We start from the raw sequence: 55,855 nt of genomic DNA, 5'->3' as shown, positions 1-55,855 counted from the left end.
TTGTAACGCAAAGTCTTGGCCTTCTTGCGCAGGTCGTGCTGGGCCTCTATGGGTAAGCGCATAAAGCGCCCCCCTTCTTTGGCAAGTTTGCGCACCCATTCATCCAGTTTTTGCGTAAGGGCCTTTTCTGCGCGTATGTCGGCTTCGGCAGTGGGCGGTGTTTCGCTCATGGCAATCAAGTGGCGCAGCAGGCGCAGTAGCGTGGTTTGCAATTCTTTGCTGCTGGCGACCGAGGCGGCAGAGGTGCCCGCTGATTTCTTGCTTTTTGCCAGGGGCTGAAGCTCGGGCATGCCGGCCTGGGCCAGTTTCGGGGCAATTTCCAAGGTGACGACATCATCGTCGCGCGACGCGCCGAATAAGTTGAAGGCGGTTTTCAACTGATTCATGATCTCGGCCTCAGGCCGAGGTATCCAAGGTTGAAATAACTTCCAGCACGAGCGCAGACGCCTTATGCCCACGCGCAATTGATGAACATACTCGACCTGTTGCTGCCTGGAAGCGTCTTCCGCATCTACCCCGGCAGCCAGGGCGGTGTTAGCGACAATCTGAGACAGGCATTCGGTTACGCAGGCCTGGTACACCTCATCCAGACGCATGCCACCAGAGAGCTTGATGGCTTGAGCGCGCCTGGCGTTGAACAAGGCAAGCGGGGCGTGCTCGTCGCCAGGTTTGCGGGCAACGCCACCCGATTGCACGGCGGCCTGGGCCAAGGCGTCACCCCGCTGTGATTTGCTACGAGCTTCAAGCAATAAACCATAGGCCTGCAGCCACTGCTCGCTAAGATCAAACAGGGCCGACATGGGGCCGGCTTTCAGTTCAAACTCGACCTCGCTGATGGGTAGTTCTAGATCTCTTGCCAGCAAACTGCCTTGATCGTAGGCAACTTCAATAAGCGCTTCGCCAACCTGAGCTTCGCTGACCAGGCGGGTGACCCGGGTCTCGTAACGCAGCGTTAGGTTTTCGGAAAGCTTGGCCAACAGTGCTTCCACGGGGGTGCCGATATAAAGCGACAGGTCTAGCTCGGGGCCGCTGCGTAGGTGGTTGATCTCGACGCGCGATAGGGCGTCGGGCCCGGGTGCTTTCAGCGTCTGCACCCAACGTCGTCCTTCCTTGCGTAAACGCAGGGCAATGCCTGCGCTTGCCAATTCACGGGTGGTGGTGTCGAAGTAGCGGGCCTGCAGCGAGATGCGGCGAGCTTGGCCGGCGCGCATCTGACGAGCGACTGCAGTGCGTGCGGCGGCGGGGACATGTAGGGCAAGTTCCCTTTCCATGGCGGTTTCCTTTCGGGTGAAGGCAAATAGGTTACGTATCAAACTGCGGGCTTGCCGAGCTCGATTGAAATCATGTCAGCGCATTGTTTAAGAGATGCTGCGATAGGGCTTTCCCAGTCGGTATCCAGCAAAAAAGAGGGCCCGAGGCAGGTCAGTGCAAGCACGATTTGGCCCTCGTGATTGAACACGGGAAGCGAAAATGCATTAACGCCGGGTAAAGGGTGGCCCTGTGCGCGTGCCATGCCTCGTGCGCGAATATCCTGAAGGTCGGCCTGCCAAGCGCTTTCGGTGGGGCTCGGGTGACCAACGCTGGTCACGACGGCCTTGTCTCCGGCTTCGCGTTCGAGAAAGTGTTTGAGTACGGCCTCTGGCAACCAAGCGGCAAAGACCCGCCCGGTAGCAGTATGGCGCAGCGACATCACTGTGCCTGGTCGCAGATTGACGTGCACGGGATAAGACGCTTCGCTGATGTGAACCACGGTGGGGCCATGCGAGCCCATTACGGCGAGGCACAAAGTGTGGCCTATGCGAGAGGACAAGGCGCTGACTTGAGGGAGGGCGACACGTATAGGATCCAGTCTTTGCAAACTGACTAAGCCCATTTGCATAGCAAAGGGCCCCAGCTCGTACTGACCGGTCACCACGTCTTGACGCACCAGCCCCACATTGATGAAACTGACTAGGTAAGGGTGCGCCTTGGCCGCGCTCATGCCTGCACGCTTGGCCAAATCGCCTAGTGACAAGGGGGTGGCCGCATCGACAAGCGTAGTCACCAGCGCAAAACCAGTTTCTATGGATTGAATCCGACGTCTTTCAGTGTCGCCGGCGTGGCGTCTCCGTGGGGCCGACCGGCTACTCTCGGGGGAGTCGTGCATGACAGAATGGGTATCCGCGAATACCGCATCATATCCGAGTTCGCCCTAATTTCGTCACCTCGTGCCAAGTCGCACTTTGCAGTCTGGCCGGCGGTACAATGTGAAAGTCTAGAGCAAAGGTTCCACTCCAAATGAACTTATCCGTTGCGGCCGAGGCCGAACAGCACCCAGAAGTCGGCATTGCCAGCGTTCCCGAAATCGTCGCCGAACTGCGCGCCGGGCGCATGGTGATCTTGGTCGACGAAGAAGACCGCGAAAACGAAGGCGACCTGCTTATGGCAGCCGAATACGTTACGCCCGAGGCCATCAATTTCATGGTTACGCATGCGCGTGGCCTGGTTTGCCTGACGCTTACCGAAGCGCGTTGCCGTCAGCTCGATCTGCCTTTAATGGCGTCACGTAATGGTGCGCGCTTTGGCACCAACTTCACTCAGTCCATCGAAGCGGCTGAAGGCGTGGAAACCGGCATTTCAGCAGCCGATCGGGCGCGCACGATTCAGGTGGCCGTGGCTCGCGATGCCAAGCCCAGCGACCTGGTTCAGCCGGGCCACATTTTTCCCGTTCAGGCCGTTCGCGGGGGGGTGTTGGTTCGAGCCGGCCACACCGAAGCGGGCTGCGATTTAACCGAACTTGCCGGCCTTACGCCTGCTGCCGTCATTTGCGAAATTCTGAACCCCGACGGCACCATGGCGCGCCTGCCCAACCTCAAAAAATTCGCGCGCGAGCATGACATCAAGATAGGCACCATTGCCGATCTTATCCAGTACCGTAGCGAACACGAATCCATGGTCGAGCGCCTCAGCGAGCGCACCTTGTCTACCCCATGGGGGGTGTTCAAAGCCGTGGCTTACCGCGATCTGGCGGCTGGGGCGCCGCACCTGGCGCTCATTCACGGCGACATCCAACCCGATGTCGAAGCCTTGGTGCGGGTGCACGAGCCCACTACGGTGCTCGACGCGCTTTCCAACGACACTACCGGCCACAGCTGGACGCTCTCCAGCGCCATGAAGGCGATTGCCCAGGCGCCTTCGGGCATTATGGTGTTGCTTAACTGTGGCGGTGGGGCAGACGTGCTGTTCGAGCAGTTTGCCGCTTGGGGCAATCAGCCCGACACCACAAAAAATACCGGTAGCCGCTTCGATTTGCGCACTTATGGCATAGGCGCCCAGATCCTGCGCGACCAAAACGTAGGCAAGGCTCGTTTGCTGGCCAAGCCGCGCAAAATGCCCAGCATGACGGGCTTTTCCTTGACCATTACAGGTTACGATAGCGAACCCCCGCCCACCTCTCGAAAGGAAGACGTCCTATGAACCCATACACTATGCTGCCTGACCTTAACGGTGAAGGCTTGCACATTGGTATTGTCCGCGCCCGTTTCAACGAAGAAATCGGCATGGCCGAGCTCGAGGGCTGCCTGACCGAGCTAGCCAGATTGGGCGTAGACGAGCGTGACGTCATGGTTGTTTCCGTGCCCGGTGCGCTCGAACTCGGTGTGACACTGGCTCAAATGGCCGAAACCTTCGAGTTCGACGCCCTTATCGCTTTGGGCGCTGTCGTGCGCGGTGAAACCTATCACTTCGAGGTCGTCAGCAACGAAAGCGCTGCGGCGATCAGCCGGGTGGCGCTCGAAACGGGTATCCCTGTGGCCAACGGGGTGCTCACCACTGAAACCGAAGAACAAGCCATGTCTCGCGCTGCCCACAAGGGGCGTGATTGCGCACAAACGGCCATCGAAATGGCCAACCTGCTCGTCGCGCTGGAACCCGAAAGCGATGACGACGAAGATGAAGAATATGACGACGACGAAGACTAAATTGCCCGCCCCCACCGGCGCGCGCCCAAATGGGCGCAGCGCCCGGCGCCGGGCGCGCGAGTTTGCCCTGCAAGGTATTTATGCCTGGCTGATCCGCCGTGACGATGCCGATGATATGGGGGTCATTGATGCCCATATCCGCGACGACGAAGAGTTTTCCGAAGCCGACGTGGCGTGGTTCAAAACACTGCTGTACGGCGTGCCCCGAGAGGCGGTTTCGTTGCGCGAGCAGTTCACCCCGCATCTAGACCGCACCATAGACGAGCTTTCCCCCGTAGAGCATGCCATTTTGCTCATCGGCAGCTACGAGCTGGTACACCATGTCGAAGTCCCCTACAAGGTGGCCATCAACGAGGCGGTCGAATTGGCCAAGTCTTTTGGTGGCACCGATGGCTTCAAGTTCGTCAACGGCGTGCTAGACAAACTCGCCGCCGAGGTACGTGCCCCTGAAGTCCAGGCAGGTACGCGGGCCTAATCCCTTGGGTGGCGAATTCAGCCTCATCGCCAAGTATTTTTCGCCGGCTGCGCCGGAGGGTTTTCTTGGCGTGGGCGACGATTGCGCCATGCTGCCACTGCGGCCGGGTCGGCAGTGGGTCACCAGTACCGATCTGTTGTTGCAAGGCCGGCATTTTGCGGCAGACGCCAATCCCCAGCATTTGGGTCACAAGGCCCTGGCGGTCAATATTTCCGATTTGGCTGCAATGGGCGCTCGCCCCGAAGCTTGCCTGCTAGGCTTGGCCCTGCCCAAGCTAGATGAAAACTGGCTGCAAGCGTTCTCCAAAGGTTTTTTGCAATACGCCGCGCAAACCGGCTGCGCCTTGGTCGGTGGCGACACCACGCGCAGCAATGGCGGCATACAAATCAGCGTTACCGTACTGGGCACTGTGCCCGCAGGTCAGGCTTTGCGGCGCAATGCCGCACAAGCCGGTGATGACATTTGGGTAAGCGGTCACCTGGGCGGCGCGCACTTGGCGTGGCAGCTGTCCGCAGGCGCTTGGCCCGAATGGCATGCGCGCCTACCCGAAGTCCAAGCTGCCCTTGAGCAGCCCATGCCGCCTTGGCAATTGGCGCAAGATCTTATCCAGTGGGCGCATGCCGGCCTGGATATCTCCGACGGCTTATTGCAAGACTTAAGTCATGTACTGCAGGCTAGTGCGTGTGGTGCTCAACTGCAATACGCACAGCTTCCTAAGCATCCGGCGCTTGCGGGTTTGCCTGCCGGCATCCAATATGAATGTGTATTGGCAGGTGGTGAAGTCTATCAACTGTGTTTCATGGCGCCTAGGGCGCATCGTGACGCCATAGCGGCACTCGGTGTGCAGCAGGGTGTACCGTTGGCACGGGTGGGAGAAATCACCGCTCAAAGCAGCCTGCTTGTGCTGGATGAGGATGGAAGCCCGATTCGGCTGCCTAAAGGCGGCTACGACCATTTTTCTAGCGAAACCCCATGAAACCCACGCAAACCAATACCAGCGATGTTGTGCAAGAACCCAACTGGCGTTGGGTCATGGCGTCGCCCGCCCGCTGGTTTGCATTCGGGTTCGGTAGTGGCCTGATCAAGCCTGGGCCCGGCACCTGGGGCACCTTGCTGGCGTGGGGCATCTGGGTGCTGGCCTGGACGAATCTCTCCGATCTCGTCATGGGTTTGTTGCTGGCCTGGTTCTTTGCGTATGGATGCTGGATCTGTCAGCTAACCGGCAAAGCCATGGGGCGTGCCGACCACAGCGGTATGGTGTGGGACGAAATGGTGGCCTTTTGGTTGGTCTTATGGCTCATACCCGAAAGCTTGGCCATGCAGGCCATAGCCTTTGTGTTGTTTCGTTTCTTCGATATCGTCAAGCCGCCGCCCATTGCGTATTTTGATGCCCGCCTCAAGAATGGGCTGGGTGTCATGTGGGACGACATTCTGGCAGCTGGCTATACCCTCTTGGCCATTGCTATCCTGACACGATTGGGAGTATCGCTATGACTCGCGCCGCCTACAGTTTGCCCGATGCGTCTGCACTGGGTGATTTCATGATGAGCCAAGGCTGGATGATGGCTTGTGCCGAGTCTTGCACCGGCGGCTTGTTGGCCGCTACGCTGACCGATATTCCTGGTTCCAGCGCTTGGTTTGAACGGGGCTACGTCGTTTACAGCAATGCCGCCAAAATGCAGGCTTTGGGCGTGCATCCCGATACGCTGGAACGTTTTGGGGCAGTCAGCGAAGAAACCGCCATGGAAATGGCGGCAGGTGCCCTGTCAGTCTGTGAAGCGGCTCATTTCGCTGTGTCAACGACAGGTATAGCGGGGCCGGGTGGGGCAACGCCTGGTAAACCTGTGGGCATGGTGTGTTTTGGCTTTGCCACCCGTACCCGTTCCGGCTGGACAACTCGTGCTGAAACACATGTATTCGAGGGTGACCGCCAGGCGGTACGCCTGGCGTGTGTACGCTTTGTGGTTCAGCGTGCCTTGCAGGTGCTGGACCCTCGCTGAAGTGCGTTAGTCAGAGGCGAGTGCAGCTCGTGCAGCGTTAATGGCATCGCGGGTTTCACGAGCCGCCTCGGCAGAAGCGTGCGCCCAATCATCCCCCTTGCGAGCATACAGAATCGCACGCGAGGAATTAATCATCATGCCCATGCCTTGGCTATCAGAGCCCGCCTTGACGGTAGCTGGGATATCGCCGCCCTGGGCACCGATGCCTGGCACCAGTAAAGGCATATCGCCGACACGGGCACGAACCTTGGCCAACTCTTCCGGATACGTGGCACCCACCACTAAGGCACATTGCCCATCGGCATTCCATTCTTGGGCGACCATGCTGGCCACGCGCAAGTACAGGGGTTCGCCCTTTGCGTCTTCAATCATCTGCAAAGCAGCACTGCCAGGGTTGGAAGTACGGCAAAGCAGTACGACCCCTTTGTCTTTCCAAGACAAATACGGTTGCACTGACTCGAAGCCCAGGTAGGGACTAAGCGTGACAGCGTCGGCACCATAGCGTTCGAACGCTTCACGCGCGTATTGCTCGGCGGTAGAGCCGATATCGCCGCGCTTGGCGTCTAGCACCAAAGGCAGATGGGGATGGTGCTTAAGAATGTATTGGCAAATGGCCTCGAGTTGCTCTTCTGCGCGCAACGCGGCGAAGTAGGCAATTTGAGGTTTGAAGCCACAGACGTAGGGCGCGGTAGCGTCGACGATTGCCGTACAAAACTGGTAGATGGCGTCGGGCTTGCCTTGCAGTGAGGCTGGCAGACGCGCAGCGTCTGGATCCAGGCCCACCATTAGCAAGGATTGTTGGCTTTGCCAAGCGGTATTAAGTTTTTGGGTGAAAGTCATGGGGATGGCACAAAGAAAACGGCATAGGCGGCATGCCGGCAAGCAAGTATTTTACGTAGATTGTAAAAACACGTTTTCTACGGCTGGCCCTGCATAGAAACCCAGGCACCTGCGGGCACTGTTTTTCAGTGTCAGCTAAGCTTGAACTTGCGATAGCTGCCGCGATGCATATCCACGACTTCGACGCTGAGATGCACCGTCATGTCGTCGGCAAAGGTCGGCATGTGTTCTAGCATGCCGTCTGCGACGCGTTGGCTGAAATCTTGCTTGGCTTGCTCGCTGCGCCCCTCAAGTATTCGTACGATGACATGAATAAAGCCGCGCTGACTGTCAGCCAGCCCGACGCGAAACCTATCGGCACAAATCACGCGGGCTTTTAGGTCGGCTTCGTCCTCGACCTCCGGGCTTTCCGAAAGGCGACGCGTCACGGCCGCCAACATACTGTCAAAAGGAAGGTCGGTTAGATTGGGTGTATATTCAACGACGATATGCGGCATTTTGGGCTAGGTGTAAGAGAACACAGATTGTAATTATGCTTCAAAGCCCAGGTTTCATGCCTTGCGTAGCGCGGTTTCAGGTGGGCATGCGGATCACGGGTTTGATGCTGCGGCCCTCATGCATATCGCTCAGAGCGACGTTGATGTCAGCCAGTTCGTAGAAACTTAATAAACGATCGAAGGGGAAGCGGCCTTGGCGATACAGTGAGATGAGTTCTGGAATGAAACGTTGGGGGTCGCTGTCGCCTTGGTGTATACCGCGTACGGAATGGCCACCCAAGACCAGGCTCAAGATATTGGCGCTAAGATCGGCGCCCCGGGCTGTGTTGATCAGCCCACAAACACCCAGCGGCGCCAGGTTTTGCGTAGCTTGGCGGATAAGGTCTAGATTGCCGGTCGTGTCCAAGGCAAAGTTCACGCCCTGAGGAACAATAGCGCGTAGCCTGGTAAAGACCTCTTCTCGTGCGCCATTGATCACGTGGGTAGCGCCTAACTCGGTAGCCAGTTCCAAGCGGGCATTATTGGTATCTACCGCGACCAAGGTCGTAGCACCGGCAATACGCGCGGCCATCACTGCAGCAAGGCCGACTGCGCCTGTTCCTAAAACGGCCAGGGTTTGGCCGGCACTTACGCCCAGCGAGTTGAGCACGGCGCCCGCGCCCGTCTGGAAGCCGCAGCCCAGTGGTCCCAGTAGCTCAAGCGGCAGGTCGGCGTCAACGACGACGGCATTGCGTTCGTGGCAAACAGCATGTGTCGCAAAGGAAGACTGCCCGAAGAAATGACTGTGTACGGCTTCTTGGCCCACGCTCAGCGCGGTACTGCCGTCCAATCGCTGACCTGCGAAATTGTAGGCCCCCAAGTGGCTGCAATACGCTACTTTCCCGCTTACGCAGCTATGGCAAGTGCCGCAAGTATCAAAGCTCATGACGACATGGTCGCCCGCTTGAATGCGGTTGACAGCCTTGCCCGTGCTGACGACTACCCCGGCGCCTTCGTGACCCAGCACCATAGGCCTTGGAATACGCGATGGTGAGTCGCGCATGCCAATGTCGGTGTGGCAGATACCTGTGGCGACCACGCGCACCAAAACTTCGTCGTCGCGTAAAGGGCCCAACGCTAATGTCTCTAGCGTGAGGTCTTGGCCTGCGACACGAGAAAGGGCGGCTGTTATCTGCATAGCGAGGCTTCCGAACCGGGATTAACGAGTTTCAAAGTAGAAATGCTTGGTCTGCATGAAGTCATTCATGCCTTCCAGACCATGCAGTTTGCCGTAACCACTGTCGCCATAGCCACCGGTTTCGGCTTCGGCAAACAAACGGTTGTGGGTGTTGTGCCACACCGTACCGAACTTCAGCTTAGCCGCCATCTTCTTGGCGCGGCCGGCATTTTGGGTCCAGACGCTTGCCGCCAGGCTATAACGTGTGGCATTGCTGCGATGCAGGGCTTCTGCCTCGTCGGTGAAACGTTCGATGATAAGTAAAGGGCCGAACAGCTCTTGCTGAATAAAGCTGGAGTTCAGGTCTTGCACCTCAATCAGGCTAGGGGCGATGAAGGCGCCGTTTGCCAAAGCCCCGCCTGGTATTTCACCCTTAAGCAACACGCGCTCGGTTTGCGCGGCTTGTTCAAGCAAAGCGGCGATGCGATCGCGATTCGCGATATCGATAAGGCAGCCCATGCCGGCTTGAGGGTCATTGCCAAAACCGGGCTGCAGATTCTTGAGGGCTTGGGTCAGGCGTTGGCTGAACTCGTCGTAGATAGCAGCCTCTACCAACACACGGGCAATAGCGGTGCACTGTTGTCCAGCCATCACCATGCTGCCAGCGACAACACCGGCCACGGTGGCATCGATATTGCAGTCGGCAAACACCACGGCAGGAGCTTTGCCGCCTAATTCCAGAGATAAACGTTTAAGGGTTGAGGCGGTGCTCTGTGCAATCAGCTTGCCTACACGTGTAGAACCGGTGAAGCTGATGACATCGACATCCGTTGATTCGCACAAAAAGCTGGAGACGGCGGTTCCCGATTCGATCACGGAATTGATGATACCGGCCGGCACGCGCGCGTCGTCGGTGATGCATTCAAGCACCAGATTGTTGACCAGGGCGGTTTGGTGGGCAGGTTTAATGACGACGGAGCAACCTGCCGCCAAAGCCGGGGCCAGGGAGCGCACCAATAAGGTGACCGGCGCATTCCAGGGCAAAATAATGGCTGCCACGCCTGAAGGCTCGCGATCGAGCGAGGCGTAGCAATCGGGTTCTACTTCAAGTGTGCGGCCAAATAGGTTGCGCGCAAGACCGGCGTAGTACTTCAGCTCTGAGACCCCCGCCATAATCTCGCCCATTGCTTCTCGCCGCAACTTTCCATTGACAGTCACAATCAGGTCGGCGATTTCGTCCTTGCGTTGTTCTAGGCGGATGGCAAAGTCGAACAGCACGTCTGCACGTATGCGCGGCGAATGAGCCCAGGACGAGTCTTCGAAGGCGGCTCTGGCGGCAGTTACGGCGGCGCCGGCTTCGCTTGCGGTGCCGTCGCAGAAGTTGACTACGTGTTCTGAGGTGGCAGGGTTCAGTACCATACCGATTTTGGCTTGCCCCTCGACCGACTCAAGCCAGCGTCCATTGATGTAGTGTTTGGCAGTATTCATGAAATAGGCGTTCCGTTCAGATTTTTTGCAGGTCTTCGACTTTGATCCCGGCGACTTGCTTGTAGCGGTTGGAAATATCGGCGAGTTCAGACTGCGAAATCACGTCGTCCAGGCAACTGAAGGGTTGCCCCTGGGTGCGCTCGTGAACTTCCTTCAATATGGTGTCTGGGGGTGCAACCCGATTCATCAGTACGACCTCGCCGGTTGCCTTGACCCGAATGCGATCGTACTCGAGCAGCGCTTTTTCGGTAATGCCGTGTTGTTGCAGTTGTTCCGCTAGACAACTGCAATCCAATATGGCTTGGCCTGCCCCGTTGGATCCTCTGGGCACCATGGGGTGAGCAGCGTCTCCGAGCAAACTCACGCGGCCAAAGCTCCACTTGGGTAGTGGGTCTTGATCCACCATAGGGTATTCCAAGATGGTTTGTGTTTGTTCTATCATGCCGGCCACATCTAGCCAGTCGAAATGCCAATCCGCGAAGGCAGGGAAAAAATCCTCCAAGCGTCCGCGTCCTGTCCAGTCGCGCTCGGCGGGCTGGGGCGATTCGATTTCGGCTACCCAGTTGACCAATTGATTGCCTTGGCCGTCAACGTTGTTGCGTATGGGATAAATCACCATCTTCCCTACCGACAACCAACCTGCGCGCACCATGCTGGCCCCAGAAAGAAACGGCTTCAGGACGGTGGTACCGCGCCACATATTGACGCCGGAATAGCGGGGCTTACCCTCGCCAGGGTAGAACTGTTTGCGAACAGCCGAGTGTATGCCGTCACAGCCAATCACCAGCGCAGCCCTAACGCTTTGCTTGGTACCGTCCGTCATTTCAAATTGGACTGTCGCGCCGGTATCATCTTGACCCACGTGGGTACAGCGCATGCCTAACTGAACAGCATCGGCCCCCATTCGCTGCACTACAGCGTTCAGCAGACTGTTCTGCAGATCGCCACGGTGAATGGAAAACTGCGGCCACCCATAGCCGGCTTGCAAGCCGGCTGGCTCGCGGAATACAAATTGCCCGAATTGGTTGAAGAAGATCGACTCTTGCGTCGTAACGGCTGCATCGGCTAACGCTTGCTGCATGCCCAACTCGTCGAGTACGCGCACCGCATGGGGTAACAGGTTCACCCCTGCGCCCAGCGGTTTGATCTCGGGGGCGGCTTCATAGACGCGGCTGGAAATACCCGCCTTATGCAAGGCCAGGGCCAATGTCAGGCCACCAATGCCGGCGCCGATAATAAGGACTTCACATGCTTTGGACATACGTTTCTCGCTGAGTTGCGTCAGAGAAAAGTATTAGACCCGCGGGAGAAGTATTATTGAAATTTGAAAATAAAATGTATTGATAAATTATGAATATCAATCTGAGCTTTCGCCAACTTAAGGCCTTTCTTTTAGTCGCACGCCTTGGCAGTTTCACGCGTGCGGCAGAACAGATGCATGTGACGCAAGCGGGCCTAAGCATCATGATGCGAGAGCTTGAAACTCAACTGGACACCCGACTTTTCGATAGAACGACGCGATTCGTGACCTTGACGGGGGCTGGTGAGCAGTTTCTGCCGGTGGCCAAAAGAGTGGTTCAGGAGTTGGAAGAGAGCGCCCAACAACTGGGCCATCTGAGTGCCCAGACGCGCCGCACTTTGCGTATAGGGGTAACGCCACTCGTATCCACGAATATTTTGCCTCAGGCTTGTCAGGCATTTCGCCAATTGCGTGCTGATGTCACGCTCAAGTTCGTTGATGCTGACCCCATGCATGTACAGCAGCTTGTTGAGGCAGGCGAACTGGATTTTGGCTTAGGTGCGTTCTTCAAAAGTGTTTCGGGGGTAGAGCTGACACCCTTGTTTGAGTACGGCTTGATGTGGATTACCGCTAAGCCGGATGGAGCCCCTGACACGACCGGCACGCAGGAAGATGAAGATGCCATTCGTGTCGGCAAAAAGGCCAAGCGCAGTCGCGGTCCGCGTACGACATGGGCTGCCATTGCGGACGCGCCACTTATCAGCCTGCCCCCTGACAATCAGGTTCAGCAGGCGATAGAAACCAGGTTGGCGGCAATAGGGCGGGATCACGAGGAGCGGCAGACTTTCCGGAACTTTGAAACTTTGATAGCCATGGTGGCAGCGGGGATGGGGACGGCCATCGTACCTTCCTATGCTCAAAGTGCTTGTGTTCGTTATGGGGTGACGATGACCCGCCTGCCAGACTCACAGCCACCCTTGAGTTTTTACTGCATTACCAAACGTGGGCGTGCCCAGGCAGAGGCGATGGAAAGTTTCCTCAACGTTTTCACGGCCAGTGTCCCCTCCTAAGCCTAAGCAGGTAATCCATATTAAAAACTTCTTAATTGATAAGCTATTTAAATTTCCCTTATGGAAATCTAAGTCTTCTAATGGAAGGTCTAGGTTCATCAGCGGCCAGGATTTCATTATTAAAAGGAGACTTCCTCATGCTCTTACGTAAACTGATTACAGCTGTCTCAGCGGCTTCACTGCTTGGCTTTGCTGGCCTGGCAGGTGCAGGAGAAACCATCAAGGTTGGGCTGGTCGCACCATTCTCCGGGCCTTTTGCTCAGTATGGAGCGCAAATGTATGCCGGTATCAAGGCCTACTTTCACTTGAATGGTGATGAGGTCGCGGGCAAAAAAATTGAGATTATTCGTCGCGACACCGGCGGTGCAGGACCCGAGATTGCTCGTAGGCTTTCGCAAGAACTGGTCAATCGCGACCAAGTCGATTTCTTGGCCGGTTATGGGCTGACACCCGAAGCTTTGGCATCCGCGCCAATAGCCGAGCGCTCTAAAACACCGCTGATCATCATGAATGCGGCAACCCTTTCCATCGTTGATAAGTCGCAATACATTGCGCGTGTGTCGCTTGCCACTGCCCAGGGGTCTGGAGTCATAGGCCAGTGGGCAGCCAATGAAGGCATCAAAAAAGTCGTGACCCTGGTGGCCGACTATGGCCCTGGCTTAGATGCCGAAGCCGCATTTAAAAAGACCTATACCCGTGGCGGGGGCGAAGTGGTGGAATCCATCCGCACGCCCTTGAACAGCCCAGATTTCGGGCCATTTATACAGAGAATCAGAGACATCAAGCCTGACGCTGTTTTTGTTTTCGTGCCAGCAGGCGAGCAAAGCATAGGCTTCATGAAGAATTACCAGTCACGAGGTTTGGCTGACTTAGGGATTAAAGTCATAGGCCCCGGCGACGTGACGGATGATCATGTGTTGCCTTCCATGGGTGATGAGGTCTTGGGGGTCATCACGGCTTTCCATTACTCGGTCGATCATAATTCTCCCGAGAACGAGAAGTTCCTCAAGGCCTTTGCCGAGGTGAACCCCGATGCGGGCCAGGCCAACTTCATGACAGTAGGCGGCTACGACGGCATGGATGCCATCTTCCAGGTGAGCAAGGCTTTGAACGGGGAAATAGACGGCGACAAGGCCATGGCAATATTGAAAGGTATGACCATTAATAGTCCACGCGGCCCTGTGCTTATCGACCCCGAAACCCGCGACGTCGTACAAACGGAATACATCCGTCGTGTCGAGCGTGTGGGCGGTCAACTCAAAAACGTGGAGTTTGCACGCTTTCCCGAGGTTAAGGGCGATGGCGACGTAACGGGTCAGGCCCAAGCGATGTAAGCGTTTTAAGCACAAAAACGAGCAGGCTGCTGATAGAAGTAGCCTGCTCGTTTTGCTTTGGTACGCTTAGACTGACGCCTGGGTATCGGCGATCAAGGCATTAATCGCTCTGCGCATCTGAATCCGTCCGCTGTCATGAACGATGGATACCAGGTCTTCTTCGCCCAGTTCGTCAAGACGAAGCTGTTGCGCCTCTATCATGTCCTGATCTTCGCGGAAGGCTGTGGAGACATCTTGGTAGAGGTGTTCGGTAGCGCTGGGGTCATTCTGCCGATAGCCGTTGGCGATAGACCAGAAGTAGTGGCAGCTACTTTCTGTTTCCGGGGTGGCAGTATGAAAAACGCGCAAGGCAAAGCCGCCTTGCCTGGCTTCCGGATGCTCCAGCGCGTCTTGGCCCGTATCGACCGCACCGCTCCATTGAATCACGTGGCCGGGAGGCACGAACTCGAACTCCTGCCAGCGATCGACACGTCCCTCGAAAGAGACGGCTGCGGCATAGGTGGGAGGCGGCATGCAGTTAGGCATGTGCCGCACTATCTTGACGCCTCGGGGGGTAGCGAGGGTTTTCATGTGCGCATTGACGTGCGTGTTTGGGTCACCACCAATGGTGGTTTTGTGTACATAGCCTAAATGTGTCAGATCCATCAAGTTGTCGACCAATAATTTGTAATCGGCCTTGATGTGGTAGTAGCCCAGTTTATGCGGCCAGTTCTGATAGTCGTTGTTGAAGGGGTAGTCAACGATGGTGCTTGGGTCGGCTTTTTCAGCGTCACCTATCCAAAGCCAGATAAATTCGTCTTTTTCGACGACGGGGTAACTCCGTACGCGGGCACTGGTGGGAATACGTTCTTGTCCAGGAATATGAACACAGGCACCGGAACAGTCCATGACCATGCCGTGGTAGCCGCACTCAATGCCGGTTTCGGTGACGACGCCTTTGGAAAGCGGTGCCCCTCGATGCGGGCACTTATCTTCTAGTGCGCCGACCAGGCCTTGCTTGTTGCGGAACAAAACGATGGGCTCATTACAGATACGGCGTGCCGTGGGCTGATCGACGATGTCTTTGGCCCAGGCTGCGACGTACCACGTGTTGCGTATGAACATACTTTTCTCCATGGGAAAGTGGCGATGACGTGCAGCCAGTGTGCATTTTGGCGATACTATCTGGCAATCAAATAAAATTATTGTTTTGATCTAAAAAATGAATAATGGATCTATAGACATCACTACGCTACGTGTCTTCGACACCATGATGCGTACGGGGCATGTCACAAACACTGGCGTGCAGTTGGGGCTCAGCCAGCCCAGCGTAAGCTTTGCCTTGAATAAATTACGTGCTCAGGTCAATGATCCGCTCTTTGTACGTACGACACAGGGCATGGAACCCACGCCACGCGCCGACAAGATGGCAGAAGCCATACGTCAAGTTTTGTATGTACTGGACAACGATGTGTTCCACAACGAGGCCTTCAACCCCCTGACAACTCAGCGAAGCTTTACGTTGTGTATGTCGGATATTGGTGAGATCGTCTTTTTGCCCAAGCTCGTTGAGCACTTAAGGCGCGTGGCGCCGTTGGCTTCCATCCGAACAGTTTCTTTGTCACACCTTGATGTCGGTAAAGCACTGGAAGCGGGCGAGGTAGATCTGGCTGTGGGTTATTACCCAGACGTCGTTCAGGCCAATTTCTACCAGCAGAAACTATACGAAGATTCATTCGTTTGCTTGATGAGAACCAACCATCCGCTGGCCAAAGGTCTCAGCCTGGCCCAGTTTGAAGCAAGCGAGCATCTGGTCGTGCGTGCCGAAGGGCGTAGCCACGAAATGTTCGATGCCTTTGTAGAACGGCACGGCCTGCAGCGCAACGTGAAGCTGGTTATCCCGCATTTCATGAGCATCCCTCATCTGCTGCTTGATACCGACCTTATCGCTACCGTGCCGCAATCGTGTGCGCTGTCGCTTTTGCGTTTGGGCTTTCTCAAGATGCTAGCCTTGCCCATCGCTCCCCCTCAGTTTCAGCTGAAGCAGCATTGGCATGCTCGCTATCACGAAGACGCGGCCAACCAATGGTTGCGCAGCGCTATTTACGAGGCCTTTTCCGGCGCATTCACCTCATCGAGTTTCGCAGCCAATTAAAAGAGCCAAAAGCAAAAAGCTCGACCTCGGTGCAATACCAGGGTCGAGCTTTTTTGTTTTTCCGGTAAGACCGGCGCTGAGGGTAGCCCCTTGCAGGCAAGGGGGCTACGTCAGTGCCGGTCTGGCAGGAAGGGAGCGTGGGCTTAGAAGCCGCCCATGCCGCCCATGCCACCCATACCGCTCATGTCAGGCATGGCGGCAGCGGGTTTGTCTTCAACGATTTCGGCCACAGCGGCTTCGGTCGTCAGCAGCAGGGCTGCCACGGAGGCTGCGTTCTGCAGGGCGGTGCGGGTAACCTTGGTGGGATCCAGCACGCCTTGTTCGACCAGGTCGCCGTACTCGCCGGTAGCAGCGTTGTAGCCGTAGTTGTCCTTGCCGTTGGCAACGTTGTTGACCACGACGCTAGGCTCGTCACCAGCGTTAGCAACGATGGTGCGCAGGGGGGCTTCGATGGCACGCAGGATCAGCTTGATACCAGCGTCTTGATCGATGTTGTCGCCCTTGACTTGCGAAACAGCAGCGCGAGTACGGATGAGAGCAACGCCGCCGCCAGGAACGATACCTTCTTCAACGGCAGCACGCGTGGCGTGCAGCGCGTCTTCAACGCGGGCCTTCTTCTCTTTCATCTCGACTTCGGTAGCAGCACCGACGCGGATGACCGCAACACCGCCAGCCAGCTTGGCAACGCGCTCTTGCAGTTTTTCACGGTCGTAGTCGGAAGTAGCTTCTTCGATCTGGACGCGGATTTGCTTGACGCGGGCTTCGATGGACTTGCTGTCGCCGTTGCCGTCGATGATAGTGGTGTTTTCTTTACCCACTTCGATGCGCTTGGCTTGGCCGAGTTGTTCCAGCGTGGCTTTTTCGAGCGACAGGCCGGTTTCTTCGGAGATGACGGTGCCGCCGGTGAGGATGGCGATGTCTTCCAACATGGCTTTACGACGGTCGCCGAAGCCAGGAGCCTTGACAGCGGTGGTCTTCAGGATGCCGCGGATGTTGTTCACAACCAGCGTGGCCAGTGCTTCGCCTTCGACGTCTTCAGCGATGATCAGCAGAGGACGGCTGGACTTGGCAACTTGTTCCAGAACGGGCAGCAGGTCGCGGATGTTGCTGACTTTCTTGTCGTAGATCAGAACGAAAGGCTCGTCCAGAACAGCGACTTGCTTGTCTTGGTTGTTGATGAAGTAGGGCGACAGGTAGCCGCGGTCGAATTGCATACCTTCGACGACGTCCAGCTCGTTGTCGAGCGATTTGCCGTCTTCGACGGTGATGACGCCTTCTTTACCGACTTTGTCCATCGCGTCAGCGATGATCTGGCCGATGGAGGCATCGCTGTTGGCGGAAATGGAGCCAACTTGAGCGATTTCCTTGCTGGTCGTGCAAGGCTTGGACAGTTTCTTCAGTTCGGAAACGGCGGTAGCGACAGCTTTGTCGATACCACGCTTGAGGTCCATGGGGTTAATGCCGGCGGCAACGTATTTCAGGCCTTCTTCGACGATGGCTTGAGCCAGCACTGTTGCGGTGGTGGTACCGTCACCTGCGTTGTCGGAGGTCTTGGAAGCGACTTCCTTGACCAACTGGGCGCCGATGTTCTCGAACTTGTCTTTCAGTTCGATTTCCTTGGCGACGGAAACACCGTCTTTGGTAACCGTGGGGGCGCCGAAGGAGCGCTCGAGCACGACGTTACGGCCTTTAGGGCCCAAGGTGGTCTTGACGGCGTTGGCCAGGGTGTTGACGCCGCGGACGATACGCGTGCGTGCGTCATCGCCGAACATAACTTGTTTAGCTGCCATTGTAATTTCCTTGCTTATTCAGTTCGTGGACGAGTGTCTTACAGGACGACGGCGAGAATTTCGTCTTCGCGGATCACGAGGACTTCTTCGCCGTCTACTTTGACGGTCTGGCCGGCATATTTGCCGAACAGCACTTTGTCGCCAACCTTGACGTCCAGGGGGGCGAGCTTGCCGTCTTCGGCGCGCTTGCCAGGACCAACAGCGATGATTTCGCCTTGATCGGGTTTTTCGGTGGCGCTTTCAGGGATGACGATACCCGAGGCGGTCGTGCGCTCGTTGTCCAGACGTTTGACGATTACGCGATCGTGCAGGGGACGTAGTGCCATTTAGCAACTCCTGTTTCGAAAGAAGATGGGCAATTGATGTTCGTAAGTAGTGGGGCAGGCTGTTAGCACTCAACCCCATCGAGTGCTAATTATAGGGATGAAACCGCAGAGTTCAAGTGGGGGGGAGGTGCTGTTACATTTTTTGATGTCGATTGCCACTGAGTGTCGAAATTCAACCTAAGTGGAATTTAGGTCAACTCACGTGAAATTTGTCCCGGGCAGGGCCGTATCACTGACCTCGTAGATAATGCTCGGACCTTCCGCTGGGCCTCAAGCTGTTTTAAGTACAGTGAAGACCTGCGAATATCGTCAGGATCTTGTTTCTACCATGGTTAGCTGACCTGCCCAATCGAAGCGGAATCTGCTGGAAGGTGTTTAACGCTCTTTTAACCGTAGTGCTGCCTTTTTAGCAGCGCCAGGATTGCTGTTGTCTCTTCGCTGACCAGGCACTTGCATTTAGTACGTTATCGCTGCGCAGGTAGCTTGGCGCACCATGGGCGGCTGAGTACGTCGATGACGCGCTTGGCCCGGATGCTGCCAGCGACGTCTATGGCCAGGCATTCCCGCGTGTATTCATCGACGACTGTCAGACACTTCAGTGTCTGACCATTGGCGCAAGCGTCGAAGACGAAGTCGTAGCACCAGACACTGTTTCTGCTCGTCGGCAGGCACTTGCAGCCCTGCCACACACTGCAGACGAGTGCAGCACTCCTTGCCTACCTGGATGCCTTCCCATCCTAGAAAAATGCGAATACGGCGCGACCCGAAACGCGGGTATTATCCTGACAGGCGTTGCATGGCCTAAACCAATGGCTCGTCCTTCATCGGTATTCTCAGCCTGTAATACAAACCAGACCGGGAAACTTCCATCAGCGCACAAGCCCGGCGCTGGCATACGCCACGAGAAATGGAGTACCGCGCCTGAGCTAAAAGGCACGGAATTTGCAACCGAAAGTGCGTGTAACGGTAGATGAGTTGCTCAAACTGGCCGAAAGCGCCCCGAATATTTTCCATCCTGCTTGAAAACCCGAGGGACGCCGGTTGTGTCACAGACGAGCGGCATCCTCTGTAAACTATGGTGTCTATGACGAATAAAATAGTGTTGCACGCAATTGGTTTGATCAGGGAGGGCGAGCCTATGCACGTTTCCGTCCCGAGTATCCCCCCAACTGGCGGCTGACCTTGCTGACTTAGTCGCACCTAAACAGTTGGCCGTCGATGTGGGATGCGGGAATGGTCAACTGACGGCGCTGATCAGCTATGGGGTTCTTCAGCTAGAGCCCGACCTTAACAAGCGATTCCAGACGTTTTATCGAGATGAAATCGGTCCGTATTGGCTACCGGAAAGAGCACTGGTCGACAGTGCTTATGCAACGATAGATTTTCCTTTCGAGGAGGTACGGGTGCCTGCTCGGGAAATTCGGCGTGAATGGCGGTTTTCTGAGTTCTGGGGGTACTTGTTGATGTGCTCGGCGGTTCGTCATGCCCAGGAAGCAGGGTGTGAAAGCTTACTTCGCAACTTTGCCGACGAGATGTCTGCTTTGTGGGGATGAAAACAGGCGGCGTGTTATCGCCTGGCCCATCAATATGAGGGTTGGGAGACTATGATCTGCTTGTGCGTAGCGTCGGCTTTACTTCTGCTGCTTGGGCCGGGGCAGCCGGCTGGCCGCCCCGAAGCATGGGCTTAAAGCCCTTTGCTTAGCTCAGCTTGAACTCGTCGAACTTGATCGGGTCGCGGCCAGGGTAGCGGGTATCGAAGGCGTAGCTGGTTACGAAGCCTGTTGAAGAATCAAACACAGAATAGGCGGTGATGTCGTTGCTGGCCAAGAAGGGCACAGCGGGCGAGTTAGCCAATTCTGCCATGGGGTTACGTAGCGAAGGCATGGCCATGGGGCGGTCATGCGGATCGCCTTCGCGTGGGTAGTCGTCGGGGTTCCAGCTAAAAGAAGTCAGGTTGGCCGTCTGCTCCGTTGTCGGGGCCGCACTGCGTCGGGGCGTCAGCTCTTCAATGTATCCGCCGTAGCTATTACCGACGTTGGAGGTTTCGATGTAGTGCATATTGCCAACTTGGCTGCGGCACCACAAGTGCGAGTGACCCACGTGCACCAGTTGTACGCCGGCATCCACCAGCAGCGGCTCAATATCTGTTTTCCATAGATCTTGGTTCAGCGGGTAGTCGTACTTCACATAGCGCATGCGGCCTTCGTCTATCACCGGCTGAATCTGCTGGCGCCATGTCTCTGCAGCAATCGGGAAAGCGAAGGGCCCCATGGTGCGCAAAGTACCGGCGCTATCTTCGTATTCAAAGCTAGCCTGGGTTTGCGACATGACGGGTGTGGCGTTGTCGCCCAAGCCGAACACCGACTGGTGAACCATGGTGATTTTGTACTTGGCAGTTTTGAAGGCTTCGCTGGCCAGCACCTCTTGCAGCCATTCATATTGGCGCGAACCTTTGGCAAAGGGCCAGAACTGAAAGTCGCCGAACCCCCATTTCGACAGGTCATTGACGCTATTGACGTCTTCGCTGAACTTGCCTTTGGTGTTGGCGCCCCAACCGCGCCAGATGCGGTTGCCGTCCATGGCGATCAGAAACACGTCGCCTATGCGCTGGGCATAATAGCGTTCGCCCTCCGGGCCTTCGGGCAGCGTAAAGATTTCTTCGTAAGAGATGGTCTCAAACGAGTTGTCCTGTATCCACTGAGCCTTGATCTTAGGATCGTTGCTGGGGTTCACCTGGGCAGCCAGTTTTTCGTATTGAATTTCGGCCAGCCATTTGGGCTGCGGATCGTTGAAGATCGCGTTCAGATTGTTCTGTTCTGGCAGCCAGCGGCCAGAGTACTCGTGGTTGCCCAGAATGGGGAAAATCCACGCGTTCTGTAGCAAGGCACCGCCGGTATAGGTAGAGGTGTCTTGCCATTTATTCATCGTGCCTTGCAGCGCGGCAAAGAACGGCGGCTCGTTTTGCTTACCGTTGTCGAACCATTCTGAAGCGCGATTGGGCACGTTCACTAGGTCGCCCGCAAACAGCACACCATCAATGGGGGCCAAGGTTTCTGCCACGCGTTCGTAGTTGGCGGCAGCCATCTTCTTCAACTGCAAGTCTGAGGTCAGCAACAGGCGAGTGCGTTGGCCGGCTTGCGGCAGAGGCTGCAGCGTGTAGTCGTCACTGCGCAGGTCTTCGCTGCCATCGCTGCTGATGGCCACGTAGCGTATACGTTGACCAGCTTGCAGGCCGGTCACAAGGGCTTCGTGGCGCCAGATGTCGCGTTCGGTAACGCCCGCGTAGATGCGACCGGATACCGAAGACGAAGCATCTTCGTACATGCGGCTCAGCTTGGTTGTGCTGGCTTCTACCTGGCGATCCAGTTGTTCCCCAAAGCGCACACTATGCGCGGCACCCAGAAACTCGGTGAACCACACCACACGCACGCTATCTGCGGTGGGGTGTTGCAACATAGGCTCGCTAAGCACGAGGCGATTATCGCGGAAGCGTTTCTCGGGTAAAGGGGACAGGGGAGTCGGTGTGGGGGTCGGCTCCGGCGTAGTGTTGTTGTCGCTGCTATCGCTACCGCATGCGGCAAGTGTGGTGCCGGTTGCCGTGATAAGGGCAAACATGCCCAGACGTTTATTAAATTCCCTGCGTTCCATCCAAGTGCTCCTTGAGCCACAAAAGCACAGGATTCTATGCAGCCCTTATGACGCAGGAATGACGCTGCCGTGATGTTATTAAGGCATAAGGTGAAAGGGTTTTCCAGTTGTATGCAGGCAAGAAAACTTGCTACTTATTTACTCCGTATAGACGCGGTCCCGACCCGCACGTTTAGCTTGATAAAGCAGGGCGTCTGCGCGGTCTATGGCGTCCGAGATATCCGTTGGCGACGTTACGGCTGTCAGGCCGAAGCTGGCAGTAATAGGAGTGTCGATTTCCGGAAACTGGGTTGCAGCAAGTTGTTGACGCAAGCGTTCGGCCACATGCTGAGCGTCCTCTAAGTCGGAATGCGTCAGTAGAATGGTAAATTCCTCGCCACCAAAGCGGGCGGCCATATCACCGCTACGAGTCTGCTTTTGCAGCATCTGCCCGAATTGTCGCAGCACGGCATCGCCTGCCGTATGGCCCCAGTTGTCATTGACGTGCTTAAAGTGATCAATATCGCAACTTAGTAGCGTCCAGGGGCCTTGACGCGAATCGGTCAAACTGCGTTCGGCTTCTTCAAAAAAAGCGCGTCGGTTCAAGAGTTGGGTGAGCGGATCGCGATCACGTTCTGCATGCAGCACACGCAGAATATCGCGTAAGGTCGTGGCCAGCAGCAGTACCAAGAACCAGATGCTGAACAGAAGGGCTGCGGAAAGCATGAAGACCCAATACAGCGAGCGGGTCAGATGAGCTATGTCCGCGTCAGGGATCAGTGTCAAGACTAGCACTGGGCGGGCCAGCGCATACACCGCCAGAACGATGTACGAAATCCGCAGCACCTTTTCCAGCGTGTCGTCACCCGCCGACTTGCGAAAGATGGCGGGCATGGCAAGCAGCAGGAGCAAGCCCAGAGCCAGGTTCAACACGGTGGCCCGCACTATGATCTCGTCCTCTATCCATGAATAATAGACAAGAGTCGCCAGGGTGATCAGGCAAATAGCTGCAGCAAGCAGGGGGCTGGCGCGACCGTCGCAGCGCAGAGCCATGCCATGCGCCAGTGCCCAGAAACTGCCCATATAAAGGATGCCCGCCATGGCAGACCACTGCGCCATCTGGGGCGTGTCGAGCAAGCTTTGAAAGCTAAGGGTGAGCGAAGAAATAACATAGCCCACTGACAGCCAAAGCAGAAAGCGTTGTTGGGGCAATACGCGCCAACACGCCAGTAAGGCAAGCCCCAGAAGGGTCAAGCTTAGGGGCACCAAAAAGGAGAAATACTGAACCGGATGCAGGTTCATGAGTGGTGCGCTAGGCGCTAGTGGGGCTGGCGCCCAGCCTGTCTGGGGAGCGTGGCGAGAGGGGAAGGTAGCCAGACATGGGTAGCTTAACGTTCTTGCTTGGCTTCAGTATAGGCGTGGGCTGTGTTACGCACGTGTTGCCCCGCCAGTTTGCTTGCGCGATCGGCATCCCCGGCGATGACGGCGCTAAGGATTTCCGCGTGCTCTTTCCAGTTTTGCTGAATGCGCCGGGTGCCGCTGGGCGCGAACAGCAGAGCGGTGCGGTCACGTAAAGAACGCATGATGTCGGCTAAAACAGCGTTGCCACCGATGCTGGCCAGTGCTTCGTGAAAGCGATCGTTCATCTGCATCATGCGTGGGTTGTCGTTGTCGGCAACGGCTTGCATGCCTTCATCGATAATGCGTTTAAGCATTTCTATGGTGTTGGCATCGCGCTTTTCGGCAGCCAGCTTGGCATTGAGAGCCTCTAGTGCAGCACGCACCTCGGCCATGTCATAAGCCTCCTCGTCGGAAAGGACGGAGACGTAGGCGCCGCGTCGGGGCTCGATGGTGACCAGGCCTTCGGCGGCCAGAGCGCGCAAGGCCTCGCGTACCGGAATGCGGGAGACCGCCATTTCGGTGGAGAGCTTGTCTTCGATAAGACGCTCGCCCGGCTGGAATTCGCCGTTGAGGATACGTGTGCGCAGGGTGTCGCGGATGACGGCAAACAAGGGGGAATGCTGCTGGCCGATTTTCAGCGATGGCGGCGTTAATGCTCGTGTTGTCATAGTATTGGGGAAAGCGGTCGGGAAAGCTGTGAGAATTATAGGGCGTATCCCTTTATTTGTATTCAGTATCCTCTTAAGGATTGATTTGGAGCACTATTCTTTCCGACGCCTCGCCCAGGAAAAACGGCCGGGCCGTCGAAACGGAACCGGCCGCCAGAGCACCGCGCTTTGAGCGGCTGACTAATCTTTTAGTACTCTATCGTCAGACCTGCGTAGTAGCGACGCCCATCCAGATGCTTGCCGTATTCGGCAGAGTCGATCTGTTTGTTCAGCGCGTTGTAAATGCCGGCAAAGCCGAGCACGTGCTTGCTGAACTTGTACGAAGCACCCAGGTCCACCATGGTGTAACCAGGAACATTGTCGGTACCGCCATCTATGCTCTTGCTCTTGACCTTGGCTTTGGTCCACAGCATCAGTTCGTTGTTGAGTTGGTAGTCCAACCCGATGTTGAACATGTGGCGTGGCGTATTGTTCAAGGCCTTGCCGGCATTGGTGCCCGTTTTGATTTCGCTGTCCGAAAGGGTGTAGTTGGTGTTCAGCGTTAGCTTTTCGGTCACCGGCATGCCGAACGAGGCTTCAATACCACGCAGCGTGGCCGAATCCAGGTTCACGTATTGCTGGATGCTGCGGCGCGGCGGGTTGTTGGCGTAGACGCAGGCGTCGGGCTGCCCGGTAGGCGTATTGCAGATGTACTCCTTGCCGATCTTGTCCTTGAACCGCGTGTAGTAGGCCATCACGCTGAAGCTCAGCCTTTCGGGCGTGGCGTAGGCAAAGCCGAACTCGAAGTTGGTGCTTTTCTCCGGCTGCAGGTCCGAGTTGCCCTTGTCCCACGATGCGCCGCGCGCGGCGGGTTCGACGATGTTGTCGTCGGCTTGCTTCAGCGAGGGCGTCTTGTAGCCGCCGCTGACGCCGCCCTTCAGGTTCAGGTTGTCGGTCAGGCGGTAAACGCCATACACACGTGGCGTTAAGTGCGTGCCGTAGTGTTCGTTCTTGTCCAGGCGCAGGCCGCCGGTCAGAGTCAGATCGTCCGTCACCGACCATTCGTTCTCGGCGAACAGCGCTGCCTGCCAACGCTCCAGATTGGTGGCGATGGAGCCCTTGAAGCGAGCTTGGTCGTGTATGGTTTTTTCCTGCTTGTATTCGGCGCCCAACGTCAGCATGTGCGCATCGAAGGGCACGACGGTCTTGGTGTTGAAGGTGGTGGCGCGGTAGCCGGATTCGACGTCGCCGTTGACGATGTCCACCATCTCGTGCATCGCCCAGGTCTTGGTTTCCGCGCCTCGGCCCCAGCGCCAGTCGTGCGTCAGGCCGTAGACGGTGCGCTTGTTGTGCATCATGGAATCGCCCGTCGAGCTTTTCTGGCTGCGGTCGTTCTTGTTGCGGCCGTGGGTGCCTTCCAGTTCCAGACTGTGCTGCTCGTTCAGCTTCCACGTGAACTTGGCGGTGTTGTCGATGCGGTCCTTGCCGGCGTAGCCGCCCTGGATGTCATCTTCCAGGCGCCGGTACTTGGCGCCGTACAGCGTCATGGCCAGGCGGTCGTCGATCAGCGGGCCGCTCAGGTAATAGCGGCCCTGGTAGGCGTTGCCCGCGTCCGAGTTGCCCTGGATGATGCCGTCGACGGTGACGCTGCCCGTCCATTTGGCGGGTACTTTCTTGGTAATGACGTTGATCACGCCACCCAGGGCGCTGGAGCCATACAGCGAGGACATCGGGCCGCGGATGACTTCGATGCGCTCGATGGACGAAAGCGGGGGCAGCCAGCTGGTCTGGGCGCCGCCGCCGAAGCCGTTGTAGTAGGCTTCGCTGGAAGCGCCTAGCGGCTTGCCGTCTACCATGAACAGCACGTAGCTTTCGCTCATGCCGCGGATGTTGACCGACGTCGATTCGATCTTGCCGCCGGCGCCGCCTTCGATGCTGACGCCGGGAATGTCTTGCAGCGCGTCGGTGACGTCGCGGTAGAACTTGCCTTCAAGTTGTTCGCGGGTGATGACGGAGATGGAAGCGGGGGCGTCTGCAATCTCTTGTTCAAAGCCGGCTGCTGTGACGACGACATTTTGCAGTTGTGACACAGGGGCGTTAGAGGATTGAGCCAGCGTGGCAGAAAAAGGCAAGAGTCCGGCAAGCGCGCAGCTGACCGCAAGGCTGCTTGCCTGCACGGGAAAGTGAAGCGGGGATGACATGGAAGTGATCCTGTGGGAGGAGGGGCAGATGCCCCTGGCTATGAGCAATAGTCTAATTAATGATAATGAAAACAAGTTTCATTTTTATATTGACAGATTAGGCTGACGGTTTTCTGACGTGGCGGGAAACCGGATACGTACCGTGCAAAAGGCCGTCTCCAGGAATTGAATATGTGCGCCGGCGTGCTGCAAGGCTTGACGAGCGATAGCCAAGCCCAAACCCGAGCCATTGCCGTCTGATCGGCCTTTATGGAAGCGCTGAAATACCAGCTCGCGCTGATGAGCGGGCACACCAGGCCCCTCGTCGCATACGTCCAGAAAAATGTCTGATTCAGGCGTGCGATGCAGTTTGACGCTAACGGAGCCTTTGCCGTGAACCAAAGCGTTTTCAATGAGGTTGCGAATAGCGTCGCGTAGCGCGTCAGCATCCGCTACGACAGAGATCCGGTCCTCTATGTCCGCACAGAGTTCGCGACTCTGCTGCTCAAATAGCGGAATCAAAGAGGCAATGATTTCGCGTGTCAGGCGCGACAATGAAACCGTGCCGGTGGCGGGGCTGGTGTTGCCGGCGTGGTCTCGGCGGGCTAGGGTCAGTAGCTGCTCGACCAGTCGCCGCAATTGGCGCATCTCGCCCTCTATGCTGGGCCAGTCCGCCTTTCCTTCGCTTTGCATTTTCTGAAGGCGCAAATCCAGTACTGTCAGCGGCGTGCGTAATTCGTGGGCTGCATCGGCCACTAACTGCTTTTGCGTATCCAGGGCATGACCCAGGCGGTCGAGTGCTTGATTGGCGGCTTGAGCCAGAGGTTGAATTTCAGCGGGTAGCCGCTTCAGTGGAATACGACGATCGGGGGTGTCGGGGCTGATGCCGGCGGCCAAAGCAGCCGCTTCACGCACCGGCCTGAGCGTCCAGCGCATCAAGCCCCACATTAGGAGCGCAGTACACAGCAGAACCAGCGGTAGCGCCAATAAGCCGTGAAGCAGGCGGGTTTGTAGAAGGGCATCGATCAGCTTGCGCTCTAGCGTGTCTAGCTTGGAAACGATCAGCGTGCTTCCACCCTCCAACGGAACCGGTACGCCAATGACTTTGCCATGGCCTCTGTAAGACTTAAGGCGCATAGGGCGTAGAGCGTCGTTCAGCGTGCCCGCCCGCATGCGCAAGGGGCGGGGCAGATTATCTGAGTGCCAAAGTGCCACACCTTGAGCGTTGTATAAGGTGTAGTACAGCTCCCCGCCTGCATAGCTAAGGGGCAGGCTATGCATGTCGCTGTCGCTTTTCAAACCTTCGGTGATTTCCAGGGCTTGAAGCAGCAAGGTGCTGTGCCGTAATTCATCACGCGTGTTGTACAAGTGCCAAAGCAGGCTGCCAAAGCCTAGTAGACTGACCACCAGTAAAGCCAGGAATACGCGGCGCGCCAGACTGCGCCTAGTCATTCGTAGCATGAGCGCTGACGGGTGCCAAGCGATAGCCTATGCCGCGTACAGTATGAATGCTGGCTTGGGCGCCGCTGGTAGAGAGTTTTCGGCGCAAGCGCGAAACCAGGGCTTCAATCGCATTCAGCGTCACGCTTTCGCTACTGGTATAAAGCTGCTCTTCCAGGAACTCCTTGACCACAATTCGAGGGGAAGCGAGCAGTAGGGCTTCCAGCAACATGGTTTCTCGTCGGGAAAGATCCAGCATGTTGCCGTCCACACACGCGTGCCGCGATTGGGGTTCGAAGTGGAGGTTGCCGCAAGTCAGGGTTGCCGTTGAGCGCGAGGCGCGCCTTAGTACCGCACGTACTCTGGCCTCAAGCTCGCGTATGTCGAAAGGCTTGAGCATGTAGTCGTCAGCGCCGGCGTTCAGGCTTGATATTCGGCTCTCTACGGCATCTCGTGCTGTTAGAACGATGCAGGGTAGCGGGCCGTGGTGGCCGCAGGCGCGCTGCTCCAAAACGCGCAGGCCATCCATGTCGGGTAGGCCCAAATCCAGAATCATGGCGTCGTATTGCGTAGTGCGCTGAGCGGCCAACGCATCCTGGCCGCTCATGACGGCGTCGACGGCAAAACCCTGGTGCTGCAGGTGCTCTACCAACAGCGCGCGCAGGCTGGGATGATCTTCAATCACTAGCAGTTTCATTGTGTTTCGCAGGTGGCGTGTGTCAGCTTGTTATCAGCTTGACGTGGCAGACTTTCGGCTTCGCGTAATAATACCTAATTATTGCGACTTGTTTTCATTCTCGGTCTTATTATTGGTTTTGTATGGAAATGCTCAAGCGCGGCAGTTGGTGGAGTGCCGGACGTCGGGATGTGGCGGTGCGCACGGTTCTGGCGATTTTTGCGGGGTACGCATTGTCTGCCTTGTCGGCGGCCTGCCTGAGTCTTTATCTCCCTTTGGCGCGTGCTGAGGCAGTCATGGTGGCAACTATGTTGGCCTTCCTGATTTACGCAATCTTGGTGATATGGGCATACAGCACAGCCAGGGTCGGCAGAATGGCGGGTATCTGGGTGGCAACGGCTGCGGTATTGAGCGCGGCGCTGATGTGGGGAGGTCGAGCATGAAAGCTTTAGGATTTCGTCAGGCCAATTCCTGGCTGCATACTTGGTCCGGGCTGTTGCTGGGTTGGCTGCTGTTCGCGGTTTTCGTTACAGGCACACTTAGTTATTTCCGCCAAGAGATCACCTATTGGATGCAGCCCGAGTTGCATGGCTCGCAAGCGCATCCGCAGGCCGCCGAGCAGGCCTTGCAAACTTTGCGGCGTGAGGCCCCCGATGCTGCCTCGTGGCAGGTTACGCTGCCGGACGAGCGCAATCCCACCGTGCGTACGCGTTGGTATGAGCAGGGTGAGCGGGTCGCTAGAAACGGCGGTAAAAGCCTGACATTGGATGCAACGACCATGGAACCGCTGGCTGGGCGACCCACAGCCGGTGGCGAATTCCTGTACCGGTTTCATTTCGAGCTGTATGGCATGGATAGAACCTGGGGGCGTTGGATAGTGGGCGTGGCTACCATGTTCATGCTGGTAGCCATTATGAGCGGCGTCATCATTCATAAAAAAATCTTTATTGATTTCTTCACGTTCAGACGTCGTAAGGGCCAGCGCTCGTGGATGGATGCTCATAATGCCTTGGCTGTTCTGTCGCTACCTTTTCACTTCATGATTACCTATAGCGGCTTGCTGCTGCTGATGTTTTTGTTGATGCCTTGGGGCATGGATGCCGCTTATAACGGTGACACGCGCGCTTTCTTCTCAGAGCGTGGGCGCGCACCGGTTCAGGCCCCGGCGGGTGCCGATGCACAAGCCGTGCCTGCGCCGCAAGCGATGGCCCCAATAGGTCCGATGCTGGAAGCAGCAAACCGTGCTTGGCCGCTGGGCGTTGCCAGCATCAGTGTGACCCAGCCCGGACGCGCCGGCGGTACGGTTGAGCTGCGTCAAAAAGGGGCGCAAACCTTGTTGAACCATGCGGCAAGTGAACGCATGATATTTGATGCGGGTACAGGAGAGTTGAAGGAGGCCATACTCACTGACGTACCGGCAGCCGGCGTTTCTACCTACAACGTGTTCTCGGCTTTACACAGATTGCGTTTCGCAGATGCTTGGTTACGCTGGCTGTTTTTCATCGCTGGCGTCATGGGTACCGCCATGGTGGGTACCGGCATGATTCTGTGGGTGGTCAAGCGCTTGCCGCAAAAGCGCAAGGGGCAGTACCACGCGGGGCATCGCTTGGTCGAGCGCTTGAATGTGGCGGCGCTGGCCGGAATTTTCGTGGCGATTGGGGCGTATTTCTGGCTGAATCGTCTGTTGCCGGCATCACTCGCCGACCGAGCCGGATGGGAGATCAAAGGTTTCTTTTTGGTCTGGGCCTTAACGCTCGTTCATGCTTGGCTGCGCGAGCATAAACAGGCATGGAAAGAGCAGCTGTATGCCATTGTCGTTCTGTATGCGGGGCTGCCCATTATCAACTTCCAGTTTGCAGAAAGCCATTTGCTGGCCACACTCGGTAACGGGCACTGGACGCTGGCCTCTGTGGATCTCGTACTGCTAGCCACTGCGGCATTGGCAGCCTGGGCAGCGTGGTATTTGCGTCCTTCTGCCAATCCCGTGCGTAAGCCAAAGCCGGTGGTGCAAGCTGCGGTTCAAGAGGCCACGCCATGATCGCGGCGGGTGCGATGTTGCTGGGGGTGGCCGGCATGGCCTCACTGAGCTTGGCCATGGAAAGGCATCATGAACAAATCTGGGGCAAGGCACGCTTGCAAGCCTGGCGGGTATGGGCGTTGCGTGCAGTGGGCTGGGCGTTACTGATTACGGCGGCGGTGACGACGGTACGCTTGCAGGGCACCAGTATGGGGCTCACCCTTTGGGCCATGGAAATCAGCCTTGCCGCAGTTTGCGTGGGCTTGTTATTAAGTTACGTACCACGTGTGCTCCCCTGGCTATTAGCCGCTGCGCTGTTAGCCGCCTGGGTAATAACCCTAGTGTATTAATGCAAATCATTTACAATGCTGGCTTAAACCATAGACTTCATACGTAAGGCAGGGAGTATTTATGCGCAAGCTGGTATTGGCCGCGGTTCTGGCATGGACAGCGGGAGGTACGGCCATGGCTGCCGAACCTCAAAAGGTAGTGAATCATTACGCCGACATGGCTTTGGCCGAGTACGAAGACGCATTGGCGGGTGCCAAAGTGCTTCAAGAAAAAATCGACGCTTTATTGGCTCAACCTTCAGCTGAAACGCTTAAAGCCGCTCGCGAAGCCTGGCTGGCTGCCCGTGTTCCCTATCAGCAAACCGAAGTGCTGCGTTTCGGAAATCCGGTGGTAGACGACTGGGAAGGCCGCGTGAATGCCTGGCCGCTGGACGAAGGGATGATCGACTACGTAGACGAATCCTACGGCACCGAGTCGGATGCCAATGCATATTACGTTGTCAACGTTATTGCCAACAAAGAGCTGTTGCTGGGCGGTAAGCGCATAGATGCCAGCGATATCGATGCGCGCCTGTTGCGTGAAGTGCTGCACGAAGCTGACGGCAATGAGGCCAATGTCGCGACTGGCTACCACGCCATCGAGTTCCTGCTTTGGGGACAAGATCTGAATGGCACGGGCCCAGCCCCTGAGGGGCGTACCGGTACGCCTCAAGAGCGTCATGCCGGCGACCGGCCGCACACGGACTTCGACCCTAAGCAATGTACGGGTGGCAACTGCGATCGCCGCGCGCAATTTCTTAAATCCGCCACCAGTTTGCTGATCGCCGACCTGGAAGAAATGGTCGACAACTGGAAAGACCAAGGTGCCGCGCGTGCCGTGGTGGTGCAAGACCCACGCCAAGGCTTGATCGCATTGCTTACCGGTATGGGTAGCTTGTCGTATGGCGAACTGGCGGGCGAGCGCATGAAGCTGGGCTTGATGCTGCACGATCCTGAAGAAGAACACGATTGCTTCTCCGACAACACGCATAACTCGCATTACTACAACCAGGTTGGCATTATGAATGTCTACCTGGGGCAGTACGAGCGTACCAACGGTGAAGTCATGAAGGGTGAGGCTTTGTCCGAGCTGGTCAAAGCTAAAGATGCCAAGCTGGACGAAGAGGTAAAGGCCAAGCTTCAAGCCACCTATGCAGCCATGGCTAAAATGAAAGAACGGGCTGAAGCCCTGGAAACCTATGACCAGATGATCGCCCAGGGCAATGCCGAAGGTAACGCCGTTGTGCAAGCGGCTATCGACGCTTTGGTCGATCAGACCCGCAGTCTGGAGCGTGTCATTGCTGTGCTCGATCTGGGCCAGGTAGAGCTGGAAGGCTCGGACAGCCTGGATCAGCCCGACGCGGTTTTTCAGTAAGCGTATAGGCAGGATCTGAATATGCAGGAAATCCGGCTGGTGGCGGGCGTGATGCTCGCCCTGGCCGCGACGGCGTCCGGCGCGACGCCGCGCGGCGACCTCAGCGAGGCCGACAGACAGCGCGTGCAAGCCATTACCCAGGCAACGACAGACTTTTCCAAAGCCGAGTCTTTCGAGACTATGCAGGGGGGCGCGGGGACGGTCGATAAACTGATCAATGCCGATATTTTTTCGCAGCCGGCGGCTAATCTCAGCTTCGAAGGGCGACAAGAGTTTCTGGTCGGCAATGGTTTGTTTCGTAAAGACTGGGTGTCGTCACCGTCTTCCACACAGGCCTCCGATGGTTTGGGGCCGTTGTTCAACGCGCGCTCCTGTCAGGCCTGTCATGTCAAAGATGGCCGGGGCAGTTTGCCGGGCTTGGATACCGCCGAACAAACCGATAGTGTGGCCTTGCTGATGCGGCTGTCGCGACCTGCCCAGGTGCAGGCAGCTCGTAAAGATATAGGTGATGGCAGCGAAGTCGCCGAGTGGTTGCCTGATCCGGTCTATGGTTCGCAACTTCAACCTTTTGCTGTGCCTGGCTTGCCTGCAGAGGGTCAAGTACGTATTACCTACACCGAAGTGCCGGTAGAACTGAATGGCGGCGAAACGGTCGTATTGCTCAAGCCCGACTATCAGGTAGAAAATCTTGGTTATGGGCCCATGCATCCCGATACCGTCATGTCGGCACGCTTGGCGCCGCCCATGGTAGGCCTAGGTCTGCTAGAGGCTATTCACGAAGACGATATCCTCGCCCATGCCGAACGAGACAAGCCAGACGGCGTGAAAGGCCGACCTCATTGGGTGAAGTCGCTGGCGACGGGTGAAACCGTATTAGGGCGTTTCGACTGGAAAGCGAGTCGACCCGATGTGCTTCATCAGTCTTCGGCTGCATTTTCTGGCGACATGGGCTTGTCCACACCGCTTTTCCCCAGCCATTATGGCGACTGCACGGAAAACCAACCGGACTGTCTTAAGCTGCCCCATGGGGCTCAGCCTCATCTGGGCGAACACGAAGTGCCTGAGCGACTCATGGACTTCGTCACGATTTATTCGCAAAACCTGGCGCTACCCAAGCGGCGCGACGTAGACGATGCCCAGGTGTTGGCAGGTAAAAAACTGTTCTATGAGTCTCAGTGCATCGCTTGCCATGTGCCCAAGTACGTCACGCGTCGCGATGCCGAAAGAGAAGAACACCGCTTTCAGCTGATCTGGCCCTACACCGACCTGTTGTTGCACGATATGGGGCCGGGGCTGGCAGATGAGCAAGTAGAAGGGCAAGCCAAGGGCAACGAGTGGCGTACGGCGCCGCTATGGGGCATAGGCCTGACCAAAACGGTTAATCCGGCGGCAACCTGGTTGCACGACGGGCGTGCACGCACCTTACTTGAAGCTGTGCTGTGGCATGGCGGAGAAGCACAGGCAGCGCGTGACCGTGTCGTTGCCATGACGCCTGAAGAGCGGGCTGATCTGATCCGCTTTCTGGAATCTTTATAGGAAATGTTGTTATGAAATCCGGACGTAGAGGCTTTTTGGGAGGAGCGTTGGGCCTGGCTGTTGCTGCAGCGTGGGTGCGTCCTGGTCACGCCGCTCAGCAAGCGGGTGTGGGCGAGCGCCTTCATCGCTTCTATATTGCGCCGGCAGTACACGAATTCAAGCGTAGCGCTGACGCCATGAGCCAGGCGCTCAAGCAAATGTGCCAAGACCCCTCAAGCTGGCAAGCGCAGCGTCTGGAAACGGATTTTCGTGCGCTTGTAGCGGCCTGGTCACGTATTGCTTTTCTGCGCTTTGGCCCTTTGGTGCAAGATAACCGCTTCGAACGCGTGCTGTTCTGGCCCGACCCGCGTGGTGTCATGTTGCGGCAAATCCGGCCCTTGCTGCAAGGCACGCAAGATCTGCAAGACTTGCGTACGCATAGCGTGGCAGTACAGGGTTTGCCGGCGCTGGAATACGTATTGTTTGGCGAGCCTGCTTTGTTGGCGGAGGGCGCCAACGCCGGGCATGAGGCACCGTGCGCCTATGCGCAGGCCGTTGCCGCCAATCTAGCCCAAGTGGCCGATGCGCTTTGGCAGGCTTGGCAGCCGACAGGCGCCTATGCCAAGGATTTTGCGTTTCCCGACGAGCGCAATGAGGTGTATCGCAACGAACACGAGGTATTGGCCGAGGCGATCAAGGCTTTGTCCACGGGCCTGCGTTTCGAGGCCGATGTCAAGCTGCGTACGGCCCTAGGCGCGCAACAAGACAAAGCTAGGCCCAAAGGCTTGCCATTCTGGCGTAGCGGCATGGCACTGTTCGCCATAGCCGAGGCGGCACAGGGGCTGGCGGGCTTTCACGAGGCAGCAAAGTTTGAACCTGAACCTGACTGGTTGGCACGCGGCCTGAACCAAGAGCTGCGTCAAAGCGCAGAGATTCTTCAAAGCCACCAAGGACAGGTTCTGCGTATGGCGGAAGATGCGGATCTATATCGCGAACTGACGCTGGTGGTATTGAAACTCGACAACGCCCGCCGAATGGTGGACGAAGACTTGGCGGCAGCTTTGGGTGTGGGCATGGGGTTCAACGCACTTGATGGCGACTGAAACCTTCCTTACCTCACGTCGCCGAGCGGGGCGAGATGAATGTGTCTGGTGCGACGCACAGGGCGAAGTGCGTGCATCGGTGCCCCTTCCCAAACGGGGGCACAGTTTCGCGGTTGATGCGGCCCAAGGCCGGGCGGTGATATTCGGGCGCCAGCCTGGTTTTTTCGCAAAGGCTTTTCAGCTGCTTGACTCAGATTCGGGCCGCCTGGAAGTCGAGCATTTGCCGCTACCCCAGGGACACCATTTCTATGGGCACGGCGTCTTCGCACCGGATGGCGACTATTTGTATGCCACCGAGAATGATTATGAGCACGCCCGTGGCGTAGTGGGGGTGTACGACGCGCGCCCAGGCCAAGGCTATAAGCGTGTGGGCGAGTTCGAAACGGGGGGCATAGGGCCACACGAAGTGCTGATGATGCCAGACGGTGAGACCCTGTGCGTAGCCAATGGCGGCATGGAAACGCATCCTGACTACGGCAAAAGCATCTTGAACGCCTCTACCATGCAGGCATCGCTGGCCTATCTGGATAGGCGTAGCGGCAAACTACAAGCATTGCATACCCTGAGCGAGGAGTGGCGGCAGTTGTCCATTCGTCATCTGGCTTTGGATGAGGCCGGTCGTGTGTGGGCAGGGTGCCAATATGCCAATCCCGATGGCCGGCGACCTCCTCTGGTGCTGCGTCACGCTCGTGGGCAAAGCCTGGAACCACTCTCCTGTCCGTCGTCGCAGCTGCGCGCCATGCGTAATTATGTAGGCTCCGTGACTGCCAATGCGCAAGGCAATGTGGTGGCGACTTCCAGCCCGCTAGGGGGGCACGTGCTGTTCTGGGATGCCGCCACCGGACAGCTATGGGATGCGGTGGACATGCCTGATGTATGTGGTGTGGCCCAATATGGCAAGGCAGGCTTTCTGCTGAGTTCCGGGCACGGGGTGCTGGCCTGGTACCACCCTGCAGAGCGGCACCTAGAAGAGAATCCATCCGAAGGGCCGGTCTACACCGCAACCCGCATACCGAATCACCAGAACCTGCAGTTTGAGGTCTCCTGGGACAATCACATGCGGCGTATTTGACCGCCGGGTTATCTATACCCCTGTAGCCAGCGGGGGCAAAGTCTTAAGCAATGGCCCTAGCCAGACTTTTTTCTTTCTTCAGCACAATGATTTTCGTCCTTGTTCTGCGCATAGACGCGTCGTTTAATACATGCGTGTGCTCGAACTCAATGGTCACATGAAGTGAAAGAAAGATCATAAGCGGCGCGCAAAGCGCTGCCGTCGCCGCAACAAAAATTGCTGTGACGCACAATTAAATCAAAGGAGACTCTCATGAAGCATGCTCTGGTAGCCGCACGCCTGCGATATGGCGTTCTTGCGCTCACCTTGTCGCTGGCGGGCTATGCGCAAGCGCAGCAGCCGGTCAAAATAGGATTTATCACGACGCTCTCTACACCCGCAGGATATATCGGCGAGGATGAGCGAGATGGTTTTTTGCTTGCCGTGAAAGAGGAGGGCGGCAAACTGGGCGGTATTCCGGTCAGTGTGCAGGTAGAGGACGATGCGCTTAAGCCCGCCAGCGGTAAACAGATAGCCGACAAGATGCTGCAGGATGGCGTCAAACTTTTTACCGGCATCAATTTCTCTAATGTGCTGTTGGCTGTTGCGCCTTCCGTCATCAGTGCAGGCGGAACGTATGTCAGCAACAACCCAGGGCCGTCAAACTTTGCGGGTAAGGGCTGTCATCCCAATTTTTTCGGCGCGGGTTTTCAGAATGACTCCATGTCAGATACCGTGGGTATGGCAGCCAACGACATGGGTATCAAGAAAGCGGTAATCATGGTGCCCAGCTATCAGGCTGGCAGAGACGCCGCTGCGGGATTCAAAAGAACCTTCAAGGGCGAAATTCTCGGCGAAATTTATACCAAGCTGGATCAATCCGATTTTTCGGTCGAGTTGGCTCGCATACGTACACTGAATCCTGATGCGCTGTTCCAGTTCCACCCTGGTGGCACGGGTATCAATCTGGTCAAGCAATTTGCCAACTCCGGCCTTAGCGAAAAAATAAAAATGATTACGCCTATTTACTCTATGGATGAGCGTATGTTGGCCGCGGTGGGCCAGGCGGGTAAAGGTTTTTACATGAGTAGCCTTTGGAGCAATGACTTAGACAACGAGCCTAATAAGCAGTTTGTCGACTCCTTCACCAAGACTTATCAGCGCATTCCTACGGCGCAGGCGGCGCAGTCGTATGACACGGCAAAATTGATTGCGTCTGCCTTGAAGGCTGTTGATGGTGACATCGTCGGTAAAGCAGATGATTTCCGCGACGCGTTGCGAAAAGCAGATTTTGACAGTGTGCGTGGCGACTTTAAGTTCGGCCCGAATCACTTCCCTATTCAAAACTGGTATCTGTTGCAAACAGTAGATGACGGAAAAGGGGGGCTGACTTACAAGAACGTCGACGTGATTGCCAAAGGCCACACCGATATTTATGCGTCAGAGTGCGCCATGTAATGGCGTGTGCACCCACCGAGCACGTACAGACTAAAGAAAGGAAGGAGACTTAAGACATGAATCCATCGCTGAGTGCGGCACCTGCCTTGGCTACCCCAGCCACTGATTCGGTAGCGGGAAACGAGCGTTTTGTGCGGAATGCCTGGTACGCCGGGCTTTGGGCTAGTGAACTACCGGTTGGCCAACTCGTAGCCCAGACGATACTTAACGAGCCCGTGGTGTTCTACCGCAAAGAAGACGGCGCCCCGGCTGCGATTCTGGATCGTTGCTCTCATCGGTTTGCACCGTTGTCTATGGGTAAGCTGGTGGCGGGCGATAGGATTCAATGTCCCTATCACGGTTTGGAGTTCGGGCCCGATGGCAAGTGCGTCAATAACCCGCATCCCCCCTGTTCTATCCCGGCAGCAGCACATCTGCCGGGGTTTCAGGTTGTTGAAAAACATTCTTTGATTTGGATATGGATGGGGAACAAGCCGGCAGACCCCCAACTGATTCCCGATTACAGCTGTTTGGACGAAGGGGATCCTTTGCATATCACCGACCCAGGCTATCTGAACATCAAGGCCCATTACGAGCTTATCGTGAACAACCTGCTCGATCTTTCTCATGTGGTGTATGTACATGACGGTATTCTGGGTAGCCCAGGTATCGTCCAGTCTGACGTGCAGGTGGAAACGCAGGGCGAGGTGGTGACGGTGAGTCGATATGCCAAAGACGTCGCGCAACCCAGCATGTTCACCATGCTTGCTCCCGAGGGCTATGAGCGCGGCGACTCTTTCACCACGATTTCTTGGTACGCGCCCAGCAACTTGTTTCTGGAAACCGGAACCTGTAAAACCGGCCAGCCTAAAGCCAGCGGTACGGGTTATTTAGCGATTCATTTGCTGACACCAGAAACCGAGCGCACGACACACTATCGATTCAGCGCGGTCAGATGGAATGTCATGACCACAGGCGACGAACACAACGAACAGATACGTCGCAAAATCTACGAGTTGCGTAATTTTGCTTTTGCGCAGCAAGATGGGCCGGTGATAGAAGCTCAGCAACGCCGCATGGATCAAGCACGCAAAGCGCTAGCGCCCGTGCTGTTATCCATTGATGCGGGCCCGACGCGCTACAAGCGTGTGCTGGACCGCATGCTTGAACAAGATCAGTAAACCTTACTTCTAACGAGAGGAGAGACAGGAATGAAGGGAAACGCGCTTCGCGACCGTGTCGCAATCATTACCGGCGCAGGCCAAGGCATAGGCCGATCGTTTGCGCTTGCATTTGGCAATGAGGGGGCTACTGTCGTCATAGCCGAACGCAACGTGGACAGCGCCACAGATGTCGCAGCGGAGATTATCCAGGCAGGAGGGCAGGCACTAGCCATTGCCACGGATGTCGCCGACGCGGCGTCCGTTGCAGCCATGGTTGAGCAAGTGGATAGCGCTTTTGGCCGCATCGACGTGCTGATCAATAACGCCGCCATTTTTTCTACGCTGGAAATGCGGCCTTTTGACGAGATACCCTTGGCTGAATGGGAAGCGGTGTTGCGCGTTAACGTGACAGGGCCTTTTTTATGTTCCCGGGCTGTGCTGCCGGCGATGCGTCGCAAACAGTGGGGCAGAATCATCAATATCGGCTCGGCAGCCGTTGCCATGGGTCGCCCCAACTATTTGCATTACATTGCTTCCAAGGGGGCCATCGCTGCGATGGCGGGCGCCATGGCGCGCGAGCTGGGGAGCGACGGCATTACCGTCAACAGCATCTTGCCTGGCGCTACATTCACCGAGATTGAGCGCAAGACTGTCTCGCCCGAACAAAAAAAGGCCATCATCGGCATGCAGTGTATTTCGCGAGCGCAAGGGCCCGACGACTTAACGGGCGCCGCGCTGTTCCTAGCCTCGGAAAGTGCCGGTTTCATTACGGGGCAGAACCTGAGTGTTGATGGGGGAGCCACGCACCGATGAATGCTCCAACTATCTACCTGCAAAATGCTTTGCCCGCACACCGTGGGCTTTACTACGGCGGCGAGTGGCACGACGCTGCAAACGCTGCCGAGGAAGAAATATTCAGCCCTTCCACCGGCACTTCTTTGGGGAAAGTGGCCTGGGCGGGGAGCGCCGACGTCGATGCTGCGGTTCAGCAAGCTCGGCTGGGTTTTCAAGCCTGGCGCAAGATTAGCCCTTTAGCGCGCGCCTCGTGTTTGCGACAAGCAGCTGCACTGGTACGCCAACACGGTGATGAGCTTGCTGCCATTGATGCCGCCGACTGTGGCAACCCTTTCCGTGCGCTGAAACTGGACGTTGGCATGGCGGCGCACGGCCTGGAGTACTTTGCCGGCTTGATCGCCGAACTCAAGGGGCAAACGTTGCCCATGGAGGACGAGTCGCTCAACTATACCGTCCGCGAGCCTTTGGGGGTGGTGTGCCGTATCAATGCGTATAACCACCCTTTCATGTTTGCGGCGCGCGGGGCGGCAGCCGTGCTGGCTGCCGGCAACAGCCTTATCATTAAATCGCCTGAACAAGCGCCGTTATCCACTTTACGGCTGGCCGAATTGCTGGGGCCTTTGTTTCCTCCGGGCGTATTCAATGTATTGTCCGGTGGCCGGGAATGCGGCGAGGCGCTGACGACCCATCCGGGCATCGCCAAAATCGCTTTGATAGGGTCCGTACCAACAGGTAAGGCCATCGCTCGTGCTGCCGCCGATACGCTCAAGCGAGTCACCTTAGAGTTGGGCGGCAAAAATGCACTGATCGCTTATCCCGATGCCGACATTGACAAGGTGGCTGAAGGAGCAGTGGCAGGGATGAACTTTGCTTGGGCAGGGCAGTCCTGCGGCTCCACCAGTCGCTTGTTTCTTCACTCCAGCATCCATGATGCCGTAGTAGAGCGCATCGTAGAGGCTGCCCGTCGTATTCAACCTGGCATTCCCACGCATCCGGATACGCAGATGGGTTGTCTCGTCAGCCAAGCCCAGTTCGATCGAGTTGTCAGCTACATCAACTCGGGCGTAGAGCAAGGCGCGCGGCTGCTTACGGGTGGCAAAAGACCCCAAAATCCAGAGCTTGCGCAAGGTTACTTCATCGAGCCCACGGTTTTCAGCGAAGTGACGCCCGACATGCAGATTGCCCGGCAGGAAATCTTTGGCCCGGTCATGGCCATCATGCGTTGGCAAAATGAAGATGCTATGTTCGAGGCAGTGAATGAGTTAGATGTGGGGTTGACGGCGTCGATCTGGACGAGCGATTTGATCCAGGCGCATCGTGCAGCGGGGCGGATAGAAGCCGGCTACATCTGGATCAACCGGTCCAGTAAACACTTTCCTGGGGCTCCCTTTGGGGGCTACAAGCAATCCGGGATAGGGCGGGACGAATCGCTGGATGAGCTTCTGGACAATACGCAGATTAAAAACGTCAACGTCAATCTTGAGCCCTGACTTGGGTCGACCGCCTTTGGCGGTCGCCGTGTGGGTCGTCAGCGTCATCAGCAGCCAACATCTCTTTCAGTAGGTCGATGAAAGCCGACTCCTGTTTGCGCTCCGGCCTGCCCGCTGCCTTGACCCAATGCAGGTTGCGGGTCAAGCGCGGATGCACGACTCGGCGGGTAGCCAACTTGCCTGCCTCGACTTCGTCTTGCATCACGGCAAGGGGAAGAATGGCAGCCCCTAATCCTTGTGCCACCAAGTGTTTGATGGCAGCCAGAGACTGCACCTCGAACGCCATCTCCAGGGGGGTTTCCAAACGCTGGGCGGCACTCTCTAGCAGGCGGCGCACAGAGTCTCGGGGGCCGGTAAGGATCAGCGGCCACCCCAACACATCAGCCAGGCTGAGTTGTGTTTGCTGAGGGGCTTGGTCGGGTGCTACGACAAACAATAACTCTTCGCACAACAGCAAAGTGTCGGTGGGTTGTTGTTTCTCTTCGTCTTGATAGACCAGCGCAAGATCTAATTCTGCCTTGGCGACCATATCAGCCAAGGCATAACTGAGATCTTCGGTAAAGCTGATGGTTAATTCGGGGATACGTTGCTTGGCTGCCAAAATGAGCCTGGGGCCCATCGTCGCCATGACGCTGGTGGGTAGCCCCACGTTCAGATATTCACGCGAGGACCCGGCCAGGGAGGATATTTCATGCTGTACGGCATCGACCAGCGAGAGAATCTCACGAGCCCGTTCGACCAGCAGCGTGCCTGCCTCTGAGGGCTCTACCCCTCTGGAGTGGCGTATGAGTAGATCAACGCCGAGCTCCGACTCAAGCTGTCGTATTTGCATGCCCAGAGCGGGCTGGGCCACATGTAAGAGCTCAGCCGCCCGGGTGATGTTGCCGGCCTCTACGATCTTGACCAGATACTTAAGCTGACGCAGGTTCACAACGTGGCTCCCGCCGGGTGGCCTTAGGAACGCAGTGGCGGCTAGGCCGCAGCCCCTGTCAGAGACTTGCCGCGTTACCGTTACTGCGTGGGTTGCAGTCTGCCTGAGTCACGTAACTGCCTGCCGGAACATCGGAGGTTAGCCAGACATTGCCGCCGATGACGCAGCCACGCCCCAGCGTTACACGACCCAAGATGGTGGCCCCAGCATAGATGACAACGTCGTCTTCTACCAGCGGGTGGCGCGGCAAGCCTTTTTGCAGCGAGCCGCTGGCATCCGTGGGAAACCGCTTAGCCCCCAGCGTGACGGCCTGATAAATGCGTACGCGTTCGCCGATAACCGTGGTTTCACCAATGACGACGCCGGTGCCGTGGTCGATGAAAAAGCTGCCGCCTATAGTGGCACCGGGGTGTATGTCTATTCCGGTTTCACTATGCGCGAGCTCCGAGACCACTCGTGCGAGCAAGGGTAGGTCGTGTCTATAGAATTGATGGGCAATGCGATGATAGATCATGGCTTGCACACCGGGGTAGCACAGCAGGACTTCGTCTACGGTACGCGCGGCAGGGTCACCCCGATAAGCCGCCAAGACGTCGCTATCCAACAAAGATCGGATAGCAGGAAGCGTTGCGGCAACGCCTTGAACCGCCTTGCAGGCGCGTGCGTCGATTTCCTCGTCGGAAGGGTTCTCAAGGCGCAGCCTATAGCTTAATTCAAGTCGGGCTTGAATCAGCAGGGCGTGCAACGCAGACCCAAGCGTATAGCCTACGTAATAGTCTTCATTGTCGTGACGCAGGTCTGCTGGGCCTAAGCGCATAGGAAACAAGGCGCCTTGGAGTTCCAGCATGATTTGCGCCAAAGACTCGCGCGAGGGGAATTCGCGCCCGCCGGCTTCGCGGGGACGGTTTTGTTGGGTGCGCCACGTTTGACGCGCCGATCGCAACGATTGAACGATGGGACCGATATCGAATACAGCCATAAAACCTCGCTTACTGCAGCAGCTTGATACGTTCTTGCGCGGTGGCGGCGGCGGGACTTTGCGGATACTTGGACACGATGCTTTGCAGCGTGGTTTTGGCGCCCCCCATATTGCCTTTCTCAACTTGGTTGGCGGCAATGATCAGCAGCGCGTCGGGCGTGCGGGCATCGTCGGGCTTGCCTTGCGTCAAACGCTGTAGCGTGGCGATAGAAGCATCGAACTGACGATTGGCATACTGGCTGCTACCTTGGTAGAACATTGCCTCGGAAGCTAGCTGGCTGTTGGGGTACTGGGCCAAAAAGGTCGCAAAACCTTCTCCTGCCTCTTTGTACTTGCCGCCACGAAAGTGGGTCAGGGCCTGGTTGAAAGCAGCCTGCTCTTGTGGGTTGTTCACGGTAATACTAACGCCGATTTGCTCTTGTTCTAGGCGGCGCTTGGCGTCGACTTCCCAGCGTAGGTGTTCGACCTGGCCACGCAGATTTGCCAGTTCCTGCTGCAAGTTTTCCAGCTGCTCGGCCAGGCTTAGGCGTGCTTGTTGATTTTGCTCGGTCATCTGCCGGACTTGCTGGCGCAGCTCAAGAATGGCGCGGCGAGCATCGTCATCGGCAAATGCGTGCGCCAGCGGGGCTGTCAGAAGGGCAGCGAGCGTAGCGCACGTCAGGAAAACTCGGTGGGTGGCTTGGGGAAGAAATGACATGGTGGGGAGCCTATGCAAAAACCGCCTGCCAAACCACTTGCCGAATGGCAAGCGGTGTGACAGGCAGGTTGCTGGTAAGCGGGATCAACGTTGGTAGACGATGTCCGCGCGGCGGTTTTCAGCGTAATCCGCCTCGGTGTTGCCCAACGCCTTGGGGCGTTCCTTACCGAAACTGATGGTTTCGATCTGGTCGGTGCGAACGCCGCTCAGGGTCATCATACGGGCAACCGCATCAGAGCGGCGTTGGCCCAGCGCCAGGTTGTACTCAGTACCTCCGCGGGCGTCGGTGTTACCTTCGATGCGGATGTTCTGTTGTGGGTTGCTGGCCAGATAGCCAGAGTGCATTTCTACCAGGCGGCGGTACTGTTCAGGCACGGTGTAGCTATCAAACTCGAAATAGACCGAACGCTGTTGGGCGAGCGGGCTTTGCGGATTGAAGGGGTCCATCACTTGTCCGGTGCTGGCTCCGGAGGTGCCGCTTCCGCTGCCACTCCCTTGCGACTCATCTAGAGGCACCGAACTGCATGCTGCCAGTGAGGCCGCGATGACAACCAAACCGAATCGACTTGCAATGCGCGATCTCATTTACTTTCCTTTGAAAAAAGAGACACGGGTGAATTTAGCGGGTAAACGGCCCCCAAGTGGGTTCTCTGACCTTGCCATCCAGTGTGGACAACGTCTGGCGCACACGCCCGTCGGTGGAAACGACTGCCAAGACGCTACGGCCATTTTGCACGGAACTGTGCAAAATTTGCATGCCATTAGGGGCAAAGCTTGGGGACTGGTCGTCAGGCCCGTTGGTTAGCACCTGCTGAGCATCGGTACGCAGATTCTGCAGCGCGATGGAGTAGGCGCCATCCCTGCGGGTAACGTAAACCAGTTCGCTGCCATCGGGCGAAATCGAGGGTGAAATGTTGTAACTGCCTTGAAAGGTCAGGCGGTTGGCTTGACCGCCGGAAAGCGGCACGCGATAAACCTGGGGAGAACCGCTGCGGTCGCTGGTAAAAACCAGCTCGCTGCCATCGGGCGAATAGCGGGGCTCGGTATCGATAAGAGGCGAGCGCATGACGCGACGCAGGCCGGAGCCATCGGCATTGATGGTGTAGATCTGGGAAATGCCGTCACGCGAGAGAGCAATGGCTAATTGTTGACCATCGGGAGACCAGGCTGGAGCACTGTTGTTGCCCTTGAAATTAGCGACGGGGTGACGCTGGCCGGAGGCCAAAGTTTGAACGTAGATAACAGGCTTGCCTGTTTCGAAACTGACATAGGCCAACTTGCTGCCATCGGGCGACCAAGCAGGGGAAATAATGGAGTGCTTAGAGCGCAGCATGACCTGTGGGCTTTGGCCGTCAGCGTCTGCAATTTGTAACTCATAGACGCCGTTTTTTTGCAGGACGTAAGCGATACGTGTGGAAAATACGCCACGAACGCCGGTGATTTTCTCGAAAATACGATCGGCGATCTGGTGGGCGATACGACGCAATTCGCGTTCAGTACCGCTAAACGCCATGGTGTCGAGCTGCGTGTTGCGGACGGTGTCGTCGAGGCGATAGGTGACGGTGTATTGGCCGGCCTGTTGGGTAACCGTACCAAAAGCCACGTAATCGGCCCCGCGGGAGCGCCAGTTGGCATAGTCCAACTGAGAGTTCGCATCCAGCATGGCGCCCGTGGCATTAATGAGCCTGAACTGACCAGAGCGGCTTAAGTCATCACGAATGACTTGGCCAATCAACTGGCCTTTAGGGTCACCCGAAAAATCCGCGATGGCAATGGGGTACTGGGTGGCGCCCACGCCTGCGATGTCTACGCGTAACTGGGCGTGCGCCGCTTGCATCATGAAGGGCGCCAGCGCCAGCAACGACACGAGTGCACGGAACCATTCCCAAGCGCGCCATGCACGCCGCACGGGCTGGGACAAGGAAAAGGCATTAAAACTCATGTCGGTGACCTCCTAGTGTTCAAACATTTGATAGGTGCCGTCGATAAACGACGGATAACCACCGCTCGGGGGCTTGGGAAACGGATTGCAGCTCCTGATACCCGCCTCGACCGCGCGGTCAAAACCGGCGATCCCGGAGGAACGTTGCAGCGTCACGGTGGTAACGCGGCCCTGTCCATCCAGATTGACCCGATATTGTACTGCGGGGTTGGAGCCAGAATACGGGGGTGTCGGATACACCACACCACGACGAATGCATGCCCGTACCTGAGCCGCATAACCAGAATCACGCCCGCCGCCGGCCTGGTTGCGATCAGCCGTGCCGCCGGGCATGCCGGCTGCACCCATGGCCGCTTCACGCATGGATTTCTGTATGGCCGCACGTTTATCCGCCGCCGCTTTTGCCTCTGCCGCTTTTTTGGCCGCTGCTTCTTTTGCTGCTTTTTCCTTAGCCGCTTTTTCTGCGGCTTCCTTGGCAGCCTTCTCTGCGGCTTCCTTAGCGGCTTTCTCCTTGGCGGCCTTCTCGGCAGCTTCCTTGGCGGCTTTTTCCTTAGCTGCCTTCTCAGCGGCCTCCTGAGCAGCCTTCTCTTTAGCAGCCAGTTCCTTGGCGGCTTTTTCTTTCGCCGCTTGCTCTGCCGCATCGCGAGCCGCCTTTTCTTCGGCGGCCTTGGCCTCAGCCGCTTTGCGAGCAGCCTCTTTACGCGCTTGCTCTTCCTTGCGCGCTTTTTCCAGGGCGATTTCGGGATCTGGCTGGGGTGCAGGCGGTGGCGTAGGCTCGGGCGGTGGCGGAGCCGGTTCAGGCGCGGGCTCGGGTTCCGGCTCTGGTTCCGGGGCGGGCACAGGCTCTGGCTGGGGAGGCACAGGCTCAGGCTCTTCTGGCGTCTCGGGCTCTACGGGATCAGGTTCTTGTGGTGTAGGAGGTGCCGCATCTGGGCTTACGCCGTCTGCCCATAGTTCTACCTGCACTGGCCCTTGGTTTTCGGGTGGGCGCAGCAAAGCGGCGGCAATGATCAGCAGCACCAGGGCCAAATGGCCGGCCAGTGCGTAGATCAGGCCTCTTTTTTCATCCCGTTGCCTATCGGCAGGGGCAGTGTGGGGGGAAGGCGTAACCGATTTCATGAGACTCAACGGCGGCGCGGCGCAGGGGTATTGTCGACAGCGCCGCTTTGGTCGACGAGCAAGCCCAGGCGGGTGACGCCGTTGCTACGCAGCTCGTCCATAACGCGCATGACGGTTTCGTAAGGAACGCGGCCGTCTGCAGCAATCAGCACAGGGGTTTGCTCGGTAAGGCGGGACTGAACCTCGGCGACCAAGTCTGTGGGCGCGATGTCGCGGAAAGTAGAGCCGGCTGCACGCGTACGGATGGCATAGACTCCATCTTTGTTGATCTGCACTTCGACGGGATCTGCCGGCACGTTGGACGACTGACCCACGGAGGGCAGTTCGACCAAGCCGGGCGTGATCATGGGGGCTGTAACCATGAAGATGACCAGCAGCACCAACATCACGTCGATGTAAGGAACGACGTTGATATCATTCTTGAGCCGACGTCCACGCCGGCCTCTTTGCCTGGCGCCGGCCATCAGCGCACCTGCCGCTGCAGAATGTTCAGGAACTCGTCCATGAAGCTATCGAAGCGCGAGGCGAGTCTGTCGATTTCGTTGGTGAAGCGGTTGTAAGCCACCACCGCTGGAATCGCCGCAAACAGGCCGATGGCAGTGGCAATGAGCGCTTCGGCAATGCCCGGTGCAACAGCTGCCAAAGTGGCTTGCTGCATGGAAGACAAACCTAGAAAAGCGTGCATGATGCCCCAAACCGTACCCAGCAGGCCGATGTACGGGCTGACTGAACCTGCCGAAGCCAGGAAGTTCAGTCGAGACTCCAGATCGTCCAGTTCACGCTGGTAGGTGGCCTGCATCGCGCGCCGCGGCCCGTCCAGCATGGCGTCAGCCGGTGTGTTGCTGCGTCGCGCCTTCAGAAATTCCGTCATGCCGGCATCGAAGATACGCGCCAAGGCGCCGTGTTCGCTGTGGCGACTAGCGACGGCTTGCTGCAGAACGGAGAGATCGCCGCCTGCCCAGAAATCGTCTTCAAAGCGCCTGGTCTGGGACTCGGCGCGTTTGATCGCAGTGCGCTTGGCGAAGATGTAAGTCCAGGAAAGCACGGAAATGCCGACGAGAATCAGCATCACGATCTGAACAGGGACACTGGCTTCGAGGATCAGGGAGATCACCGAGATGTCGTTGCTGGGTTGCATATCAGGCTTGCACCTTTTTCAACAAGGTTCTTAAAAAGGAAGGGAGTCCGGCGGGTTTGAGCGTGGCGGCATCCACGCAGCACACTTGCACATTGCTTTCGCAAAGCGCTTGATCGCCAAGCCGGGCAGTTTGGAAGAAATCCAATGACGCATGCCCTACGCGTGTAAGCGTGCTGTGCACGGTTACGAGATCATCCAAACGGGCAGGCCGCAGATATTGTATGTCGAGCTTCTTGACAACGAATATCCGGTTTTCGGTCGCCGCCAGTTCGGTCTGGTCGACGCCCAAGCGTCGTAACCATTCCGTGCGTCCCCGTTCGAGGAATTTCAGATAGTTGGCGTAAAACACGACACCGCCGGCGTCGGTGTCTTCGTAGTAAACCCGGATGTCCAGTGTACTGGCAGCCGGACTAACGGCAGAATCGTGCATGAAGGCTTGCGACTAGGTTAACGGAAAGCGTCCAGGGCCTGTATGGCCTGCGATGCGGCATCTTGAACAGGCACTTCCTGCGTCTGACCTGCGCGCCGCGTTACAAGTTCCACGACGCCGTTCTTCAACCCGCGATCGCCCACCGTAATTCGTACCGGTATACCGATGAGCTCCCAGTCGGCGAACATGACGCCGGGACGCACGTCACGGTCATCTAGCAACACTTCTATACCTTGTGCCAGCAATTGTTGGTAAAGCGCTTCGGCGGCCTCGCGTACGGCCTCGCTTTTGTTCCAGCCCATGGGGCAGATCACAACCGAGAAAGGCGCAATCGCACGAGGCCAGATAATGCCCTTTTCGTCGTTGTTTTGCTCAATGGCGGCGGCTGCGATCCGGCTGACGCCTATGCCGTAGCAGCCCATTTGCATGATGGCGGGCTTGCCGTCGGTGTCCAAAAACGTAGCGTTCATGGCGCGCGAGTATTTGTCGCCCAAGAAAAACACGTGGCCGACTTCTATGCCGCGTTGAATCGCAAGGGTTCCGCCTTCGGGTGCGGGGTCTCCTGCCACCACGTTACGCAGGTCGGCAAGCTCGGGTTCGGGCAGGTCTCGGCCCCAATTGACGTCGGCTAAATGGTAGCCGGTCTCGTTGGCGCCGCAGACGAAGTCGTGCATGTTGGCAACCGTCAGGTCGGCCACCACACGTATGTCTTTGACACCAACGGGGCCCAGATACCCCGGTGGGCAGCTGAATGCGTCTTGGATTTCGGACTCTGACGCCAAGCGCAGCTCGGAATTCAGGCCTGGCAACTTTCCAGCCTTGATTTCGTTGAGTTCGTGGTCGCCACGTACCAGCAACATGCACAGCGAGACAGGCTTGCCGGCTTCGGGTGAGGGTTGGGCCATGACGACGGCCTTGACGGTGCGATCCAGGGGGATGCCCATCAAGCCAGAGACGGCTTCGCATGTGGTGGTCTCTGGGGTGGACACCTTGCGCATGGCTTGCCCAGCGGCGGCGCGGGTGGGGATCAGGCAGGGCGCCTGCGCCAGTTCTATATTGGCCGCATAGTCGGAGTCAGGGTTGTAAACGATCAGGTCTTCGCCCGTTTCGGCGATGACTTGGAATTCGTGGCTGCGCGAGCCCCCTATCGAGCCCGTATCAGCGGCAACGGCGCGGAACTCCAGCCCCAGGCGCTGAAAAATGCGCATGTAGGCAGCGTACATGTTGTCGTAGCTGGCTTGGGCGCTGGCTTCATCGCGGTCAAAAGAATAGGCGTCCTTCATGATGAACTCACGCCCGCGCATCAAGCCAAAGCGGGGACGTCGCTCGTCGCGAAACTTCGTCTGGATGTGATAGAAATTGACGGGCAGCTGGCGCCAGCTATGAATCTCGTTGCGCGCAATATCCGTGACCACTTCTTCCGAGGTGGGTTGCAGGATGAAATCGCGCTGATGGCGGTCTTTGATGCGCAGCAGTTCGGGGCCGTATTGCTCCCAGCGCCCCGATTCCATCCAAAGTTCTGCCGGCTGTACCAGCGGCATCAGAAGCTCGACGGCGCCCGCAGCGTCCATTTCCTCGCGCACGATGCGCTCAATCTTCTTCAGTACACGCAAGCCCAGAGGCATATAGGTGTAGATGCCGCCGGCCGCCTTGCGGATCATGCCGGCTCGCATCATCAGCTTGTGGCTGGTCACCTCGGCTTCGGCCGGGGCTTCTTTTTGGGTATTCAGGTGGTAATGGCTAACGCGCATGGTAGGGTTTCCGGCAGATACGTATAATCAAGGTAATTGTATTCAATTTCGGGGTGGCCCCATGCTAGATCGAGAAGGCTACCGTCCCAATGTCGGCATTATTCTTGTCAACCAGAAAAACGAGGTGTTCTGGGGCAAGCGGGTTCGTGAACACGCTTGGCAGTTTCCGCAGGGTGGCATCAAATACGGTGAAAGTCCCGTTCAGGCCATGTACCGCGAGCTGCACGAAGAAACAGGCTTGATGCCCGAGCATGTACGCATTTTGGGGCGAACACGCAATTGGCTGCGCTACAACGTGCCTAATCACTTCATCCGGCGCGATTCCCGTGGCACCTACAAGGGTCAGAAGCAAATCTGGTTCTTGTTGCGACTGGTCGGTCGCGATACCGATGTCTCCTTGCGCGCAACGCATCATCCAGAGTTCGATGCCTGGCGCTGGAGTCACTATTGGGTGCCGCTTGAGTCGGTCATCGAGTTCAAACGTGAAGTTTACTCGCAGGCGCTTAACGAGCTGGCCGGCATTTTGTTCAGGTCTGCACGCGATCACACACCTAGGTATTTGCGTCAAAGGCAGCAAGCAGGGCAGCGCCGCAGCACTGCCACTACAGTCATGGTGCTGGAAGAGCAACTCTCCGAAACCACTACGGTAGGCGACTGAGCTCGATGTAAGCCCCTGCACGCCCGTTGTGGGTGCTCCAGGGGCTTATTCATGCCTCTCCAGGCGGGTGATCAGGCTGGAGGTATCCAGGCGATTACCGCCTTGGCGCTGCACGTCGGCATAAAACTGATCTATCAAGGCGGTGACCGGCAAACTGGCTTGCATGCGCTTGCCTTCCTCAAGTACCAGGCCCAAATCCTTACGCATCCAGTCTACGGCAAAGCCGAAGTCGAACCTGCCCTCTACCATGGTGCCGCCCCTATGCTCCATCTGCCAGCTTTGTGCGGCGCCTTTGCTGATAACTTCCAGCACTTGGTGCATATCTAACTGAGCGGCTTTGCCAAATGCAATGGCCTCGGACAGCCCTTGCAAGACCCCAGCGACGCAAATCTGATTGACCATCTTGCATAACTGGCCGGCGCCGGCTGCGCCCAAATGCGTGACTGCGCGGCCATAGGCAGCTAAAACCGGCTCGACTTGGCTGAAATGCTGATCGTCGCCGCCGCACATAATGGTGAGCAGTCCGCCCACGGCTCCAGCCTGTCCGCCCGAGACTGGCGCGTCTACGAATCCCAAACTCTGGGCTTTAGCCTGTGCGTATAGCTCTCGGGCGACGTTTGCAGAGGCGGTGGTGTGATCGACGTAGCAAGCGCCTGGTTTCATGCCTGCCAAAGCGCCTTCCTCGCCCAACACTACGCTGCGCAGGTCGTCATCGTTGCCTACGCACGACATTACGATGTCCGCGTCTTGGGCGGCCTCGCGAGGCGTGGCGGCATATTTGCCACCAAACTCTTCTGCCCAAGCCAATGCTTTGCTTGCCGTACGGTTGTACACGGTAACGTTGTGACCTGCCGCGCTTAAATGGCCTGCCATGGGGTAGCCCATGACGCCCAAACCCAGAAAAGAAAGTTTAAGAGGTGGGGTGGCCGAGTACTGGCGTGGTGCAATGCTGGGCATGAAGGGCTCCTATGTAGGAATAAAGTTCATACAAGTTTACTTTTCTCTAGCTGTCGGATGGTTTACGATAACGCCCATGTTGCAAGATCTCGACTCTTTATCGGCCCGTCTCGGGCAACTGGTGCAGTGGGTAGGGCAGCTCCAAGAAGAGCGAGCCTCACTGTTGTCGCGTGTGCGGGGCCTAGAGCAGGAACGCGATGCCGTCCGCGACCAGTTGGCTCGAGCCCAAGCCGAACACCAGACCATCTCCCAGCAGGCTCACGAGCACACCGCTGCCGTCGAGACTGTGCGGCAGCAGGCCGAAGCCGCTCAGGCAGAGCTGCGCTTCGAAGTCAGCCGCTACCAAGCCGATATCCAGGCTGCGCAGCAGGATTTGCTGGCCAGTCGCTCCGAGGCTGATAAACTACGCGCCGCTGCGCTGGCTGCTCAGCAGCGCATAGACGCCGTACTGGTACGCCTGCCTGGCGCCCCTCAGGAGTAACAAGTCATGGAACGCGTAGACGTCAATATTCTAGGTCGCGATTATTCCCTGGCCTGCGAACCCTCCGAAAAGCAAGCCCTCATTGATGCGGTCAAGTTTATAGACCAGCGCATGCTCAGTATCAAAGGGTCTGGTAAAATCTCAGGTAACGAGCGCATAGCGGTCATGGCTGCTATTCAAACAGCACTTGAACTGCTGGCGGTCAAGGCCCCAGACGGCCCGCTAGGCGGTATGGCGCTTGGCGACTTCAAACGCAAAATAGACGACATGAATGGTCTGTTAGACCAAGTCATGCCAAACAGATAAAACGCACGTGTTTACGTGCGCATGGTTGTCCCTGCGGTGTTCGAGATTCGACCATACATTCCTTGAACCAATGCTTATGGCATTTAGGTTGCCCGATTGTGGGTAGGTGTGAACGTCTTAACTGACGGACCCGAAACCTGCTGAAAGCGACCACCCTGAACCTCCGGTTCCGGGATGCCGGTCTAAACGGCACATGCGGGGCATTTTTTGTCTGCAAGCCCGTCCTTTCCGGACGGGCTTGCGCGTCTTAGCGAGCCCATATGACCCTGAAGAATCTCAAAGGTAAAGCGCTTCCCGGCCTGGTGCTGTCTGCTTCGGTGGCCATGCTGTCCATGGCTGCGTCGCCTGCATTTGCCCACGACGCCAGCCCAGAGGCTCAAGGCCAAGCGGGGCTGCCGCAAGCATCGTTCAATGCCCAGGTTTTTGAAACTGTCGCGCAAGATACCGTCACCATCGTGCTTGCGGCGCAAACGAGCGAGGCCAATCAAGAGGCCGCCCAACACAAGCTGACCGAAACGCTGGAAAGTGCCATGAAACAAGCCAAAGCGCAGAGCCAAGTCGAGGTGCGTAGCGGCAACTTTAGGGTCTGGCCGCATACCGACAAACAAGGAAAAATCACCAGTTGGAAGGGTACGGCCGAGCTCGTGCTAGAGTCCACCGACTTTTCGGCTGCTTCTAAACTGTCGTCTCAGCTCAGTGATCGTATGCCTATCGCCGGTATGCGTTTCTCGGTTTCCAAGGCGCTGCGCGCCAAACATGAACAAGCGCTGCTTAAAGAGGCGGCCCGTGCTTTTCAGGATAGGGCGCAGGCAGTGGCTGACTCGCTAGGTTTTAAAGCTTACGGTATCAAAAACGTCGACGTCGGTGGTTCGGGGTATATGCCGCAGCCCATGCCTCGCATGTCCGTGGCGTCTGCGGCTTTCTCCGAAAAAAGCACGGCAGAGGTACCGGTAGAGCCCGGTACTGAAACGATTACGCTTTCTATGCAGGGTACGGTTTACTTGCTCGGAAAGTAAACCGCCTTGGCTGTTCTTGCGCAGAAAGCGCCCCGGTTTGGGGCGCTTTCTATTTTCTACTTGGGGGCGGACGCGCGGAAGAAAATCACCAAGCCAAGCGCCACCATAGGAAGCGATAGCCACTGACCCATGGAAAGGCCTGCGGCCAGCAAACCCAAGAAGTCATCGGGCTCGCGGGTGAACTCTGCCAGGAAGCGGAAGCAACCGTAGCCTATCAGGAATAAGCCGCTGATTTGTCCCGTGGGACGACGCTTGCTGGAAAACCACCACAGCAGGGCAAACAGCAGTAAGCCTTCAAGTGCCATTTGATAAAGCTGTGAGGGATGACGTGCGATGAGGGTGCCGCTCTGAGGGAACACCATGCCCCATGGCAGGGTGGTGGCTCGGCCCCAAAGCTCGCCGTTGATGAAATTTCCCATGCGACCCGCAGCCAGCCCTAAAGGCACCAGGGGTGCGACGGTATCGCCAATTTCCAAGAAGGTTTTGCCGTGCTTGCGAGCGAATAGAAACAATACAATCAGCACGCCGATCAGCCCACCGTGAAAAGACATGCCGCCTTGCCAGACATAGAGCATTGAGATCGGGTCAGCCAGATACTGGTCAAATTTATAAAAGAGGGCGTATCCCAATCTGCCGCCCAACACGATGCCCAGGACGCAGTAAAAAATCAGGTCTTCCAATTGGCGCTGGGTCAGGTTCGATAAGCCTTGCTGAATGCGGCGGCGCCCCAACCACCAAGCTAGCGCAAAGCCCACAAGGTACATAAGCCCGTACCAGTGCACGGCTACTGGGCCGAGCTGGATGGCGATGGGGTCGAACTGGGGGTGCGTCAGCATGGCGGCTATCGTCCGGTAAATAAATATGGCCGATAATACCGCAGGCTGACGTATGGTCGGCTACGCTTAAGCGCGATCAATCCTTTTTCTCTAGCAAGGTGTCCATGGAGAATCTACGATTCTGGCGTCCCCTGTTGCTGGCTGGTCTGATGGCCGGCGCGGCGGTGTTCGCCCGCCCAGCGGCGGCGCAGGCCGTAGGATTGGGCCTGGCTCAGGCCAAGCACTGCGTTGCCTGTCATCGGGTAGAAAAGAAAGTCGTTGGCCCGCCTTTCAAAGCCATAGCAGAACGTTTCAAAGGTGAAAGCACTGCCATACCGCATCTGGCCCAACGTATACGCGAAGGCAGTCGAGGTCAGTGGGGGGCGATAGGCATGCCGCGACAGGTCGATGTCACTCAAGAAGAAGCCGAGCAGTTGGCGGCATGGATATTGTCGCTATATCGCCCGGAGTGATCCCTGATGCGCAAGCTTGTAAGCATCGCTCAAGCCTGTACAGTAATAGTGCCTGTTTCAAAACACGGAGAACGCCATGAATGAACCCCATTACGAAGTTGCTGTCTTTGGGGGCGGCTGCTTTTGGTGCACTGAAGCTGTCTTGGCCGGTCTGAAAGGGGTCAAGCAAGTAGAGCCTGGTTATACCGGTGGGCACGTACAGAACCCCACTTACGAACAAATATGCAATCAGGACACCGGCCATATAGAAGTCGTGCGTGTGCAGTTCGATCCCCAGGTCATTGGCTACGATGATCTGCTGGACGTATTTTTTGGCACTCACGACCCCACCACCTTGAATCGCCAGGGGGCGGATGTCGGGCCGCAATATGCTTCAGTCATTTTTTACCAGTCGCCCGAGCAGGAAATCGCCGCCCAGGCGGCCATAGGCTGCGTGCAGCAGGCGCTGGGTAAACCGGTGGTTACGCGCTTATTACCTGCCGAACACTTTTGGCCGGCTGAGACCTATCATTACCAGTATTACCAGCGTAACCCTGGCCAAGGGTACTGCCAGTTCGTGATTGCGCCCAAGATGGCTGCGCTACGAAAGAAATTTGCTTCACTGCTGGCCTAGCAGCCCGCGTATGACTATGCCCCTTATGTAGGGGCATAGTGCACTCCCCCTCTTTGTAAGTAAGATGAACTGGCATTTGTCCCTCTGTACATAGGTATAGGATGCGCTAGGCGGGCATCAAAAATAGCTTTATCTAGTGGCTTGCCAGGTAAACATAGGGGGTATGCAGGGCTGCTCTTAGTCCTTTTCAAAATATTTTTGTGTTTTGTTGAATATTTTGGGTTTTGATTTGCAAAGGCCAAAAAAGCTATGCTATAGTTGCGGTCTTGGTTGCTAACGCACTAGCGTTAACCCTAATAGGGAAAACGCCTAGCAGTTAACAGCGATGGGCCTGCAACGGCAGGTGCGGTAAGTGAAACGCGTTTCACGCAAGCGGCTTAGACCCGAAGGGCAGCTCAAGGCTTGGTGAAGTGAGTTCTTTTTTGATTGTCAAAGCGTGGTGCGGTTTTGAGCGGTAACGTTCAGGTAGCAACACCCCGGCAGTCGGTAGGTTGGGGCAGTTTTCTCAACCCTGCGACCAACGCAGAAAATACCGGCAGATTGTTAAGCCGATTTGACAAGCTTCAAAAAAGAGTTCATAATTTCGTTTCTCTGCTGATGACGAAGGCGACACGAAGTGTCAACGACGACCGGCAGCGAAACAAGCAGTAAGTGTGATGCGCAACGGCGCTAACGCGGCAGTACCCTGTTCTTTAACAACGAAACAACCGATAAATGTGGGCGCTTGGAATGCGTGTCGCCATTGGGCAGCAATGCTCAAGCGAAGTAACCAAGTGCTCACAGTGAAGAAGCCAAGTTTTTATGTCAAGTAAAAGCTCTGGATTTTTCTTTGAGCATGCGACGTAGTCGCTGTCTACTTCGGTAGGTAGCTACTATGTATTAGTACTTATACAGAGATTGAACTGAAGAGTTTGATCCTGGCTCAGATTGAACGCTAGCGGGATGCTTTACACATGCAAGTCGAACGGCAGCACGAGAGAGCTTGCTCTCTTGG

55 protein-coding genes, 1 rRNA gene, 1 other RNA gene and 1 pseudogene (1 of these 58 cut by a window edge) are annotated in these 55,855 nt (G+C 56.9%); 29 read left to right on the top strand and 29 right to left on the bottom strand.

Going from position 1 to position 55,855, the window contains the following annotated elements:
- Positions 1-1,271, bottom strand: the 5' portion of a protein-coding gene (locus tag H0484_RS06745) for a CYTH and CHAD domain-containing protein (protein WP_226953784.1). 253 nt of this gene lie to the left of the window's left edge; 1,271 of the gene's 1,524 nt are visible here — the first part of the coding sequence; its start codon is at positions 1,269-1,271; the stop codon falls past the left edge of the window.
- Positions 1,272-1,309: 38 nt separating this feature from the next.
- Positions 1,310-2,146 carry an IclR family transcriptional regulator gene (locus tag H0484_RS06740; RefSeq protein ID WP_226953783.1) on the bottom strand — a complete coding sequence of 279 codons (837 nt, stop codon included), beginning with the start codon at positions 2,144-2,146 and terminating at the stop codon, positions 1,310-1,312.
- 131 nt (positions 2,147-2,277) lie between these two features.
- On the opposite strand from H0484_RS06740, the gene ribBA reads away from it, so the two are divergent.
- Genes ribBA through H0484_RS06710 form a run of 6 tightly spaced genes read left to right on the top strand, consistent with a single transcriptional unit; the run spans position 2,278 to position 6,434 of the window.
- Positions 2,278-3,456, top strand: a complete 1,179-nt coding sequence (gene ribBA / locus H0484_RS06735) for a bifunctional 3,4-dihydroxy-2-butanone-4-phosphate synthase/GTP cyclohydrolase II (protein WP_226953782.1) — start codon at positions 2,278-2,280, stop codon at positions 3,454-3,456.
- Positions 3,453-3,959 (top strand): 6,7-dimethyl-8-ribityllumazine synthase, encoded by a 507-nt coding sequence (gene ribH / locus H0484_RS06730; protein ID WP_226953781.1) that lies wholly within the window; start codon positions 3,453-3,455, stop codon positions 3,957-3,959. The genes ribBA and ribH overlap by 4 nt, the downstream gene beginning before the upstream one ends.
- Positions 3,940-4,434, top strand: a complete 495-nt coding sequence (gene nusB / locus H0484_RS06725; RefSeq protein WP_226953780.1) for a transcription antitermination factor NusB — start codon at positions 3,940-3,942, stop codon at positions 4,432-4,434. The genes ribH and nusB overlap by 20 nt, the downstream gene beginning before the upstream one ends.
- Positions 4,435-4,438: 4 nt before the next feature.
- On the top strand, positions 4,439-5,410 hold the full coding sequence (gene thiL / locus H0484_RS06720) for a thiamine-phosphate kinase (protein WP_226954118.1): 972 nt from the start codon (positions 4,439-4,441) through the stop codon (positions 5,408-5,410).
- Positions 5,407-5,928, top strand: a complete 522-nt coding sequence (locus H0484_RS06715) for a phosphatidylglycerophosphatase A family protein (protein WP_390624820.1) — start codon at positions 5,407-5,409, stop codon at positions 5,926-5,928. Before thiL ends, H0484_RS06715 begins: the two co-directional genes overlap by 4 nt.
- Positions 5,925-6,434, top strand: a complete 510-nt coding sequence (locus tag H0484_RS06710) for a CinA family protein (RefSeq protein WP_226953779.1) — start codon at positions 5,925-5,927, stop codon at positions 6,432-6,434. The genes H0484_RS06715 and H0484_RS06710 overlap by 4 nt, the downstream gene beginning before the upstream one ends.
- A 6-nt stretch (positions 6,435-6,440) precedes the next feature.
- Here H0484_RS06710 and pyrF read toward each other — a convergent pair whose 3' ends face one another.
- The 5 genes from pyrF to H0484_RS06685 form a co-directional block, all read right to left on the bottom strand.
- On the bottom strand, positions 6,441-7,274 hold the full coding sequence (pyrF, locus tag H0484_RS06705) for an orotidine-5'-phosphate decarboxylase (RefSeq protein WP_226953778.1): 834 nt from the start codon (positions 7,272-7,274) through the stop codon (positions 6,441-6,443).
- A 131-nt stretch (positions 7,275-7,405) separates the two neighbouring features.
- A complete protein-coding gene (locus H0484_RS06700; RefSeq protein WP_226953777.1) occupies positions 7,406-7,771 on the bottom strand; it encodes a 5-carboxymethyl-2-hydroxymuconate Delta-isomerase in 366 nt (121 codons plus the stop codon).
- A 76-nt stretch (positions 7,772-7,847) separates the two neighbouring features.
- Entirely contained in the window at positions 7,848-8,948 is a 1,101-nt protein-coding gene (locus H0484_RS06695) for an NAD(P)-dependent alcohol dehydrogenase (RefSeq protein WP_226953776.1), read from the bottom strand.
- A gap of 21 nt (positions 8,949-8,969) precedes the next feature.
- On the bottom strand, positions 8,970-10,415 hold the full coding sequence (locus H0484_RS06690; RefSeq protein ID WP_226953775.1) for an aldehyde dehydrogenase family protein: 1,446 nt from the start codon (positions 10,413-10,415) through the stop codon (positions 8,970-8,972).
- Between the two features lie 16 nt (positions 10,416-10,431).
- On the bottom strand, positions 10,432-11,676 hold the full coding sequence (locus tag H0484_RS06685) for a flavin-dependent oxidoreductase (RefSeq protein ID WP_226953774.1): 1,245 nt from the start codon (positions 11,674-11,676) through the stop codon (positions 10,432-10,434).
- A gap of 89 nt (positions 11,677-11,765) precedes the next feature.
- On the opposite strand from H0484_RS06685, the gene H0484_RS06680 reads away from it, so the two are divergent.
- Together H0484_RS06680 and H0484_RS06675 are read left to right on the top strand one after the other, a co-directional pair.
- Entirely contained in the window at positions 11,766-12,725 is a 960-nt protein-coding gene (locus tag H0484_RS06680; RefSeq protein WP_226953773.1) for a LysR family transcriptional regulator, read from the top strand.
- Positions 12,726-12,862: 137 nt separating this feature from the next.
- On the top strand, positions 12,863-14,059 hold the full coding sequence (locus tag H0484_RS06675; RefSeq protein ID WP_226953772.1) for an ABC transporter substrate-binding protein: 1,197 nt from the start codon (positions 12,863-12,865) through the stop codon (positions 14,057-14,059).
- A gap of 66 nt (positions 14,060-14,125) precedes the next feature.
- Here the strand turns inward: H0484_RS06675 and H0484_RS06670 are convergent, their stop codons facing one another.
- A complete protein-coding gene (locus H0484_RS06670) occupies positions 14,126-15,163 on the bottom strand; it encodes an aromatic ring-hydroxylating dioxygenase subunit alpha (RefSeq protein ID WP_226953771.1) in 1,038 nt (345 codons plus the stop codon).
- A gap of 97 nt (positions 15,164-15,260) precedes the next feature.
- Between H0484_RS06670 and H0484_RS06665 the strand changes: the two genes are divergently transcribed.
- Complete coding sequence (locus tag H0484_RS06665) at positions 15,261-16,193, top strand: LysR family transcriptional regulator (protein WP_226953770.1); 933 nt, start codon at positions 15,261-15,263, stop codon at positions 16,191-16,193.
- A 143-nt stretch (positions 16,194-16,336) separates the two neighbouring features.
- Here the strand turns inward: H0484_RS06665 and groL are convergent, their stop codons facing one another.
- The 3 genes and pseudogenes from groL to H0484_RS06650 form a co-directional block, all read right to left on the bottom strand.
- Positions 16,337-17,983: a chaperonin GroEL gene (gene groL / locus H0484_RS06660; protein ID WP_226953769.1), complete on the bottom strand. Its 1,647-nt coding sequence runs from the start codon at positions 17,981-17,983 to the stop codon at positions 16,337-16,339.
- Between the two features lie 38 nt (positions 17,984-18,021).
- On the bottom strand, positions 18,022-18,309 hold the full coding sequence (locus H0484_RS06655; protein ID WP_226953768.1) for a co-chaperone GroES: 288 nt from the start codon (positions 18,307-18,309) through the stop codon (positions 18,022-18,024).
- A 463-nt stretch (positions 18,310-18,772) separates the two neighbouring features.
- A pseudogene (locus tag H0484_RS06650) lies at positions 18,773-19,248 on the bottom strand (DDE-type integrase/transposase/recombinase); the annotation flags it as partial.
- A 281-nt stretch (positions 19,249-19,529) separates the two neighbouring features.
- Between H0484_RS06650 and H0484_RS06645 the strand changes: the two are divergent.
- On the top strand, positions 19,530-19,862 hold the full coding sequence (locus tag H0484_RS06645) for a hypothetical protein (protein WP_226953767.1): 333 nt from the start codon (positions 19,530-19,532) through the stop codon (positions 19,860-19,862).
- Positions 19,863-20,007: 145 nt separating this feature from the next.
- Here the strand turns inward: H0484_RS06645 and H0484_RS06640 are convergent, their stop codons facing one another.
- The 6 genes from H0484_RS06640 to H0484_RS06615 form a co-directional block, all read right to left on the bottom strand.
- Positions 20,008-21,957 (bottom strand): fibronectin type III domain-containing protein, encoded by a 1,950-nt coding sequence (locus tag H0484_RS06640; RefSeq protein ID WP_226953766.1) that lies wholly within the window; start codon positions 21,955-21,957, stop codon positions 20,008-20,010.
- Between the two features lie 138 nt (positions 21,958-22,095).
- Positions 22,096-23,238, bottom strand: coding sequence for a GGDEF domain-containing protein (locus H0484_RS06635; RefSeq protein ID WP_226953765.1), 1,143 nt, complete (start codon positions 23,236-23,238; stop codon positions 22,096-22,098).
- A gap of 86 nt (positions 23,239-23,324) precedes the next feature.
- On the bottom strand, positions 23,325-24,005 hold the full coding sequence (locus H0484_RS06630; RefSeq protein WP_226953764.1) for a GntR family transcriptional regulator: 681 nt from the start codon (positions 24,003-24,005) through the stop codon (positions 23,325-23,327).
- 188 nt (positions 24,006-24,193) lie between these two features.
- Positions 24,194-26,185 carry a TonB-dependent receptor domain-containing protein gene (locus tag H0484_RS06625; RefSeq protein WP_226953763.1) on the bottom strand — a complete coding sequence of 664 codons (1,992 nt, stop codon included), beginning with the start codon at positions 26,183-26,185 and terminating at the stop codon, positions 24,194-24,196.
- A gap of 84 nt (positions 26,186-26,269) precedes the next feature.
- On the bottom strand, positions 26,270-27,625 hold the full coding sequence (locus tag H0484_RS06620) for a sensor histidine kinase (protein ID WP_226953762.1): 1,356 nt from the start codon (positions 27,623-27,625) through the stop codon (positions 26,270-26,272).
- On the bottom strand, positions 27,609-28,301 hold the full coding sequence (locus tag H0484_RS06615; RefSeq protein WP_226953761.1) for a response regulator transcription factor: 693 nt from the start codon (positions 28,299-28,301) through the stop codon (positions 27,609-27,611). The genes H0484_RS06620 and H0484_RS06615 overlap by 17 nt, the downstream gene beginning before the upstream one ends.
- Positions 28,302-28,423: 122 nt before the next feature.
- On the opposite strand from H0484_RS06615, the gene H0484_RS06610 reads away from it, so the two are divergent.
- The 11 genes from H0484_RS06610 (at position 28,424) to H0484_RS06560 (ending at position 40,555) form a co-directional block, all read left to right on the top strand.
- A complete protein-coding gene (locus H0484_RS06610) occupies positions 28,424-28,723 on the top strand; it encodes an iron transporter (RefSeq protein ID WP_226953760.1) in 300 nt (99 codons plus the stop codon).
- Positions 28,720-30,318 carry a PepSY-associated TM helix domain-containing protein gene (locus tag H0484_RS06605; protein ID WP_226953759.1) on the top strand — a complete coding sequence of 533 codons (1,599 nt, stop codon included), beginning with the start codon at positions 28,720-28,722 and terminating at the stop codon, positions 30,316-30,318. Before H0484_RS06610 ends, H0484_RS06605 begins: the two co-directional genes overlap by 4 nt.
- Entirely contained in the window at positions 30,315-30,647 is a 333-nt protein-coding gene (locus H0484_RS06600) for a DUF3325 domain-containing protein (protein WP_226953758.1), read from the top strand. The genes H0484_RS06605 and H0484_RS06600 overlap by 4 nt, the downstream gene beginning before the upstream one ends.
- Positions 30,648-30,708: 61 nt before the next feature.
- Positions 30,709-32,001: an imelysin family protein gene (locus tag H0484_RS06595; protein ID WP_226953757.1), complete on the top strand. Its 1,293-nt coding sequence runs from the start codon at positions 30,709-30,711 to the stop codon at positions 31,999-32,001.
- 21 nt (positions 32,002-32,022) lie between these two features.
- Complete coding sequence (locus H0484_RS06590) at positions 32,023-33,537, top strand: di-heme oxidoreductase family protein (RefSeq protein ID WP_390624819.1); 1,515 nt, start codon at positions 32,023-32,025, stop codon at positions 33,535-33,537.
- An 11-nt stretch (positions 33,538-33,548) separates the two neighbouring features.
- Positions 33,549-34,619 carry an imelysin family protein gene (locus tag H0484_RS06585; RefSeq protein ID WP_226953756.1) on the top strand — a complete coding sequence of 357 codons (1,071 nt, stop codon included), beginning with the start codon at positions 33,549-33,551 and terminating at the stop codon, positions 34,617-34,619.
- A complete protein-coding gene (locus tag H0484_RS06580) occupies positions 34,609-35,691 on the top strand; it encodes a DUF1513 domain-containing protein (protein WP_226953755.1) in 1,083 nt (360 codons plus the stop codon). Before H0484_RS06585 ends, H0484_RS06580 begins: the two co-directional genes overlap by 11 nt.
- Positions 35,692-35,943: 252 nt before the next feature.
- Positions 35,944-37,128 (top strand): ABC transporter substrate-binding protein, encoded by a 1,185-nt coding sequence (locus tag H0484_RS06575; RefSeq protein ID WP_226953754.1) that lies wholly within the window; start codon positions 35,944-35,946, stop codon positions 37,126-37,128.
- A gap of 56 nt (positions 37,129-37,184) precedes the next feature.
- Positions 37,185-38,288, top strand: a complete 1,104-nt coding sequence (locus H0484_RS06570; RefSeq protein WP_226953753.1) for an aromatic ring-hydroxylating dioxygenase subunit alpha — start codon at positions 37,185-37,187, stop codon at positions 38,286-38,288.
- Positions 38,289-38,318: 30 nt separating this feature from the next.
- Positions 38,319-39,083 carry an SDR family NAD(P)-dependent oxidoreductase gene (locus tag H0484_RS06565; RefSeq protein WP_226953752.1) on the top strand — a complete coding sequence of 255 codons (765 nt, stop codon included), beginning with the start codon at positions 38,319-38,321 and terminating at the stop codon, positions 39,081-39,083.
- Positions 39,080-40,555, top strand: coding sequence for an aldehyde dehydrogenase family protein (locus H0484_RS06560; RefSeq protein WP_226953751.1), 1,476 nt, complete (start codon positions 39,080-39,082; stop codon positions 40,553-40,555). Before H0484_RS06565 ends, H0484_RS06560 begins: the two co-directional genes overlap by 4 nt.
- On the opposite strand, the gene H0484_RS06555 is transcribed toward H0484_RS06560, so the two are convergent.
- The 10 genes from H0484_RS06555 to H0484_RS06510 all read right to left on the bottom strand — a co-directional run bounded on the left by H0484_RS06555 (position 40,539) and on the right by H0484_RS06510 (position 49,542).
- Positions 40,539-41,486 carry a LysR family transcriptional regulator gene (locus tag H0484_RS06555; protein WP_226953750.1) on the bottom strand — a complete coding sequence of 316 codons (948 nt, stop codon included), beginning with the start codon at positions 41,484-41,486 and terminating at the stop codon, positions 40,539-40,541. The two genes, H0484_RS06560 and H0484_RS06555, sit on opposite strands and share 17 nt — an antisense overlap.
- A 58-nt stretch (positions 41,487-41,544) precedes the next feature.
- Positions 41,545-42,465 carry a serine O-acetyltransferase EpsC gene (gene epsC, locus H0484_RS06550; protein WP_226953749.1) on the bottom strand — a complete coding sequence of 307 codons (921 nt, stop codon included), beginning with the start codon at positions 42,463-42,465 and terminating at the stop codon, positions 41,545-41,547.
- A 10-nt stretch (positions 42,466-42,475) separates the two neighbouring features.
- Positions 42,476-43,162, bottom strand: a complete 687-nt coding sequence (gene ybgF / locus H0484_RS06545) for a tol-pal system protein YbgF (protein WP_226953748.1) — start codon at positions 43,160-43,162, stop codon at positions 42,476-42,478.
- An 84-nt stretch (positions 43,163-43,246) separates the two neighbouring features.
- Positions 43,247-43,747: a peptidoglycan-associated lipoprotein Pal gene (gene pal / locus H0484_RS06540; protein WP_226953747.1), complete on the bottom strand. Its 501-nt coding sequence runs from the start codon at positions 43,745-43,747 to the stop codon at positions 43,247-43,249.
- 34 nt (positions 43,748-43,781) lie between these two features.
- Positions 43,782-45,002, bottom strand: a complete 1,221-nt coding sequence (tolB, locus tag H0484_RS06535) for a Tol-Pal system beta propeller repeat protein TolB (protein WP_226954115.1) — start codon at positions 45,000-45,002, stop codon at positions 43,782-43,784.
- Between the two features lie 114 nt (positions 45,003-45,116).
- Entirely contained in the window at positions 45,117-46,223 is a 1,107-nt protein-coding gene (tolA, locus tag H0484_RS06530; protein WP_226953746.1) for a cell envelope integrity protein TolA, read from the bottom strand.
- Positions 46,224-46,228: 5 nt separating this feature from the next.
- Entirely contained in the window at positions 46,229-46,687 is a 459-nt protein-coding gene (tolR, locus tag H0484_RS06525) for a protein TolR (RefSeq protein WP_226953745.1), read from the bottom strand.
- Positions 46,687-47,361 (bottom strand): protein TolQ, encoded by a 675-nt coding sequence (gene tolQ, locus H0484_RS06520; protein WP_226953744.1) that lies wholly within the window; start codon positions 47,359-47,361, stop codon positions 46,687-46,689. The genes tolR and tolQ overlap by 1 nt, the downstream gene beginning before the upstream one ends.
- 1 nt (position 47,362) lies before the next feature.
- Positions 47,363-47,791 carry a tol-pal system-associated acyl-CoA thioesterase gene (gene ybgC / locus H0484_RS06515; RefSeq protein WP_226953743.1) on the bottom strand — a complete coding sequence of 143 codons (429 nt, stop codon included), beginning with the start codon at positions 47,789-47,791 and terminating at the stop codon, positions 47,363-47,365.
- A 17-nt stretch (positions 47,792-47,808) separates the two neighbouring features.
- Positions 47,809-49,542 (bottom strand): proline--tRNA ligase, encoded by a 1,734-nt coding sequence (locus H0484_RS06510; RefSeq protein WP_226953742.1) that lies wholly within the window; start codon positions 49,540-49,542, stop codon positions 47,809-47,811.
- 61 nt (positions 49,543-49,603) lie between these two features.
- Between H0484_RS06510 and H0484_RS06505 the strand changes: the two genes are divergently transcribed.
- A complete protein-coding gene (locus H0484_RS06505; RefSeq protein ID WP_226953741.1) occupies positions 49,604-50,200 on the top strand; it encodes an RNA pyrophosphohydrolase in 597 nt (198 codons plus the stop codon).
- 45 nt (positions 50,201-50,245) lie between these two features.
- On the opposite strand, the gene H0484_RS06500 is transcribed toward H0484_RS06505, so the two are convergent.
- Positions 50,246-51,157 carry an NAD(P)-dependent oxidoreductase gene (locus tag H0484_RS06500; protein WP_226953740.1) on the bottom strand — a complete coding sequence of 304 codons (912 nt, stop codon included), beginning with the start codon at positions 51,155-51,157 and terminating at the stop codon, positions 50,246-50,248.
- A gap of 76 nt (positions 51,158-51,233) precedes the next feature.
- Here H0484_RS06500 and H0484_RS06495 point away from each other — a divergent pair, with 76 nt between their 5' ends.
- The 4 genes from H0484_RS06495 (at position 51,234) to H0484_RS06480 (ending at position 52,960) form a co-directional block, all read left to right on the top strand.
- The gene (locus H0484_RS06495; RefSeq protein WP_226953739.1) at positions 51,234-51,638 is read left to right on the top strand and encodes a hypothetical protein; all 405 of its coding nucleotides are present in this window, start codon (positions 51,234-51,236) and stop codon (positions 51,636-51,638) included.
- 6 nt (positions 51,639-51,644) lie between these two features.
- Positions 51,645-51,944, top strand: coding sequence for a cell division protein ZapA (locus H0484_RS06490; protein ID WP_226953738.1), 300 nt, complete (start codon positions 51,645-51,647; stop codon positions 51,942-51,944).
- A 25-nt stretch (positions 51,945-51,969) separates the two neighbouring features.
- A non-coding RNA gene (ssrS, locus tag H0484_RS06485) (6S RNA) lies at positions 51,970-52,150 on the top strand.
- A 54-nt stretch (positions 52,151-52,204) separates the two neighbouring features.
- On the top strand, positions 52,205-52,960 hold the full coding sequence (locus H0484_RS06480) for an SIMPL domain-containing protein (RefSeq protein WP_226953737.1): 756 nt from the start codon (positions 52,205-52,207) through the stop codon (positions 52,958-52,960).
- A gap of 56 nt (positions 52,961-53,016) precedes the next feature.
- Here H0484_RS06480 and lgt read toward each other — a convergent pair whose 3' ends face one another.
- Positions 53,017-53,796, bottom strand: a complete 780-nt coding sequence (lgt, locus tag H0484_RS06475; protein ID WP_226953736.1) for a prolipoprotein diacylglyceryl transferase — start codon at positions 53,794-53,796, stop codon at positions 53,017-53,019.
- A 104-nt stretch (positions 53,797-53,900) separates the two neighbouring features.
- On the opposite strand from lgt, the gene H0484_RS06470 reads away from it, so the two are divergent.
- From H0484_RS06470 to H0484_RS06460, 3 genes are all read left to right on the top strand, one after another.
- A complete protein-coding gene (locus H0484_RS06470; protein ID WP_226953735.1) occupies positions 53,901-54,248 on the top strand; it encodes a c-type cytochrome in 348 nt (115 codons plus the stop codon).
- 76 nt (positions 54,249-54,324) lie between these two features.
- Positions 54,325-54,861 carry a peptide-methionine (S)-S-oxide reductase MsrA gene (msrA, locus tag H0484_RS06465; RefSeq protein ID WP_226953734.1) on the top strand — a complete coding sequence of 179 codons (537 nt, stop codon included), beginning with the start codon at positions 54,325-54,327 and terminating at the stop codon, positions 54,859-54,861.
- Between the two features lie 899 nt (positions 54,862-55,760).
- Positions 55,761-55,855 (top strand): 16S ribosomal RNA (locus H0484_RS06460); the annotation flags it as partial.

The organism is Mesopusillimonas faecipullorum (genome assembly GCF_020539505.1).
Lineage (GTDB): Bacteria > Pseudomonadota > Gammaproteobacteria > Burkholderiales > Burkholderiaceae_B > Mesopusillimonas > Mesopusillimonas faecipullorum.
This window is presented reverse-complemented; position numbering and strand designations above follow the sequence as displayed.

Coding starts and splice junctions, on each gene's coding strand:
- H0484_RS06625 (WP_226953763.1), bottom strand. CDS start 26,185: ATGTCATCCCCGCTTCACTTTCCCGTGCAGGCAAGCAGCCTTGCGGTC.
- H0484_RS06635 (WP_226953765.1), bottom strand. CDS start 23,238: ATGAACCTGCATCCGGTTCAGTATTTCTCCTTTTTGGTGCCCCTAAGC.
- H0484_RS06490 (WP_226953738.1), top strand. CDS start 51,645: ATGGAACGCGTAGACGTCAATATTCTAGGTCGCGATTATTCCCTGGCC.
- H0484_RS06620 (WP_226953762.1), bottom strand. CDS start 27,625: ATGCTACGAATGACTAGGCGCAGTCTGGCGCGCCGCGTATTCCTGGCT.
- groL (WP_226953769.1), bottom strand. CDS start 17,983: ATGGCAGCTAAACAAGTTATGTTCGGCGATGACGCACGCACGCGTATC.
- ribBA (WP_226953782.1), top strand. CDS start 2,278: ATGAACTTATCCGTTGCGGCCGAGGCCGAACAGCACCCAGAAGTCGGC.
- H0484_RS06480 (WP_226953737.1), top strand. CDS start 52,205: ATGACCCTGAAGAATCTCAAAGGTAAAGCGCTTCCCGGCCTGGTGCTG.
- tolA (WP_226953746.1), bottom strand. CDS start 46,223: ATGAAATCGGTTACGCCTTCCCCCCACACTGCCCCTGCCGATAGGCAA.
- H0484_RS06595 (WP_226953757.1), top strand. CDS start 30,709: ATGCGCAAGCTGGTATTGGCCGCGGTTCTGGCATGGACAGCGGGAGGT.
- H0484_RS06505 (WP_226953741.1), top strand. CDS start 49,604: ATGCTAGATCGAGAAGGCTACCGTCCCAATGTCGGCATTATTCTTGTC.
- H0484_RS06560 (WP_226953751.1), top strand. CDS start 39,080: ATGAATGCTCCAACTATCTACCTGCAAAATGCTTTGCCCGCACACCGT.
- H0484_RS06580 (WP_226953755.1), top strand. CDS start 34,609: ATGGCGACTGAAACCTTCCTTACCTCACGTCGCCGAGCGGGGCGAGAT.
- tolB (WP_226954115.1), bottom strand. CDS start 45,002: ATGATGCAAGCGGCGCACGCCCAGTTACGCGTAGACATCGCAGGCGTG.
- H0484_RS06710 (WP_226953779.1), top strand. CDS start 5,925: ATGACTCGCGCCGCCTACAGTTTGCCCGATGCGTCTGCACTGGGTGAT.
- H0484_RS06610 (WP_226953760.1), top strand. CDS start 28,424: ATGGAAATGCTCAAGCGCGGCAGTTGGTGGAGTGCCGGACGTCGGGAT.
- H0484_RS06695 (WP_226953776.1), bottom strand. CDS start 8,948: ATGCAGATAACAGCCGCCCTTTCTCGTGTCGCAGGCCAAGACCTCACG.
- H0484_RS06680 (WP_226953773.1), top strand. CDS start 11,766: ATGAATATCAATCTGAGCTTTCGCCAACTTAAGGCCTTTCTTTTAGTC.
- H0484_RS06590 (WP_390624819.1), top strand. CDS start 32,023: ATGCAGGAAATCCGGCTGGTGGCGGGCGTGATGCTCGCCCTGGCCGCG.
- lgt (WP_226953736.1), bottom strand. CDS start 53,796: ATGCTGACGCACCCCCAGTTCGACCCCATCGCCATCCAGCTCGGCCCA.
- H0484_RS06600 (WP_226953758.1), top strand. CDS start 30,315: ATGATCGCGGCGGGTGCGATGTTGCTGGGGGTGGCCGGCATGGCCTCA.
- H0484_RS06615 (WP_226953761.1), bottom strand. CDS start 28,301: ATGAAACTGCTAGTGATTGAAGATCATCCCAGCCTGCGCGCGCTGTTG.
- nusB (WP_226953780.1), top strand. CDS start 3,940: ATGACGACGACGAAGACTAAATTGCCCGCCCCCACCGGCGCGCGCCCA.
- H0484_RS06665 (WP_226953770.1), top strand. CDS start 15,261: ATGAATAATGGATCTATAGACATCACTACGCTACGTGTCTTCGACACC.
- H0484_RS06605 (WP_226953759.1), top strand. CDS start 28,720: ATGAAAGCTTTAGGATTTCGTCAGGCCAATTCCTGGCTGCATACTTGG.
- tolR (WP_226953745.1), bottom strand. CDS start 46,687: ATGGCCGGCGCCAGGCAAAGAGGCCGGCGTGGACGTCGGCTCAAGAAT.
- H0484_RS06700 (WP_226953777.1), bottom strand. CDS start 7,771: ATGCCGCATATCGTCGTTGAATATACACCCAATCTAACCGACCTTCCT.
- H0484_RS06685 (WP_226953774.1), bottom strand. CDS start 11,676: ATGTCCAAAGCATGTGAAGTCCTTATTATCGGCGCCGGCATTGGTGGC.
- H0484_RS06740 (WP_226953783.1), bottom strand. CDS start 2,146: ATGCACGACTCCCCCGAGAGTAGCCGGTCGGCCCCACGGAGACGCCAC.
- H0484_RS06565 (WP_226953752.1), top strand. CDS start 38,319: ATGAAGGGAAACGCGCTTCGCGACCGTGTCGCAATCATTACCGGCGCA.
- H0484_RS06570 (WP_226953753.1), top strand. CDS start 37,185: ATGAATCCATCGCTGAGTGCGGCACCTGCCTTGGCTACCCCAGCCACT.
- msrA (WP_226953734.1), top strand. CDS start 54,325: ATGAATGAACCCCATTACGAAGTTGCTGTCTTTGGGGGCGGCTGCTTT.
- ribH (WP_226953781.1), top strand. CDS start 3,453: ATGAACCCATACACTATGCTGCCTGACCTTAACGGTGAAGGCTTGCAC.
- H0484_RS06470 (WP_226953735.1), top strand. CDS start 53,901: ATGGAGAATCTACGATTCTGGCGTCCCCTGTTGCTGGCTGGTCTGATG.
- H0484_RS06715 (WP_390624820.1), top strand. CDS start 5,407: ATGAAACCCACGCAAACCAATACCAGCGATGTTGTGCAAGAACCCAAC.
- H0484_RS06640 (WP_226953766.1), bottom strand. CDS start 21,957: ATGGAACGCAGGGAATTTAATAAACGTCTGGGCATGTTTGCCCTTATC.
- H0484_RS06655 (WP_226953768.1), bottom strand. CDS start 18,309: ATGGCACTACGTCCCCTGCACGATCGCGTAATCGTCAAACGTCTGGAC.
- H0484_RS06575 (WP_226953754.1), top strand. CDS start 35,944: ATGAAGCATGCTCTGGTAGCCGCACGCCTGCGATATGGCGTTCTTGCG.
- H0484_RS06630 (WP_226953764.1), bottom strand. CDS start 24,005: ATGACAACACGAGCATTAACGCCGCCATCGCTGAAAATCGGCCAGCAG.
- H0484_RS06585 (WP_226953756.1), top strand. CDS start 33,549: ATGAAATCCGGACGTAGAGGCTTTTTGGGAGGAGCGTTGGGCCTGGCT.
- H0484_RS06690 (WP_226953775.1), bottom strand. CDS start 10,415: ATGAATACTGCCAAACACTACATCAATGGACGCTGGCTTGAGTCGGTC.
- tolQ (WP_226953744.1), bottom strand. CDS start 47,361: ATGCAACCCAGCAACGACATCTCGGTGATCTCCCTGATCCTCGAAGCC.
- H0484_RS06495 (WP_226953739.1), top strand. CDS start 51,234: ATGTTGCAAGATCTCGACTCTTTATCGGCCCGTCTCGGGCAACTGGTG.
- ybgC (WP_226953743.1), bottom strand. CDS start 47,791: ATGCACGATTCTGCCGTTAGTCCGGCTGCCAGTACACTGGACATCCGG.
- H0484_RS06670 (WP_226953771.1), bottom strand. CDS start 15,163: ATGTTCATACGCAACACGTGGTACGTCGCAGCCTGGGCCAAAGACATC.
- H0484_RS06510 (WP_226953742.1), bottom strand. CDS start 49,542: ATGCGCGTTAGCCATTACCACCTGAATACCCAAAAAGAAGCCCCGGCC.
- H0484_RS06675 (WP_226953772.1), top strand. CDS start 12,863: ATGCTCTTACGTAAACTGATTACAGCTGTCTCAGCGGCTTCACTGCTT.
- epsC (WP_226953749.1), bottom strand. CDS start 42,465: ATGGCTGTATTCGATATCGGTCCCATCGTTCAATCGTTGCGATCGGCG.
- pal (WP_226953747.1), bottom strand. CDS start 43,747: ATGAGATCGCGCATTGCAAGTCGATTCGGTTTGGTTGTCATCGCGGCC.
- H0484_RS06500 (WP_226953740.1), bottom strand. CDS start 51,157: ATGCCCAGCATTGCACCACGCCAGTACTCGGCCACCCCACCTCTTAAA.
- pyrF (WP_226953778.1), bottom strand. CDS start 7,274: ATGACTTTCACCCAAAAACTTAATACCGCTTGGCAAAGCCAACAATCC.
- ybgF (WP_226953748.1), bottom strand. CDS start 43,162: ATGTCATTTCTTCCCCAAGCCACCCACCGAGTTTTCCTGACGTGCGCT.